The sequence below is a fragment of the Arthrobacter zhaoguopingii genome (assembly GCF_009828605.1).
Taxonomy (GTDB): Bacteria; Actinomycetota; Actinomycetes; order Actinomycetales; family Micrococcaceae; genus Arthrobacter_D; species Arthrobacter_D zhaoguopingii.
Window position 1 is genome coordinate 1 of the sequence record NZ_WIAE01000010.1, and the last position, 57,671, is coordinate 57,671.

Sequence of the window (57,671 nt, forward strand, 5' to 3'; positions counted from 1 at the left end):
TGTCAGCGTCGATCCCTGGGCCATCAACACCCAGAACCGCGCCTCCTGATCGAGTCGTTCCTTTTTCGACACCACTCACAACACCTCACATCAATAGGGGGTGTTGCAACGACCGACTGAACTCACCGATCCTTATGGGGAACGCGAACAGCGACCACTCCCCCTTGACATCGGCGACGCGATGTTCGACTTCACTGTTGGTATCGTCGACCAGAGCAACCATCCCGCATTAGCTGTCGGGGATCATGTCCTGACCACGATCCATCTGCCGGTGACAGGAGATCCAGTTCCGGGACGTCGCGGACCCCCAAGCGGAGGCATTCTCAGCGCAGGCCCGAACGGGCACCCTCGCTTCGGAGGCCACCGCCCGGCCTGCCGGCTTCCAAAAAAAATCGAATCTGTGTTCTATTTGACCCGGAAGTACGAGCGTTGAGGTGAAGGACAAGAGGCGATGACAGCACAACCATCGGGTCCATCCATGGGTACCCCCAGCACCGACCGGCAGACGCTCGATGAACCGGCGGCCGTGCGGTTCACCGGCACCGGAGTACCGCTGGCCCTGCGGTGGCGGGGAAGCATCTGGCAGGTCATCGGCGAGCCAATGCAGTGGTCCAGTTCGAACAGCTGGTGGGAACCAGACACCACGCCCCTGGGCGGAAGCGGCAGCGTGATCACCACCCGGTCCTGGCGATTCCGTGCCCAGACCGGGCCGGCCTCCCCGGTCCTGGAGTTCGATATCAGCGCCGATCCGCGCTGGCAGGGCTGGCGGCTGCACCGCGTCGCCGGCCCCACCGGCTTCTGACCGGGCGGCAACTGGTGGGCGGGTACCGGTCATGGGTTCCAGCAAAAGGTACCGCGCCTACTACGCGAAACTGATGGATGCCCGGATCGAGGAATTCGTGATGCGTGAGGAGCTGATCATGCTCACCGCGGCCGAACTCGACCTCGACAACACCCCACCCGTGGACTTCCCCGGGCCTCGGCGGGTGTACGCGTGGATCCGCTACCCCTCCAAGGCCATCCGGGTCTAAGCGCACGCCCTGGCCTACACCAGGACGGCGCTAAAGATTCGGTTCTTCGAGCCGCTGATCATGATCCAACGCGAGGGATGGGTATGGCGGGGTGCAGTCACCCCGGCCCCGCCAGAGGAGCCGCGGCCCGGAAACCGGTGAAGGAAGAGAGCGGTGTTCCCGAGGGAGCCGACCGGGTTCACAGGTTCGTTCGATTGACGTGGTGGTTCCTGGTGTGTCGGGCCTACAAGTAGGCCCGGACTCTCGTTGATGAAACCAGGAGCGGTCTATGTTGTTGGAGGCATTCAAATAGCCGTCGACGTCATGCCGCGTCACCGAGAACCACCCATGAACGAACAGACGCATCTCCGCTGTTTGTCATTCTGATACCCATCATCGCTGGGCGGGCCCTTCGCGCAACCAGGGCGCCCTGCGCCGGTTTCCATCCCAAAGTTGCACTCGGCGCTCCTGCGTCGCTTATTTCCTCGCGAACTTCTGGATCGCTCCCGGTTCCCCAAGTTGCACTCCGGCCCCTCATACCCAGCGGTAATTCCTTTATCAGAACGACGCCCAGATTGAACGGGCGTAGACCGTTTCGCCCAGTCGGTGAAGGAGAAGGAACATGGAAAGGTTCACGATCGAAACGCCTGCAGACGTACTCAGCTTCATCGGACACACCCTGGGGTTCTGGCCCCACGAGAGCCTCGTCTGCGTCACCCTCGTCGACAACCACGTCGGGGCCACCCTGCGCGTTGACCTGCCGAAGCCGGGAGCGGAGATCAGCCACGCTCGAACCATCGCTGAATACCTGGCACACGACGGTCATGCGGTTGGCGTGATTTTTGCACTATACACATCGATGCCCGCCGAGTCCGGACAGGCAAGGCCACACGCCGCAACCATCGCGGCACTCACCGGTTCCCTGGCCGAGCAAGGAATGTCCATCCGTGACGGGCTCCTCGTAGGAGACGACACAGTGTCGCCGTACGACAGTGATCCCCCGGGCAAACCGTCCCTGCCCCTAACATCGATGCAGGCCAGCCAGATCAACGCCGAGTTCGTCTACCGCGGCAGCACCATCGCCCCAACCAATCGCATTGCTTTGCCGGCTTCGACCGAAGACTTCCAGACGGCGGACGCTGTCGAGAGTTGCGCGAAATCGATGCAGAAACTGGGTGTCCGAGATGCCACGGACAGAGCGCGGGCCCTCTGGAAAGAAATGCTGGAAGCAAAATCCTTTCCGACCGATGAGCGAATCATCAGGCTGATCGCGAGCCTCCAGTTCCCCACTATTCGGGATCAACTCATGGCGGACATCCCCGGAATCGACGAACCCATGGACCGCGTTCTCCTAGCCCAGACGAACAGCAAACCGCACTGGGCACGGGTCGAGTGGGCAGAGCAACTGCTACTGCACGCATACACGCGCAGCAGCACCCCACATTCCGCCCCAATCCTGACCGCTATTGCCTTCATTAGCTGGTGGGAGGGCAGAGGAAGCAAGGCTCATCAGTACCTGCAACTCGCCCTCGAGGCCGACCCTGACTACCGCCTGGCCAGGCTCGGTGACCAGGTGATCGGTCGAGGAACGGTGGCCGGCTGGACCATGGACAGGAACACGGCGTACCGGAATCGCGGACTTGGCGCCTCGTGAGCACGCACCGAGAAGTCGAATCACGCGCGGAACCCGAAATCAGACTGACGCCACACGATTTCTGAGCCACTCGAAAACCGCACTGTCCCACCCCTCCGGGTCGACGTTCCACTCCTGAGTGTGCTCCACAGAGGGGAACGTCACCATGGTGGCTAAATCAGGATGGCGGTCGACGAACCGGCGGGAAACCGCGAAGGGAGTTGACCGGTCCTTCTCGCTGTGGATCACCAGTACGGGAAGGCGAAGTTCGTCGGTTCGTCCCACCCAATCCAAAGCCTTCAAATTGAGCGGTGTTTCCAGCCCGGTGATCCAACGCAATCGAGGTGACTTCAGAATCTGCAGCCCGAGGTCTGCACTCCAGCGCGGAAGCTTGCTGGATCGGGCGTTGGCCATCAGCGTGCTCGTCCAGTCGACGACCGGCGCATCGAGAACGAGCCCGGCAATGCGGTCCCGGAACTGCGACTTCAGGGTGAGCTGAAGTGCAATGGTGCCGCCGAGGGACCACCCGAACAGCACAATCCTGCTTGCGCCATGATCCATGGCGTACGACACTGCTGCTTCCACGTCGTGCCATTCGGACTGCCCCAGGTGGTAGCGGCCATCCGCCGACGCCGGCGCTTCCCCATCATTGCGGAATGACACTACCAGCGAGGTGTAACCCAGCCGATTCGCCACGGGTACCCCACGGAGCGCACCAGGTTTCGTGCCCCCTAAGCCATGAATATGAATGGCCCACATAGCGGAATCTCCTTTTGGCGTCGCATTTGGTGAGAACTGCCAGGCAGGCGCACTGCCGTTCTTTACTGGAATGACCACGTCGTGGAAGGGAAGGCCCAGCGGATCGGGCGTTGGGTAGACGTACCCGCTCCAGATCCCGGCCTTGGCGCTCGTCAGGTCCCCCGAGTCAACCCGTTCAACCAGTCGCGTCACCGTTCCGGCGGGAGCGGGCCCTGCGCCGTCGTCGGTGGCCACGATCTCTCCGATGCAGGCGTGACCGGCTCCATTCGCAAACCAGATGCTGTAGCGGCCCGGGACCGTGGTCCGGGCCGATGCAGGCAGTTCGATCAACAACGAATCGTTGCTATCGCGGAAAACCCTACGGATTGGCAGATCCTCGACTCGCCGCGAGGTGGGCAACACGACTTGACGCGCGAAATAGGCCGACGCGAGAAGTACTGCGGCGCCCGCCACGACACCACCCATGACCACACCCGCGATGACCCTACGCACCGCCGTCGTCCTCTGGTTCTTTCATACGGTCGTCGATTACTTGGCGCAGACGCAGGAGCGTGACGGGGGAAATCTCTTGGAGTTGCCTGGCTGCAAAATTTCGGACCCGGTTTTCCCTTAGCGTCCGCAACAGCTGTAGTTGGGCATCAATCAGGTCTGGAATCTCCCCGGTGTCGTCGAGGAGATACCGGGAGTCAACGCCAAAATATTCGGCTAAATTTCGCAGAAGCGCCGTGTCCGTCGCCATGGGACCGTCACCACTGCGCATGTAGGCCCACCGGGAGCGGGACAAGGGTGTTCCCCGTTCCTCCATATGCCGGCTGACTTGGGGATAGGTCAACGGTGACGAGCCTTGAGCCTCAAAAAGATCAAGGAGGAGATTCAACTTCCGCGCAAGGCGTGCTTGCGGCGTTTCGGCGAGCCCGCCGTCGTTGGCTGTCACGACTTCAACACCCTTTTGATCGAAGTACCGACTCTCTCCTGCCCGGGTCTGGACTCCCGGGTTCCGAGATACGCCTCCGCTTCAGCCAACGCATGAATGTCTCCCTCCCCTAATGACTTCACGAGCTCTGGGTCGACCAAAAGGGCGTCCTGAATCTCGACTATCGTCCGGTGGAGACGCTGCTTGGCGACATCACGCGGGCAACCGGCCGCCGAAACGTTGAGCCGGACGCCGGCGCGAGCCGCGGTGATTCGTTCCCAGGGTTCAGCCAGGCGGTCGAGGAGGACAGCGGCGGTCCGCGAATCGGACCTGTGTTCGAGGCCACGTGCGACGGGCGGCATGGCAAGTCCGATGCAAAGGAACGTCATGGCTCCGAATAGTGCGGCGTCGTACACGTAAGAGAGCCGCCGCATCGGGTCAATCTCTCCCATCAGGTGCAGGACATTCATGCCCAGCACCGCAAGAACGAGCACCACGGCCAGGCAACAGCCAATACCAATGAAGGTGAGTGCGAGGCGGAAATACGGTCTTGCCATTTCGCCGCGGAACTTGAAGCACGTATAGCCGGTGACGGTCACAACAGCCCCAAGGTAGAGGAACTGGATGCTTGAATACGCGGCAGCCGCCCACTGGCTGCCAAAGTCCTCCATAAAAGAGGTGGACGTCCGCGAGGCATCAACCAAGCTGAAACTGATAATCAGTGCCACGCCGACCAATCCCAGAAAAATGAGGCCGACCCTGTTCCGGCGTTGCGACGTCTCGCCGGGATCGGCAGCCCGCAGGACCGCCTGGGACAGGAAGAAGATCCCCACGACCAGAAAGATGTTGGACACCAGGTCCAAGATATTGCGGGCGCCGAGAAGCCGGTCCCCCTCGAGGTAGATAACGTCGACGTTCAGGGTTAGTGCGGTGGCAATGGTCACGGCGGCCGCCATGACGCTGTGGTCGCTGCGCCGCTTCATGCGCGGAAGGAGGCAAAGGACCAGGCCCCAAATCATTGCGGCAACAAAGAGTTGGATCACCCCAGGATCCTTTCAAACGACCGGGGTTCGATAGTGCTGTCCCGAATTGCAGCGGCAAAGAGATCCGCCAGGGTTTCGGCAGCGGCTTCGATGTGATCCAGGAAGTCGCTGCGCCCGAGAATGCGTGAGACCTTCTCCCCGGAAAGATTGGGAAATAGTGTCTCGGCGTAGTTCGCGGACACGACGGCCTCATCGTGGCGGAGCACCATATGTCCAAGTTCGTGGAGGATGAATTGCTGGCGGTGAAGCGCCGACTGTGTTGGCGCGTGCAGGATGATCTCCCGAGTGTTCGTCGACAGCCACAGTCCACAGATCGTTCCGCTGCTCAGCGACTCAAACACGTCAATCTCAATCCGCCGTCCGCGGACTGTCTCGATGATCGAGATCAGACGGTCCAAGGAAAGGCGGCCGGGCAATCTCAGCGCTCGAAAGCCTTCCGCAGCGCTTCGCCCTGGCGAATTTTCAGAATCAGCGAAACGTCCCATGGAGATCCCATCGTCTGGACTGCTGGCTCGTATCGATGCCGCTGCCCTTCAACGATCAACTCGGTCATATGGGGCAAAAGAATCGCTACCACCATTGAACGCCTGTGCTCTGGACATGTCCAGAGCACTACAATCCACCACCCTCACACCTCTGGCATCCAAGGCACTCGCCGTGAGCACGTACTCACGGCAAGTCATGTTGCAGGGTGCATCGGCGTTGATGAACGACTGTGAGCGGAAAGATCTGCGAGTCATGCGGCGAGCGCTTCGAGCCGTCACGCGCGGTGCAACGGTTCTGCTCCACGCGCTGCGCCAACCGGCAGCGTGATCGTCGACGGCGACAAGGATCAAAGAGGGCGCTGCCCGCGCCCGGTGCGGATGTTGCGCTCAACTCGGGCGCCAGCGCATCGCCCCACCCGGAACGTCCGCACAGCGCCGAGACCCGCATCGATGCGGCCCTCGCGAGAAGAAACAGCTTCCAGGAATCGCTGCAGGCGCAGCTCCGGTTCCAAGCCGTAGACAGCGAACGCCTGGCGGCCGACAACGCGGAACTACGAGGCATCATCAAGAGTCTCCGCGTCGACCTCGACCGCTCCCGAAGCGTCCACACATCCGATTCCCAGGAGTTGGTCCACCTCGCGGGCAAGCTTTTGGCTCTCGCCCGGGCCACCGGCCTTGAACTCGACAGCGCCTCCAAAGCGATATTCCGCCGGCGCGGGTGGACAGCTACCGGCCGCCATCAGGAAGCACGTAAACGATGACCATGTCCATCGCCCGACTGTCCGCCCAGTCGGGCCTGAAGTATCTTTTCAAGACCACCATGGTGGACGACCTGACGGTCACTCCCACAGATGTCACCGCCTACTACACGAAGGCGGGAACGCCACAGGGACACTGGCTTGGCTCCGGCCTGCCGGGCATCAGTCGCACCAGCGGGGAGGTCGTCTCGGAATCCGACGCCAAAGCGCTTTTCGACCACGCGGTCCACCCGGATACCGGCGCTTCCCTAGGGCGTCCGCACAGCCCACCCACTCTCGCCCAGAACAGTCACGGCCTAACCGAAACGCGTCACGCTGTCGTCGGTTTCGACCTCACCTTCAGCGTTCCCAAATCCGTGTCCGTCGTCTGGGCTCTGAGCCCCAGAAGCATCCAGGATCACATCCTCCAGACCCACCACGACGCAGTGAAGGCGACCCTGCAATGGATTGAGGAATCGGTGATCCATACGCGGGCCGGCCGCAACGGCGTCGCCCGCCTCGGCACCCAGGGAGCCATTGCCGCTGCCTTCGACCACTGGGAATCACGTGACGGGGATCCGCAGCTTCACACTCACCTCGTCGTCGCCAACCGGGTCCAGCGGGTCACCGACGGTGCGTGGGCCACACTGGATTCACGGACGCTCTACAAGGCCGCTGTCGCCGCCAGCGAGCATTACAACGGGCTCCTCTTCGACGCACTCCACCGGAATCTCGGCACCGACACAGACATCCGTAAGCCCGCCATGAATACACACAACCCCAGCCAGCAACTCACCGGTGTTGACGAGATACTGATTAGCGAATTTTCCAACCGCTCCCGCCTCATCGATCTTGAAACCGACCGTCTCATCGGCGAATGGACCGCCAGCCACGGCACTCCCCCAACCTCTACCACCACCATCAAGCTTCGCCAGCAGGCAACTCTTTCCACCCGCACCTCGAAACCGAAATCGCCCACACCACTCCATCAGCTCTCTGCACAGTGGCGCACCCGCGCAGCCGCCAAAGGCTTCGAGCCCAGTCTCGTGCTCGCGAACACCGTGCGACGCTCTCACGCAACCCCGTACCGCATGGATGACTTCACGGCCGCCTGGATCGACGCGGTCGGCTCCCTGACCCGCGAGCGTGTAGCAACGAAACGCGCTACCTGGAACCGATGGAACCTTCTGGCTGAAGCGGAACGGGTCTGCGCCGAGATCCGCTGTGATATGCCGGCAGACCGCAACGCCATGGTCGATGCCGTTGCCACCGCCGCTGAAAACCAGTCAGTTCCACTCAACGGTTACCGTTACACCGTTCCCGTCAGCGCCCCGCCCGACCTTCGATTCGCAAACCGGAGCATCTTCGATTTCCACGGCTCCCTTCTCTACACGGACACGACGACCCTCGCTAACGAGCGTGTCGTCATGGCGGCAAGGGACGACGACGGCGGACCGGCCGTGAGTGCGGCCGTCGCTTTGGAATTGCTCGCCGGCTATAAACACCGCGGTCGGTTCGAGCTCCACAGCGACCAGCGCGCGGCGGCGGCTCAGGTGCTGCTCAGCGGCAACCGGCTTGATGCCGTCGTCGGTCCAGCCGGCACCGGCAAGACCACCACTCTCGGCGCAGTCCAGACTGCGTGGGAGGCGGAATTTGGGGCCGGTTCCGTCGTCGGGCTGGCGCCCGCTGCGGCGAGCGCTGAGGTCCTCGGGCGCGAACTGTCGTTGGCCACAGAAAACGTCGCGAAGTGGCTCTACGAGTCGGTCGGACAGGGAGCTGGACATCGGGCGGCGCAGTTCTTCGAGACGGAGTATCAGCTCGCCTCCGGTGCTACTCCCGGTCCTCGGGCCCTTCGGCTCGCACAGAGAGCCGCCCGACTCACTGCCGAACAGGACAGGTGGAGGTTCCATCCGAACCAGTTGGTGGTCGTCGACGAGGCTTCCATGGTCTCAACCCTTCAGCTGGCTGCGTTGGTACAGCAGGCCCGGGAGGCCGGGGCGAAGGTGCTGCTGGTGGGAGATCCCGGGCAACTGGATGCCATCGACGCCGGCGGTACGCTCGGGTGGCTCGACAGGCAGAACAAGACGGTGCGCCTTAGCACGATCTGGCGGTTCGAACAGGAGTGGGAGCAGGACGCGTCGCTCAGACTGCGTGCCGGGGACTTCGGGGCTATCGCCGACTATGACCAACACCAACGTATCGAACACGGCTCGTACGTCGAAATGGTCGACGAGGCCTACCTGAGCTGGCACTCCGACCTCCGAGCAGGCAAGTCGTCCATTCTCATCGCGGCCGACAACGACACGGTCAGTATGCTCAACCAGCGCGCCCAGGCCGACCGCGTCATGCAAGGTTCCGTCGACGCGGAACACACTGTGCCGCTCAGCGACGGATCACGGGCCGGCCCTGGCGACACCGTCATTGCCCGCCACAATGACCGCAGCATCACCGACAGCAGCCGCGACTTCATCCGGAACGGGACCATGCTCGACGTCGTCCGTACTGGTAGGCGCGACGGCACGCTCACGGCGGTGCGCCGTGACACCGGCGCCACGATTGCACTAGGCCGGGAATACGTTGAGGCCGCGGTTGAACTGGGATATGCGACGACTGCCCACCGTTCGCAGGGCATCACCGTGGACACCGGACATACCGTTGTTACTCAGGGCCGGCTCACGCGTGAGCTGCTGTACGTGAGCATGACCCGCGGACGATCGGGAAACCATGCGTATGTCAGTGGGAACGATCCTTCGGACGATGAGCCCATGGATTCCGGAGCGCAAACCTCATGGCGCCAGATCCTTGGCGAGGTCCTAGCCGCCGAGGGCGCGGAAAGAACAGCCCACGAAGTCCGCGACACAGAGCGTTCGAAGGCGGACAGCCTGGAGCGCCTGAGTTCTGAATTTGACTACCTCTCCCAAATCGCAGCCTCCGAAGACATGACCGAGTTCCTTGAGGCCTACTCGCCCGGCAGGGCGTCCGAACTCCAGCAGTCGCCCTCGTGGGGAGCAACGGTCGCGGCGTGGCGCCGTTCGATTTGCATTAGCCGTCCAAGCACGAAGCGTATTGTCGCCACCGCATTGGATTCGAAGGAGCTCGTGGGAGACATGGCGGCCGTCGTACACTCCCGACTCCGTCAATTTCTAACTGAGATGCCCACCATTGGCGAAGATCCTTTGGCTGTACCTGTCCGCACCTCTCGGCCCGAACTCGCCAACATGATTGACCAGGTCCAAGACAGGATCCAGCAACGAATGAACCATGTCTCCCGCAACGCCCTGATGGGTGACACCAAATGGAAACAAGCGCTCATAGAGGCCTTGGGTCCAGACACACTTCCCGCGCACGCGACGAACGTTATTCGCCAGATCGCCATCCACAGGGACCGTTGGGGTATTGATGACTTCCCCCTTCCGCTCGGGCCGCTTCCTGAATCCTACGACTGGGAACAACAGGAGCAGCGCGCAAGGATCACCCGCCTTCTTCACCAAACGGCTCCATCGTCAGCCAGTTACCACCAGACTTCGAAGTCGCTTCATAACCCGATTGAGGGGAAGGCCCGGCTTATCAATGTCGGCTGGCAAATCTAAACTGGTCGAGAAGGTAGTCATGGATGCAAACCCAGCCCTGAAGCCGAAACTTGCAACACCCGCGTTGGTCCTCAGTAGCGTGGCAATCACCTGCTGCGTCGTCTTCTCTATCGAATCCGTGACAGCCAGCAGGCAGACCTCCTTGATTTTCGGGTTAGCCACTTTGGTTTCATGCCTTCTTGCGGCAGTGATCGGCGCGATCTGGTTCGCCCGAGCCCGTCGGCGGCGTGATTGGACGGTAGCTGCGAACGAAATGTGGCTCCACTTCGACGACATGAGGCGAACGCGCGGGACGACGACAGAAATCACTCTCCTCAGCGTGGATTCCCTCGACCCAACAGGGTCTTGGATCACCATAAGGTGGAACCGGTTCGACCACGTTCAACGGGCATGGATAGAAGCGTTGCCCGACCCGCTATGGACCGGATCCATACTATTGATTGCACCGGACCCTGCCCAGGTGATGCCAGGGGAACCATGGCCGTTGACCTACCAGATAAGAGCTCAAGACTGCCTCGCGTGGGCGCCGGGCAGCGTAGCCAAATCAATCTCAAAACCTCGCGGCTAGCCGACGCCTGGGTAGTGAACCGAGGCGGCCGATTCACCCCTCAATCACGGCCCAGTCGGCCTTAGGAGATGGAGGCCGGCCAGAGGTTCCGGCAACAGCTGCACGACGGCCAGCCGTTTTGTAGCGGATTCCTCATGCCGGGTGCTGCTCGGCTAGGAGAAAGACCCATGTCAAATGCCATGCGGTTACGACAACCCATTAGGTGTATCTGCACCTTCCGTGGCTGACGCTTGCGCTTCCGAACGGCGACCAGAAGTCTTCGCTCCTCAGGAGCGTGTTCGGCGTGCATGGCAGAGCGACGAGAGCCGTGACCAGGGTTAAGACCGAAATCCCGAACTTGATCGGCGCGTCGCCGTAGGTAGTCATCTGTTCCAGCCGGGCCGGGCGGGCACCTCCTGCCGCGGCCCACCTTGAAACGGATGCATGCCTTCGCGCCCGTTAGTCGGGGCTCCTGAGGGTTTGATGACAGTTTGCCTGCGCGAATTGAATTGTTGCGGGTGCTGCACATTTGAAAGACTCAGCTCGCTAAGCCGAGGAGACTACAAAAGTTGGGCAGTCCCCAGCTACAGTGGTCGGGACAGCTGACCTTGGCGGCTCACACTCGGCCAATGCGCGACCCATCCGATAACCTGATTAAAACGAAGGCTGGGAACTATGAAACTTATCAACGCCAATGTCAGAAGATACAGAAGCATCGAAGACGGAAGTTCGTTCAGCGTCGAACGTGATGTCACTGCCCTCGTGGGCAAGAACGAGTCCGGCAAATCTGCAGTGCTGCAGGCACTCTACAAAAGCAATCCCATCGAGAAAAAGGCAACCTTCGACATTGGTCTCGATTACCCGACGACGAAGGCCCGAGAGCGCAAGAACGCTGACAAAATCCAGGTAACGGTTCTTTCATACGAACTGGAAGCAGCCGACATAGCTGCCGTCGAGTCTCACCTCGGCAAGGGTGCCCTTAAATCCACTGTCGTGAAGGTAACCACGGGCTACAACTACAACGCAAGCACAACGTGGGATGTCTCCATCAATGACGCGGCTGTTGTCGCCCATTTGACGCGAGATATCGAGCTGCCGCCCTCGGACCAAGCCCGTCTCAAAGCAGCCACCAATGCCAAGAGCCTCCTCCAGATTTTGTCGTCAGTAGAGGCGCAAACTGCCGCTGCTACAGAGGTCCTGGCGACAATCAGGAGCTGGCGAGACTCACGGGCGTCCTTGAAGGCCATCGACACTTTGAGTGTGCGACGCCCGAAGTTCGTGTATTTCGATGACTACGACTCAATGCCGGGTATGGTTTCGATCCCGGACCTTGTTGCAAAGCGCGATGAAGAGACCCTGACGCGAAGTGAGCAAGCAGTAGTTTCTCTGCTCGATGCTGCAGACGTTGAACTGGAGGACTTCCTATCCCCCGAGAGTCACGAACATCTGATTAGGGACTCCGAGAATGCCTCTAACAGTATTTCAGAGGAGGTATTCCAGTACTGGTCTCAAAACCAGAACCTAGCTGTGAAAATCAACCTAATCGAGAAGGCTGAGAAGGGTGCCGTCGCCCCCTTAGATTCGGTCCCACTGCTCCAAATCCGTGTTGAAAATCAGCGGCACCGGGTCACTGTCCCTTTTGATGAGAGGTCCAGGGGCTTCGTTTGGTTTTTCTCGTTTCTCGCATACTTCTCACACCTGGAGTCGGAGTCCGAGCAGCCTCTCATCTTGCTGTTGGACGAACCAGGGATCAATCTTCATGCGTCCGCTCAAGCCGACCTCCTTCGCTTTATTGATGAGCGCCTGGCCCCGAAGCATCAGGTGCTCTTCACAACGCACTCGCCCTTCATGATTAATCCTCATGCCTTTGGAAGAGTGCGAACGGTTATCGACCAGGATGGAGCTGGCACCAAGGTCTCTTCCGACGTTATGTACGCCGACTCGGAGACTTCGTTTCCCCTTCATGCAGCAATGGGTATAGACCTTGCACAAACGCTGTTCGTCGCCCCTGATACTCTCGTTGTCGAGGGACCGTCCGACATCATTTACCTAGAAGTCCTATCAAGCGCTCTGGAAGCAGCCGGACGTGAGGGTCTAGACCCTCGATGGGCCCTCGCTCCAATTGGCGGCATCACCAAGCTACCTGCTTTCGTTACTCTCTTGGGCGCAAACAAACTCAACATCGCGGTCCTAGCCGACGCCTCACTCAACGATCAAGAGGCCGTCCAAAAACTCAGAGCAGCAGGAAAACTCGCCAACGCTGGCATCGTCCTAATCAGTGAAGTGGTGGGACGGGATGAGGCTGATGTAGAAGATATCCTCGACACTGGCTTCTACCTCAAACTGGTCAACGGGGCCTACGCCGACCAACTGAATGACCAGCCTTTGAAGGTGGCGGACCTGCCCACGGGGGACCGAGTCACCCATCGAATCGCCAGCGTCTTCAAGGAACGCGGCATCAATAAGGGCAGATTGAACCACTACTCTCCGGCCAAGCATCTTCTTCAAAAGCAAAACTCCTTGAAGATCCCATCCGCCACCTTGGACCGCGCAGAGCTTCTAATAAAGAGGATCAACGCGTTCCTTAGATTCTGAAGCTCAGGCATGGAGTCTGACGGTTAGCTGCCCGTGAGGGCCGCCCGCGGCACCCGACTGGAGTGATGACGACTTTGGGGTTCCGTGCGGACGACGACTGACACCGGTACCGCGAGTCCGCCACGAAACGCCTTCCAAAAAACCTGTCACCGGCGGCGCGATTATTCCGACTGACCGATTCCAATATGATAGTTGGCTGTTAGTTGGTCGACGAGCGCAAGGGAGTCGCTCCTCCAACGAGCAGGGCGACGTCAACGACACAACATAACCGACATCATGTTGTGCTCTTGCAGCGTGCCAGCGATCGCCTGACATCTCGAAAAGCTTCCGATTCGCCCCCGAATCGACTCCCGCGCCGCCGGGATCGGGGCATGTAAACACAGCCGAACTTCAGCCTCACTCGCTGTGTATACCTTCGAGCCCCGTCATTCGGTAAGGCCTCCCAAGTTCACTAGGTCATCTCATTTCCCGCCGCTACGCCGAAAGTGGGCGCCGCCACTGGGCCTTTAGAAGTTAAGTTGTAGGCCGGGGACGCAGGTTTCTCCACTCTCGCTGTCCCGGAACCGAACTGAACTTCAGCGTCTGGCCCAACCACTGCTGCGTGAGAAGAGCGTTGATACACCGCGGTGCCGAAGCGAAGGTCCGGTCCGATGGTGTCGGCGAGGATTCGGCGGGCTTCGCGGCGCTCACCGTCCTTCTCGTAGGAGCGGAATTCCAGCTCCCCGGCGATAGTGACGGGGTCGCCCTTCTTCAGCGAGGTCGCCGCGTTTTCTGCCAACGCGCGGAAGGCGGAGACGTTGTGGAAGACGGGTTCTCCGTCGTGCCAAGAGCCGTCTGCCCCCTGGAGTCGCTGGTTGACGGCGACACGAAGCTTAGCGTGGGCCACGCCGCTTTCGCCGAAGCTCAGTTCGGGATCGGCGACGAGATTGCCTGCGATGTTGACCGGGATCTTGGTGCTCATTGCCCTTGTCCTTTCAGTTGTCGGCGGGACTCTCCTGCCGGACAGAATTGGTACGGCCGTCATTACGGCCCGGCCATCCCTGGCCCGTCTACAGACGGCACGGGCTGTTCCATGCCCAGGTAGGACACTGCGGGATCGATGCGGGGTTCCACGTCAGATGCAGAGATCTTGCCTCCGAATCCCGGCGGATGGGAGATTTCGAGAATTCCCTTGCTGGCGCCGGTGACGCGACCCAGCACTGACTTGGCAATATCCGCACGAGACCTTGGCCGCCTATAGCCGGCGTCGTGAGCGATTGCGTCATTCTCCGCCTCGATGACGGCGTCAGCCCACCCGGCCAGGTAGGTGGCGGATTGCGGGCCGCGGTCGATCCCATGGGCCCTCAGCACCGTGTAGGCGACGGATTCCGCCTCGACTTCGGCCAACCCCCGGTGGTCCGCGCCGCTGCCGTAGAGTCGCCCGATCTCGTCGTCCGGTCCATGTAGTAGCACATGCCCCAGTTCGTGGGCAAGGACCGCGGTGCGCTCTTGCTGGCCCAGCCAGCCACCCACTTGAACCCGGTGTCCGGCGAAGTCAGTGAAGCCGCTTGTCAGGCCATGCTGAGCGTCCGTCACATCGACTTCGAACCCGTGTCTGTCAGCTACGGCAGCAAGGGATTGCCAAAGCTCACTCACGTCCGCACCAGCAGCGGCAACGCCGCGTGGTACCAACAGCGGTTTGCCCTGCGTCTGCGAAACGTCGAAGACTGCCTGCCCGCGCCAACCGGTAATGACGGTCTTCTTTCCATCGTCGACCGCGCCCCGCGGCAACTGATCCCCCACCGCAACACGCTGCTGGGTACCGTCGGGAGGTGTCGCCTGCTGAACTCTGGCCGTGCGGGGAGCGATCACCCAGAGTGCGCGCTCACCCCGTGACACGGTGCGGCCGTGGCGAGCCCATTCCTTATAGCCGGCCACCAGGGTTGGTTCTTCGGTGCCGCGCTGGGCCATCTGGATCATGAGCAGCGCGACGTTGCCGCCCGAGTAACGCCACAATGTTGCTGAAGCGTCCAACAGCACCTGCCAGTGCGACGGACATTCAACGGCCTCGTCCATCATCAGATGGAGACCGTCCGTCAAGGCCGCGATGCGTTCTTCCGGTCTAATATGGGCATTGCCGGTATCGCCACCGTGGAGGGCGGCATCCACTGTCCCATCGCGGGGCGCGTGATCAGTTCCAGGGGCCATGACGGGCGCCCTCCATACTTCTAGAAGTACCGCCGGAGCACCGTGCGGATACCTGTTCATGTCCTGTAAGGCCCGAACAGCATGACTTCAGTGGTCGTCACCGAACTGGTGGGAATCGGCCTGCCACTCGACGAAGCCAGGCGCATTCAACCGCAGGATTCTCAATGTGGGCTCCTTGTGCGCTTGAAGGCCGACGCAGCCTGCCGTCCGGGCATGGGTCCGCAGACGCTCGACGGCGTGGGGCAGCCGCTCGTGAAAGGCGAGCGGACCGAAGCCGGGATCGTCGCTGGCGTAGGAGGCAAGTTCCGCCCGGTGCAGCGCGTAGAGCTCTGCAACGATGTCCGTGTGTCGCCACCAGCAATCCGGAACCACCGACGTCGTCAGCTGATACGTGGCGACAAACCATCTGACCCACACCGCCAGGTCGCTCCACACGATCACGGCCTGCGCAGCCGTCAGGTCCCGCCAACGGTAGGTCACGCCGGCCACGCTCCCGGGCGGCCGGAATGCGGATCGGAAAAGCTCGGCCGTCAGGTCGTCGTCCTCGCCTCCCGCAGAGGGAATTTCGAAGCGTTCGGGGTCATCCCGGCTCGCCATCGCCCACCTCCACCGGCGTTTGCTGCCGGAGCCGGTGTCCGGCCGCGAGAGCTTGTTCAAGCTCCAGCTTCGACCGGCCGAGTTCGGCCGCGTCCTTGCGCTTGTGCCACTCGCGAAGATCCAAAAGGATAGGGCGGGTTCGCCGCCCCAGCATGAGGGCCGTGCCAGTCGGCAGGCGCCGGATCTCATGCAGCGCCAGGACTGGGCTCTCCCTGATCTGTTCGCCGTCCTGGCGGCCCTGAGCGGACCAAGATCGGGTGTTCAGAATCAAGCTCCGCTCCCCCAGCAGCCCGGCGAGCGAACGAAGGTCTCGCTCGTCCGAGCCGCCGCCAAAGATCACCTTGATGATGGCCGAATCCCAGATGGTTGCGGCCTCCTCGATCGACCAGCCTGTCCGCGCCTGGGACAGGGACTGCAAGACCACAAGAGTGGAAATGCCGATGCCGCCACCGTCAGAGAGTGCGATGGGCAAGCCTGGCCACGGTGCCAGATTCGCAATCTCATCCAGAATGAGGGACAGCGGGGGATCCAACCTGCCCCCAGGGGCGATGAAGGCCATCTCGCGGGCAGCATTGTCGATGTCGTCGATCAGGGCTGAAAGGAACGGACCCGCCGCGGCGGCTCCGGCGCGGGTCCCAATCAGATACAGGGTGCCGCGATCCCTGATGAATGACTTTGGATCAAATTCCTCAGATTCGTCCAACGGGTCAAGTGCTGCCAGTACTTTCGGCGATGACAGCGGCGCAACAGCCGCCGAAACGCCGATCCAGGAGTTCGATGTATTCCTCGGGTCATCTTCGAGGATGCCCATGAGATCGGCCTGCCATCCCATCGCCGCCTCCGCACTGCTGAGTACCTCCAGAGCCTCACGTGCCAGTACAGGACTCGAGGACCACCGGCGAAACGCGCGGACGCCTTCCCCGGACAGTGCCGCAGCATGCAAGAGGCATTGCAGAATAATCAGCGAGCGCTTTTGCCAGGCCGCGTTTTCGCCTTTCATCTCGGTATCGGCGGAGATGACGAGTGCGCGGCGGGTAGCAATATCCGGGTCCCGGCAGCCACGGACGGGAGACCAACGAAGCGTCGAAGGCAGCCCGGACATGCCCTGCGGATCGAAGACTGTTACCGGCCTGCTCCCCTTGGCCCGGGCCTTCATGGTGACTACCAGGTTGTCGGCGCGGGTAGACGTGGTCACCACGGCCCCCGGCGCGTCAAGGATGGCATTGATGACCACGTAAAGGCCCTTGCCGGATCGTGGAGCGCCTTGGATGACCATGGACTCCTCGGTGGAGACGTGAACCGTTACACCGCGGGACCGGCCCAAGGTCCAGGCCACGTCCTCGATCCGGGCTTTAGCCAAGCCTGGACGGGTGAATTTCCCCCGCCTTCGGACGGCCCGTGCACCGAAGTCGTGGAGGATCTCGGAGCGCCGCGCGATACCCTCGCGGTTCAGGATGTCCTGGCGCAGCCACGCACCTGATTGCTTCCACCGTCGCCACGCCACGACGGAGCCGACAGCGAGCGCCGCCATCACAAGAAGCACCAGGCCGACCACCCACCACACCCCGGCGACGCCGACGTCGCATCCCTCTGGTTGACCGCTTATCCAATCCATTCGGCCCACAACGAGTCCGACGGCGGCGGCCGGATTGAATTGCGGGGGTTGACTGCCGCCGCAGCGCCAGAGCATTTGGAGGTGCGCTGCGCTTTGGACGAGGACGCACAGGCCCACGTAGCCGGAGGTTGCGACAAGGCCGGCCGTGACGAGGGGGGTGCTGTCTCCCGCACGCCGATTCATACTGGCCTTCAGATCATCCGGTCGTCGGTGCCGAAGACTGCAAGTTCATCGGTGGTGACGCGGTTGGCGACGATGAAGGAACGGTTTCCGACTTTCCAGAGCCCGACGCCCTTGGGGAGGTTCTCCACGTGATCGCATTCGGCTTCTGACAGTCCCAGGGCCTCCTTGGTCAGGCGCATGGCATCGTGCTTCTGTCGGTAGATGATCCTGGTGTCGGCTTCGGTGAGCAAGCCGAGTGCCTTTTGGCGGTGGCCGCTGGTGCTGTCTCCGATTTCATTGAGGTCGGCGACCTTGTGCATTATGAGCAGATTCGCGATGCCGTAAGTACGGGCCAGCCGCCATTGTTCGCTCATTTTGGCGAGCATGTACGGGTCCGCCAGCATGCGCCAGCCTTCGTCGTAGACCACCAGCCGCTTGCCGCCGTCGGGGTTGGTGACGGCGGCCTCCAGCCAGGTGGCGCCGCACGCCGCGGCGAGGGACAGCGCCTGCTCCGAGGCGCCGATCAGCGCCGATGTGTCCATGACCATCATCGGAGCATCGGCGTCGAAGGAGACCGTGGAGGGTGCGTCAAACATGCCTTCCAAGTCGCCGGACACTGTGCGCCGCAACGAGTGGCTGACGGCTTGTCCTCCGTCCTTGCCGACCAGCCCAATGGTGTCTCTAGAAGGGTTCAGCAGGTGGTCCAGCACCATTGGCAGGGTGGGGTTCGAATTCTCGGCCACGGTTTCCATAAGCGCCATGTCCAGGGCTGTGTGCTCGACCGGATGCAGCGGCATCCCCTGCCGCATGAGGGACACCAGCGCCACCAGCAGGTAGCGGCGCCGTTGACGGACGACGGCCTGCCACTGAGCTTCGCTCAGCGCACTGGACCGCGGGCCGGCGTCGAGTGGATTGACCCGAGCCGCCCGTCCAGGACCCACAGAAATAACCTTCCCACCGACGGCGTTCGCGACGGAAACCCACTCGCCCTTAGGGTCAGAGGCGACAGCAGCCTTCCGACCCAGCGTAATCGACCGGGCCACCAGAGACTTTCCGCACATGGATTTCCCGGTTCCCACGGTGCCGATAACGACGATCGACGGGCCGCTGATCACTCCCTTGTCATAGAGAATCCACGGATCGTAGGAGAACGCACCTGAGCCAAAGACGTCTGTACCAATGTAGGTCCCCTCGTGACCCAGGCCGGATTCAGTAATGAACGGGTATGCAGCGGCGAAGGTCATAGTGGACGCCCGGTGCGGTGCCGGGCGCAGGCGGTGCGGCCCGCGCAGGGAATTCCTTTCACGGCTCCCCCAGTCGCCGCCGGGCTCGCGCCTGTCAAGGCTGGCGCCGACCGTCTCTCCTAAGCTGCGGAGTGCGGATTTCCATGGATGGATGTGGGCGTAAGCGTCCTGTCGGCGTCGTTCCTTCCGCTCCTGGCGGTTCCCGCCGGCGGGCACGTACTGAACCGACTGGCTTGTCCTCTTCACCGCAGTCCCCGCCCAAACGGGAGTGCACCGGCAACGAAGGCAGCCCATTGCTGACCGGCCAGCAACCGCAGTTCGACGAAGGCTCCCGCCGCCGCCGACTCGAGCTCTTGCCGGTGTCGAGCTAGGTCCTCGAGGGTGCCCGCCGTGATGGTGACGTACGCGGCGGGCCGTACGTCTCCATGACCGGCGACGATTTCTTCCTCCCGCTGGGTGACCTCTTCTTCCTCTGCTCGCTGCTCCCGGGTGAGCGGCTTATCAAAGCGGGTGTTGATCCGCCGACGCGTTTCGTGGGCCTCCTGAGCGGAGCGAATGTCCCGCAGCGCCTCGGTCGTGGGTACGGCCCGGATCACCTCGGTTACCGTATGCCGGAATTCGCCGACATATATCAGGGGGTGGAGGAATCCCGGAAAGACCTTCTGCCGCGGCCATTCGGCAATCCAGAACGTTTGATGAAATCCGGAGTCGGTGCGCACATACGTCCAGTGCTCATCGACGGCCATTGGCGCGGCAGCCCCTCCGGGCGCCTTGAATCCTGTATCGTTTTGGGGCGCCCGGGGCGTCGTGCTGACCGCGGACTGCCGAGCCGGGGCGGCGGGGTCAAAGGCGCCCCGCACGACATCGAGGACGCCTGTCTCCGAAAGCCACTCTTCAACCCTCACATTGTGAGTTCCCAACGCGGTGGTCATAGCCTCGATCTCCAGCCGCACCACCTGTTCGATGCCGGCCAATCCACCACCAGACTCCTTGATTCGACGTCGCGCTTTGCCGATGTCCAAGACAAGGGCGAGCAGGAGATCGTGGCTCATGGCCGACCCCGCTGCGGCAACGAGGTCCTCGTACGCACGCTGCCCCCAGCTGAGATCGCCGGTGTTTGCCACTTGCTTTGGGGCGGTACGTTCATAGAAATCCCGCAAGGCTGACGAAGGATACGGGACGGTATAGTCCTGCACCGCTATTCGCGCGACGTTGCTGCGCTGGGCCATACCTGCCTGTACGCGGGACCAGGCTTGGACCGCCCAGGCCTTGTCATCGGAGTCCAAGAGCGCAAATGACTGGGTGCTGCAGCGCAGCACGGCGATTGCTTCCCTGCCGCGGGTGTCCACAATGAACGACTCACCGGTTGAGGTCTGACGAAATTCCAGGTTTCCCAGTCCGCCCGGCAGTGTCAGACACCCCCTCAGGGCGGGGCGCTCCGGGTTGGCCAGAAAGCGGGTCTGCTTGGCGGCCAACCGGTAGGAGAACACCGCTACATGCCCGACCCATACCGGGTAGGGAATTCTCGAGTACTGCAGCAACCCGAGCAGGATGAGCAATAACCATAATGGTCCCGATGCGAAGAGCCCGACCGGTCCACGGACGGCCGAGGCCGTACTGGCTACTAGGACCCCGGCCGACATCAGCAACAGCTGATACCACTTCAAGCCCAGGAACAAGCCGCGGCGCTCGTGCCTGGGGAACTTGACGGCTTCGAGGGCGCGTGAATTGTCAGACATGGGAATCACCGTCATTCAGGTGCTGGACGACTGCTTGCTGTCGGAGGGGCGGACGGGGCGGTGTAGCCATCGGAGGTGGCGGGGAGGCCGGTGGCGGTGTCGATCGAGTGACCTCCGGAAAAGCCGATTGGCTCGACTGCTGGGGCTGCTCGTCACTCGCACGCACACCCGCTCCAGCGCTCGATGCACCTGAACCCGAATAGGTCCCACGCCCGCCTTCGCACGCCCGGGGCGACGGTCGCCCGCTAACCCCGGTGCCGGCGTTGAGCATCAATGCGGCGCCATTACCCTCGGGGGTCTGTGGCGACATCGCGCCAGCCTGTGTTGGCGGCAGTGACGCCGGGGGTGGCAGCACGCGGGTGGGAAACTGCGGTCGGCTCGACTGAATCGGACGAGTCGCGGAGGAGTGTGAGGCCAGGCCCGCGATCGTGAAACGGCCGCCGGCCTGTCTGCTGATCTGCCGGGCGGCAAAGCCCGAGCTTCGCGAGAGTACGTGACCGCCTCCTGCAGTTTGTGCGGCTGCTGCAAGCTCACCGCCGGCGAAACTAACCAGACGTAACGCCATGAGCGGAGCACCACACGCCACGGCCATACCCACGACGCCGGCTGCCAGTCCTGCGAATGACTCTGACTCGGCAAAGAGCTTGATGGCTACAGCCAGAACGGTTGCGGCCAAGGGTTTCGCGAGGAGCAACGCGACGACAATCTCGCACCACCGCCTAGCCCACGATTGCGTCCTTTCCCACGGTATGAGCATTAGAGCGACCGGCGCGACTGCGGCGAGCACGATGAGTGCAAAAGACCGAAAAATCATTGAACACATCAGGATGAACGCAAGAACCCAGACAACGATGACTGCCATGGCGGTGACGACAACCGCTCCGACCGCGCCTTGACTCGACCCCGGAGCCAACGCGATGACGTTCCAGTCTCTGCCGGTGCCGGGAGGAGCCTTCTCGAAGCCGAAAAGCCTCATGAACAGCAGGTAGGGATCCGTTCCCATCGAGCCAAGAAGCGCCTCCGACGCCGAATCACTGACCTTGGTGAGCTGGCGGACCAAGTACACCGCACCTGCCACCATGGGGACAGCGGCAGCCCCACCTATCAGGGCATGCACAAGACGGCGGGGTTGTTGGCTGATCAAAGCGGACAGCAGTTGGAGGGTCATGACAACGACAAGGGGTGTCATCATGACGACGACCCACCAGCTCGTGAGCCCTTCGATGGCGGTCCACTGTGAGTCGTCCACGTCTGAGGAGCTGAACGCGCCCGTGATGAAGGACCAGATCCAGGAAGCAATATTTTGGAGAATGTTTGCGAAGAGCGATGTGATTGAACCCTGGATCCCATCGTTTGCTTGGGAGGCGAGCCCGCAACCGGGCGGCCACCATCCATTGAGATCACATTGGAGCGGCATGACAGCTCGGACCTAGAATCCCAGATTGAACGCAGACTGAGACCAAAGGATGTAGCCGTTAATGCCACCTAGGATGGCTGCCACGGGCCCCGTCCAGAGCAGGATCATGCCCCCGCCGGAGGCCAGGCGCGACGATTGGCTCAGCTTGCCCGCCAACAGCATCGCGGCTCCGATGATCGCCACAATCGCGATGACTATAAATGCCCCGACGAGTATGCCGCCGCCAATTTGTTTCAGCGACTCCAAAAACGGGAAGCTGGGGTTCGGGACAATTCCGGGATCAACAGCTGCTATCAACATCGCGCGCTCCATCTGTCGTCGCAGGGAATGGATCTTTTGGGCTCACGAGTACATAGGGGCTGCGCGGCGGGGCGACATGACCGCCCCGGACACCCCGCACGGGAGCTTCGCCGAAGATCCATTGAGAGGGACTACCTGCGGTCGAGATACGTCGCCCCCGCTATGTGTGAGGGCGTGCCGATCGCGTTCCCGATTGAAGGCACTGGCGCTGAAGGGCGGAAGCTCCACGCACCACCAGCTGCTTATTGATCGTGCCGGGCCCACGCGATCTCAATCGGTTTTAGGTGCTTGGAAGATCGTCACGTCAGGCCAAGAGATCGAAATACGCAGTATCTGTATTCCAAGCTATTGGGTGCAGCAACGTACCCACTGTGGGATTCAGCGCGCTGTACATCATGCCGTCACCCGCGTAGATGCCAACGTGCCCCCAGTCGGATGGACCCTTTGCGTTCTGAACCACCAGATCTCCCGGGCGGGGGTTCTCAGTCCGTGTTCCGACCCTCCATTGCTCAACCCGTGGCAGGTCGACCCCAGCCTGCCGGTAGATCCACTGGACATAACCGGAACAGTCCCATGCTTTGAAAGCCGTGCCTCCCCACACGTAGTCGCCCCCAACTCCTTTTTCGGTGAACCAAAGGATTCGTTGGCGGGTTTCGCTCAGGCCTATGGGCGCGGCCATGTCTGTCGCGGAATCCGCCGTTCGAGTGCACATTGCGGGTGCTGTTCTGCCGTCGAGCGCCTCAACGATCGCCGTTGCCTCGGTCTCCCACCGCGCGTACAACTCTGGAAACGCCGACACCTGAACAGCTTGCGCAGCTTGGCCTTTTTCCATGGACTGCCAATCTCGTATATCCAACAATCCAGGCGGACTGCCCCGGTTGGGGCCCGCTGGTCCTCCGTAGAAGGCGCGCACGTTGTACCTGGGATCCATCAACTGCTCGACCGTGCCCCAGCCAGCCGCGGGACGTTGTTGGGCGGTACCGAGCGAATCGTGGTCACTGCCGAGACCGTCATGCGGATATTCGCGCGAGGCAGGAACGTTCACGTTAGCGAGGACCCTGAGCCCGGATTCCTGCAGAGCCATCATGATGGCGATGATCTGGCCTTCTCGGGGAACCCCCAATTGCCGGCCGATGGAAACGTAGTCCCCCGCAATGGCCATCTGCCTGGCTGTCACACTGACCGGGGCCTGGCTTCGCCTGCGGTCACTCGGGGCGCCCGCTTCACGCGCAGATGGCCGAAGCAAGCCGCCCTCCAAGCAGACGGGCGGAAAGTCGGCCATGCCCGAGCCGATCATTGCCACGGCGGCACTGAACGCCATGGAAGCAATCAGGATCAGGATCGAGGCCGCGGCCAACGAGACCCGCTTAAGGACCCCACGCTTGACCACGCCAGCAGACGCCACGGCAGCTGGCATCAGTAAATAATCCTGCTCGGCGTGGTGTAAAAGCCAACCATCGCGCAGTGGCCCCTAGGTGCCGTCACCGCCGGCGGACAGTTCACCATGACGCTGACAGGGGCCGTGTAGGTAGTGCGAGCAGAAGTCGATTGGTCCAGAACGCGTACAGAGGCCGTGCACACATGCAGTCCCGCCCAGGGCGCTGGCCGCTCCTGCACTTCGGCGAGCTCACTGTCACAATGCAGGGATTCAACCGTGGCCGACCGGAACGCCTGCTGATCCACCAAGGTCGCGTAGCTTCCCGCATTGACTCCGGTGGCTTCGAACTCCTGAACCAGAACCGCCAAGGGATTGGACCCGTCCGGCAACACCTCCCACCAGTCACGGAGCCGTGAATAGACTTCCGAATAGGAAGACGTTCGCGTGTCCCAGGTGTAGATCGCCGTCGCTGCCGCGGCGGCGAGCGTGCGGAAGTCAGCAATGCGAGGTGGGTCCCCTGGATTAGCAATCACAGGGTCAGGAGCCACCGTCGGGGATGGCGCCTTCGCGGCCGTGGAAGCGCTCGCTGCGCTTGATGGAGTGGGTTCAGGCGACGGCGGTGTAACCGGAGCCGCTGAGGGCCCGGTCGACGGCCCCGTAAAAGCGAAAAGCACCATGATCACACTGAGCAGCGCTATTACTGCGATCCACCACCTGTGCCGCCCGTTGGGACCAGGCAGAACCCTTCTTCGCAATACGAGCATTCGGATGTCCTCCTCGCCTGCTCATGGCGAAAGAACCGGTCCACAACGTGACTTAGAGGGCAGCCCGTGTTCCAGAGCGGATAACTCTCCATGCCGCTTGATACAACCGGCGCGCTGAGCCGATCTGGACAGCCAGATAGCGCTCGGTGACGCCCAACTCGACTGCCAACGCCTCCAAAGCCCTCTTTCTGTCGCTTCCTCGTAGGCCGGGGCGAACGATACATTCGGCAGTTCTGCGGAGTACCGGTGTGGGCAGGCACCGTGCTGCCTGCTGGCAAAGGTCTCCGATGTTCCGGACGGCCATAGGCTCAACTTCGAGTGCGTTCTGAACAGTTTTCGCCGTCTGGCGCACCACTGTCACCGCGTGCCAGCGCCGACGGTCCTGCGGTGATGGCGGACCGTATTGCCGCGGCCCGGTGAGACTATCGGCGGCAAGGTCCCAAACTCCTGTCGGCACGCTGACCCGGGTCAGTTCAATGATCGTTCGTGCCCACTGCTGGTCAATTATCATTTCGGCACTTCGACCTTCGCTCCGGTCCATGCCCAGCACCGCTGAAGAAACAAACGAGGTCGGCCCGTCGGCATTCCCTGCTTCGACGATCAGCGGGAGCGTCCGGTGGTTCAGCTCCCGACGTACGTGCGCGGCGCATACATTCGCGCACACACCTTGCACCCACGCCTCGAACGGAACACCGGAGAGCTGGCGATAACGCCCCCGAGCCACGCCATTCCATACCGCGATCCGGACGTCCTGCATGACGTCGTCCACGTCGCTAACCCGACCGATCCGCCGCAGACGCGAGACCACATACGGTTGAACCCCGTCGACGGCAATCATGATTCGATCTACCGGGACTGCAGCTGCTGCGGGCCCGGGAGCACCCTGCAGCGAGATATCAATATTCGCCATGATTGGCTGATCTGGTGGTTCTTGACTTGCTCTGGCTTCGACTCGCATGGTCTTCACCGCTTCAACTCAACGATTCCGATAAATTTCAGCGTCGCCACGAGCAACGCCCGAAGAGTGGCGGCACCAACTGGGGCCGACCACTGCCGTGAGAAAGCTATGCAACCTATTGTCAAGAATACTTTAATTATCGTCAAGACTGCCGGTCTTACTTTTTCTGGATCGTTCGGCCAGAATGGATCCATGCCTAGGATCACGCAGCCTCACGACGACGCTTGGTCGAGCGACGTCGAGGCCGCTGTTGCGACGTTTGGCAACAGGTCACGGAATGAGATCCTCCGCTACCTTTCGTCGCACGGTCCGGCGACCCGCGGTGACATTGTGGCAGCAGTGAGCGCCGGTGAGCCGAGCGTGGCCAAACACCTGCTTGCACTTGAGGAGGCCGGCGCCATCGCGGTGGACCTCGAGGCCGGCCGACGGCACGGGCGGTCACCGCGCTATTCGGCCAATCCCACGCGGATCAAGGAGTTGCTGGCGGCCCATCTTGAATATCTTCTGGAGAACTAGCTGCACCCCTGTCCGCTCCGGGATGGCGATCAATGTCCACGTTGAGGTATTCAGTGATGGCTTTCAAGGTTTCCGGGGAGACATCCCCCAACGTCCGCGCGGCGAAGGTTTTCACTCTGGCAGCACGGAGGGCCTTGACGAACTCGAGTTGCGAATCGATTCGCTGGGGTAGATCGGCGTTGTCGCCGGCCAGATACGAGGGATCAACCTTGAAGATTTTGCACAGCTCTGCCAAGAGCACCGGATCGCTAACCAGGCGCCCAGTACCCTCCTTCATATAGAACCAGCGCGCGCGGGACAGCTTGATTCCCCTCCTGTCGAGCTCGACTTGGACCTCACGGAAGGTCACGGGCCTGCCACGTTCGGCAGCCACGACGTCAAGCAACAGATTGAGACGACGAGCCAGCTGGGCCTGAGGGGACAACTGGTCCCCGCGGTCTGTCTCCTCCATTCTCACTGTCCCCCTCCCAATGTCATTCGGGCCGGAAGCCTGGGCAGGCGCCACAACTCCCTTTCGCCCAGTATCGCGGGAGTAGTCCGGCGCGGCAATCAGCTGCCTCATCCGAGAGCTTACGGAAAGCATTAAGACAAGCTCGGCCACATCGCTGACTTCGCCGATCTGCGGTTGGTTTTCTATCGGCCCATGCCCGATCCTCTCGAGACTTCACTCACGCGCTGCGGTCTTCCAACACCACATCATCCGGAGTACCCTTCGACTGTAGACCCGTCTACACGACCCTCGTTCCCCGTTCCGAGTTGTGAGCTCCCATGTCGAGCATCTTGATGAATCAAACGCGAAGCCGAATCATCCGCTTCCTGCTCAGGAACGGGCCCTCCACTTGTGGCCAAATCAGCCGTGGACTATCTGCCTCGCCCTCGGCCACCCGCAGGCACCTCGGCCTGCTCCGCGATGCCGGACTGGTGCAGCACTCGTCAACTCGGTTCAGTGCGTCCGCCGAACAGGTTCGGCTTCATGCCGCGGCCCTGGAGGCCAGCTTCCACGTCATGCCGCACTGATTCCCGGGTGCCATGAACGGGGGTAGGACGCGCGCGGACCGTCACCACAGCATCACGGAGGGATCGGACAGGGCCATGAAACTAGAGTTTTTCGAACCAGCCGAGGCCGCCAGCATTCTGAAGTGTTCCGAGGCGTGGCTCAGAGAGGGGGCCGCCAAGCGTGAGTTCCCACACGCTGTCTGGGGCAAGGGGAAGATCATCTTCACCTCTGCACACCTCACGGAGATTGCAGCGTTACGGGAAGTCCGGACCGGTGGCCCTACGGCGCGGTCCGTCCGGATGATCGGGACACGAGCGCAGGGGCGCAGCATCTCTTCTTAAAATAGCCATCCGCCGATGCGCTACCCCCGCCACACAACGGCGGAACGCTCGACGGCGTCGGCGGCATCCTGGAGCGCCTGCGGCATCAGGTGCCCGTACACCTGCTCCGTTGTTCGCGTGGATGCGTGCCCCAGGCGGCGGGAGACAGTGAAGAGCGGTACGCCGTCCTGGATCAGCCAGGACGCATGGGTGTGGCGCAGGTCGTGAATCCGGGGTGACTTCTTGAGGCCACGGGCCTGGGCCTCGGCTACTGCGGGAATCCAGTAGTGGTGCCAGTACAGCTTGTGGATGACACGCTCGCCCTTGGGCGTAGTGAACAGGAGATCCGACCCTGGACGGCTGGCCACCTGCGGGATTAGGACTTCCACCAGATGAGGATTCAGCGAAACGGTTCTCTTCCCGGCGCCGGTCTTGGTGGCACCGATGTAGTACTCGGACTCGGACCCGCGCTTCCAGGCTTTATTGATCCGCATGGTTGCCGGCCGGGACATCAAATCAACATCCGCAACAGTCACCGCCGTGGCTTCACCAAAACGGGTTCCGGTCATGACCAGGAATTCCGTGAAGGCTTTGTATCGCTCCCCCATGCACTCCAGGATCAGACCGAACTCCGCATGGGTGAGGAACCTGGCCTCGTCCTCAGCCTTTTCGCCTGACGGCAACTGCACGCCCCGACACGGATTGTCCTTCCGGTACCCAAGACGAACCGCAGTTTCCATTGCGGAGAAGATCAGCCCGTGGTTGTTCTTGATGGTCTTAGCCGAGCGTCCTTTGGTCTGCATCGTCTTGATCCAGTAGGTCAAATGCCGGTAATCGAGCTTGTCCACTGGGATATGCCCGATCACGTCCGCGATGTGCAGGTTCAGCATGGACTGATACGTGTCGATCGTGCCAACGGAAGGCCGGACCAGAAGGGCAATATGCTCTTGGACCACGGCCGCTACGGTAGGTGCCTTTGTCTGGCTGGTCACCATTGCATGCTGGGCAATTTCGAAAGACTGGTTATTGGCGTCGAGCAGCCGCTTCAGAGTGATCGCTTCGGATTCCGTGGGTAGCGTGATGCCCTGTTCCGTGCGGCGGACCGGATCCCGCCAGCACACCATGAAGGACGTCGAACCGTCCTTCTTGGTGCGTTTCCGGATGCTGGCCATGGAAAAATGCTACGCCGCTGTCCACACTTTCGGGGCTTTTGTCCACACTAGATGCAAGAAATGCCCCTGACCTGCGGGAATATCGTGCCCGAAGTGGGACTCGAACCCACACACCTTTCGATACTGCATTTTGAGTGCAGCGCGTCTGCCAATTCCGCCATTCGGGCCTCTACCACGCCCGGCAGACCCCCATTCGAGGGAGTCACATATTCATCGGTGCGCGAAACAACTCTACATGCCGATAGGCTGGATCGGAGAACCGGTTGGGACGCCTCCGACCGGTCGGTACGAAGTAGTAGCCAAGGAGCAACCGTGTCTGAATCAAAGGAATCGCCCGCCTCACGTCCCGCCCGACGGGTCGTCGTCGCAGAGGATGAGACATTGATCCGGCTCGACATCGTGGAGATCCTGCAGGGCGAAGGCTACGAGGTGGTGGCAGAGGCCGACAACGGCGAGAAGGCCGTGGCGCTCGCCAAGGAACACAAGCCGGATCTGGTGCTCATGGACGTCAAGATGCCGGTCATGGACGGCATCACCGCCGCGGAGCAGATCGCCAAGGCGCGCATAGCCCCCGTCGTGCTGCTGACCGCGTTCAGCCAGAAGGAGCTCGTTGAGCGGGCCCGTGAGGCCGGCGCCATGGCCTACGTGGTCAAGCCGTTCACCCCGGCGGACCTCATGCCGGCCATCGAGATCGCCGTGTCCCGCTATGAGGAGATCCGCGCGCTCGAGAACGAGGTGTCGGACCTGCAGGAGCAGTTCGCCACCCGCAAGCTGGTGGAGCGCGCGAAGAGCCTGCTCACCACGAAGATGGGCCTGACCGAACCCGAGGCCTTCCGTTGGATCCAGAAGACCTCGATGGACCGCCGCCTGAGCATGCGCGAGGTCGCCGAAACGATTATCAACCAGGTCAACTGATCCGGCCCGGATCTGCCGGCCCTCCAGAGACGCAGAACGACCTGCGACGCAGAAGGACCCCGCCCACCGGGCGGGGTCCTTCCGTGTTTACCGGGTCAGGCGGCTTTATTTCTTGCCCTTGACCGGCCAGGGGCCGACCTTCTCCTTGCTGGGCGAGGTGTGATCGTCGGGGCGCTGCCCGGCGTCGGTGATGTCGCCGACACGGTGCACCTTGATCGAGTTCGTCGACCCCGCCTGTCCGGGAGGAGACCCGGCAGCGATGACCACCAGGTCGTCGACCTCGACGAGACCGGATTCAAAGAGGGTCCGGTCAACCTGCGCGGTCATCTCGTCGGTGTGGGCGACGAACTCGACGAGCAGCGGCTGGATGCCCCAGATGAGCGACATGGTATTCAGCGTCGACTGGACCGGCGTGAAGGCGATCATCGGCTTCTTCGGGCGGAGCCGGGAGAGCCGGCGCGCGGAGTCGCCGGACTGCGTGAAGGTGCAGATGTACTTGGCGTCCAACTGGTCGGCGATCTCGACGGCAGCACGCGTGATGGCGCCGCCGCGGGTCCTGGGCTTGCTGCCCAGGGCGGGAACGCGCTCGAGGCCGTGCTGCTCGGTGGACTCGATGATGTCGTTCATGATCTTCACGGTTTCCATCGGGTACTTGCCCACGCTCGTCTCACCCGAGAGCATGACGGCGTCCGCGCCGTCGAGCACCGCGTTGGCGCAGTCGGAGGCCTCCGCGCGGGTGGGGCGGGGGTTGTCGATCATCGACTCGAGCACCTGCGTGGCGACGATAACCGGCTTGGCCCAGCGGCGGGCCAGTTCGATGGCGCGCTTCTGGACGATCGGCACCTCCTGCAGCGGCAGTTCGACGCCCAGGTCTCCGCGTGCCACCATGATGGCGTCGAAGGCGTCGATGATCTCCTCGAGGGCCTCGACGGCCTGCGGCTTCTCGATCTTCGCGATGACCGGAACGCGGCGCCCTTCCTCGTCCATGATTTCGTGGACCCGGTTGACGTCGGAGGCGTTGCGGACGAAGGACAGGGCGACCATGTCGACCCCGGTCTGGATGGCCCAGCGCAGGTCGTCCTCGTCCTTTTCGCTCAGCGCCGGCACGTTCACGGCGACGCCGGGCAGGTTGATGCCCTTGTTGTTCGAGACCATGCCGCCGACGACAACCTCGGTGACGACCTTGACGTCGTCAACGGCGGTGGCCCGCAGCGAGACCTTCCCGTCGTCGATGAGCAGCAGGTCCCCGACGTTGACGTCCTGCGGGAGGCCCTTGAACGTGGTGGAGGAAATTTCCCGGGTGCCCAGGATGTCCTCGGTGGTGATGGTGAACACATCTCCGCGCGACAGCGCGTGCGGGCCGTCCGAGAACCGCCCGAGGCGGATCTTGGGGCCCTGGAGGTCGGCGAAAATACCGACCGGCTTGCCGAGCTCGGCCGAGGCCTTCCGGACGTTTTCGTAGGTCTTGGCGTGGACTTCGTAGTCCCCGTGGCTCATGTTCATCCGGGCCACGTCCACCCCGGCCTCAAGCACAGCGAGAGTGTTCTCATAGCTGGCAATAGCCGGACCGAATGTTGCAACAATTTTCGCGCGTCTCATAAAACCTAGCCTAGTCGTGATTTGGGGGGTCGAATGTCAGGGGCGCTCTCAAATGAGCGCGATGGAGCGGTCGGTGGGGGCCACCGGCGCCGGGAGGCGCGTCGAGCCCATGAGCCACTGATCGACGGCGGCGGCGCAGGCGCGCCCCTCGGCGATGGCCCACACGATCAGCGACTGCCCGCGGCTGGCGTCGCCCGCCGCGAAGACGCCGGGGGTGTTCGTCATGTAGTACCCGTCCCGTGCGACGTTGCCGCGCTCGTCGAACGCCGCGTCGACCTGCTCGGTAAGTCCCGCCGGTTCGGGGCCGGTGAACCCGAGGGAGAGGAAGACGAGGTCCGCCGGGATTTCCCGTTCGGTGCCGGCCTTCGCCCGGCGGCGCCCGTCGACGACTTCGGTCTCGGCGACCCGCAGGGCCGTCAGCTTCCCGTTCTCGCCCAGGAATTCCACCGTCGAGGCGAGGTAGGTGCGCTCCCCGCCCTCCTCGTGGGCGCTGGCCACCTCGAAGAGGTTCGGGAAGGTCGGCCAGGGCTGGTCCGGCCGCCGCTCGGAGGGCGGCTGCTGCCCGATGGCGAGGGTGGTGACGGAGGCCGCCTTCTGGCGGTGGGCGGTGCCCAGGCAGTCGGCACCGGTGTCCCCGCCGCCGAGGATGACGACGTGCCTGCCCTCGGCGGAGATCTGGTTGTCGACGGTTTCCCCGGCCACTACCCGGTTGGCCTGCACCAGGTAGTCCATGGCGAAGTGCACCCCCTGGAGCTCCCGGCCCGGGATGGGCAGGTCGCGGGGCACGGTGGCCCCGGTGGCGACGACGACGGCGTCGTACCGGCGCCGCAGCTGGTCCCAGCTGATGTCCCGGCCCACGTCGACGCCGGTGCGGAACCGGGTGCCCTCGGCCCGCATCTGGTCGAGGCGACGCTCGAGGTGGATCTTCTCCATCTTGAAGTCGGGGATGCCGTAGCGCAGCAGCCCGCCGACGCGGTCGTCGCGCTCGTAGACGGCCACGGTGTGCCCGGCGCGGGTGAGCTGCTGGGCTGCGGCGAGGCCGGCGGGGCCGGAGCCGACGACGGCGATGGTGCGCCCGGTCAGGCGCTCGGGCGGGTGCGGCTCCACCATGCCTTCGGCAAAGGCGAGGTCGGCGATCGACACCTCGACCTGTTTGATGGTGACGGCTGGCTGGTTGATGCCCAGCACGCACGAGGCCTCGCACGGGGCAGGGCAGAGCCGGCCGGTGAACTCGGGGAAGTTGTTGGTGGCGTGGAGGCGCTCGACGGCCTCCCGGCCCTTGTCCCGGTAGACCAGGTCGTTCCACTCCGGGATCAGGTTCCCGAGCGGGCAGCCCTGGTGGCAGAACGGGATGCCGCAGTCCATGCAGCGCCCGGCCTGGCTCTTGAGCACCCCCTTCTCCTGCGCCTCGTAGACCTCCTTCCAGTCCATGATGCGCACCGGAACGGGGCGGCGGGGCTGGGTCTCGCGGTCGCGTACCTTCAGAAATCCACGTGGGTCAGCCACCGGTTACCTCCAGGATCTTGGTCCATACTTCTTCGCCGTCGGGGTCGAGCCCCTGCTGGACGGCGCTTGCCCTGGCATCGAGGACGGCGGCGTAGTCGCGGGGCAGCACCTTAGTGAGACGCCCGACGGTGTCGTCGAAGCGCTCCAGCAGGCTCGCCGCGAGGGCGGACTCGGTCTCCTCGGAGTGCTGGATCAGCAGCCGGCGCACGATCTCGATGTCCTCGGCGTCAAGGGGAACGAGCAGCAGTTCCCCGCTGTCGAGGCTCTGCTTGTTCATCCGGGTCCGGTCGAGGTCGAGGACGAAGGCCGTGCCGCCGGACATGCCGGCACCGAAGTTGCGGCCGGTGCGGCCCAGGATGAGGGCCTGGCCGCCGGTCATGTATTCGCAGCCGTGGTCTCCGATGCCTTCGGCCACCGCCGTTGCCCCGGAGTTGCGCACGAGGAACCGCTCCCCCACCTGTCCGCGGAGGAACATCTCGCCGCTGGTGGCGCCGTAGCCGATCACATTGCCGGCGATCACATTGCGGTCGGCGTGGAAGAGGTTGGCCCGGTCCGGGCGGACGATGATCCGGCCGCCGGAGAGGCCCTTACCGACGTAGTCGTTGGAGTCCCCCAGCAGCCGCAGGGTGATCCCGGCGGGCAGAAAGGCGCCCAGGGACTGCCCGGCCTGCCCGGTGAGGGTCACGTCGATGGTGTCGGTGGCCAGGGTGTCGAGGCCGAACCGCCGCGTCACCTCGTGCCCGAGCATGGTGCCCACCGAGCGGTCGGTGTTGACGACGTCCACGGAGATGCGCACCGGTGAGCGGTTGGCCAGAGCCTCGGCGCTCATGCTGATCAGCCGATTGTCGAAGTGCTTGTCCAGCTCGTGGTTCTGGGTGGTGAGGTTCCGCCGCGGGGTGTCCGGGCCGGTTTCGCCGCCGCGCAGAATCGGCTCGAGGTCGAGCCCGTCGGCCTTCCAGTGGTCGAGCGCCTGCTTTAGATCGAGGACCTCGGTACGGCCGATGGCCTCCTCGAGGGTACGGAAGCCGAGCTCGGCGAGGATTTCGCGGACCTCCTCGGCGATGAACTCGAAGAAGTTCACCACGAACTCCGGCTTGCCGGTGAAGCGGCTGCGCAGCTCGGGGTTCTGCGTCGCGACGCCCACCGGGCAGGTGTCGAGGTGGCACACGCGCATCATGACGCAGCCCGAGACGACCAGCGGCGCGGTGGCGAAGCCGAACTCCTCGCCTCCCAGCAGGGCGGCGATGACGACGTCGCGCCCGGTCTTCAGCTGACCGTCCACCTGCACGACGACCCGGTCGCGCAGCCCGTTGAGCATCAGGGTCTGCTGGGTTTCCGCAAGCCCGAGCTCCCACGGCATTCCGGCGTGCTTCAGGGAGTTCAGCGGGCTGGCGCCGGTGCCGCCGTCGTGGCCGGAGACCAGCACGACGTCGGCCTTGGCCTTGGTGACGCCGGCGGCCACCGTGCCGATGCCGACCTCGGAGACGAGCTTCACGTGCACCCTGGCCGAGGGGTTCGAGCGCTTCAGGTCGTAGATCAGCTGCGCGAGGTCCTCGATGGAGTAGATGTCGTGGTGCGGCGGCGGCGAGATCAGTCCGACGCCCGGCGTCGAGTGCCGGGTCCGGGCGATCCACGGGTAGACCTTCTGGCTCATCAGCTGTCCGCCCTCGCCGGGCTTGGCTCCCTGGGCCATCTTGATCTGGATGTCGTCGGCGTTGGTCAGGTAGAGGCTGGTGACGCCGAACCGGCCGGAGGCCACCTGCTTGATGGCGGAGCGGCGCTCGGGGTCGAGCAGGCGGTCGGTGTCCTCCCCGCCCTCGCCGGTGTTCGACTTCGCCCCGAGCCGGTTCATGGCGATGGCCAGGGTCTCGTGGGCCTCCTTGGAGATGGAGCCGTAGCTCATGGCGCCGGTGGAGAAGCGCTTCACGATGCTCGAGACGGGCTCGACCTCCTCGAGCGGCACCGGCGGGCGTTCCCCGCCGCGCAGCTTCAGCAGCCCGCGCAGGGTCATCAGCTCACGTGACTGGTCATCGACGCCGCGGGTGTAGGTCTTGAAGATGTCGTACCGGCGTTCACGGGTGGCGTGCTGGAGCCGGAACACCGTCTCCGGGTTGAACAGGTGCGGCGGGCCCTCCCGGCGCCATTGGTACTCCCCGCCGTTGTCGAGGCCGCGGTGCGGGTCCTCGATGCCGTCCTCCGGATAGGCCGCGGCGTGGCGTGCTGCGACCTCCGCGGCGATCACGTCGAGTTCGACGCCGCCGAGCTGGGTCTGCGTGCCGTGGAAGTATTCGTCGACGAGCTCCTGCGCGAGTCCGAGCGCCTCGAAGGTCTGCGCGCCGCAGTAGGAGCTCACTGTGGAGATGCCCATCTTCGACATGATCTTCAGGACGCCCTTGCCCAGGCCCTTGATGAGGTTCGCGACGGCCGCCTCGGCGGTGACGCCGGTGATGTCGCCGTTGCGGACCAGTTCCTCGCAGCTTTCCATGGCGAGGTAGGGGTTCACAGCGGAGGCGCCGTAGCCGATGAGGACCGCGACGTGGTGGACCTCGCGCACGTCGCCCGCCTCGACCACCAGGGAGGTCTTGGTGCGGTTGGCGCTGCGCAGCAGGTGGTGGTGGACGGCGCTGGTGAGCAGCAGCGACGGGATGGGCGCCCACTGGGCGTTGGAGTCGCGGTCCGAGAGGACGACGAACTGCACGCCGCGGTTCAGGGCGCTCGAGACCTGCTCGCAGATCTCGGCCAGCCGTGCCCGCAGCGAAGCCTCTCCCCCGTCGTGCCGGTAGAGTCCGCGCACCCGGACGGTGAGGCGGTCCCCGTCGTCGGATTCGAGGTTGGCGATCTTGGCGAGCTCGTCGTTGTTGATCACCGGGAATTTCAGGGCCACCTGCTTTGAGCGGACCTGCCCGGTGGAGAGCAGGTTGCCGTCGGGGCCGATGGACAGGCCCATGGAGGTGACAAGTTCCTCGCGGATGGAGTCGAGCGGCGGGTTGGTCACCTGCGCAAAGGACTGCATGAAATAGTCGAACAGCAGCCGGGGCCGCTTGGAGAGCACCGCCACGGGCGTGTCGGAGCCCATGGCGCCCAGCGGTTCGGCGCCGGTCCTCGCCATCGGCCCGAGCAGGATCCTCAGTTCCTCCTGGGTGTAGCCGAAGGTGCGCTGGCGGCGGTTGATCGAGGCTTTGGTGTGCACGACGTGCTCGCGCTCGGGCAGGTCCTCGAGGGACATCAGGTTCTCGCGCACCCAGTCGGCCCATGGGTTTGCGGCGGCGACCTCGGCCTTGATCTCCTCGTCTTCGATCAGGCGGCCGATCTCGGTGTCCACCAGGAACATCTTGCCCGGGGAGACCCTCCCCTTGCGGACCACGCGCCCGGGGGCGATGTCGACGACGCCCACCTCGGAGGCCAGGACCACGAGGCCGTCCTCGGTGACCCAGTACCGCGCCGGGCGCAGCCCGTTGCGGTCAAGGACGGCCCCGACGAGCCGGCCGTCGGTGAAGGATACGGCGGCCGGTCCGTCCCAGGGCTCCATGAGCATTGAGTGGTACTGGTAGAAGGCCCGGCGGGCGGGGTCCATGGTGGCGTGGTTTTCCCACGCCTCGGGGATCATCATCATGATTGAGTGGGTGATCGGCCGGCCGGAGAGGGTCAGCAGTTCGGCAACCTCGTCGAAGGAGGCCGAATCGGACGCGCCGGGGGTGCAGATCGGGAAGAGCTCCTCGGGCGAGTCCCCCAGCAGCGGGTTCGCGAGCTGCGACTGCCGCGCCCGCATCCAGTTGCGGTTGCCCTTGACGGTGTTGATCTCCCCGTTGTGCGCGATGGTGCGGAACGGCTGGGCCAGCGGCCAGGAGGGGAAGGTATTGGTGGAGAACCGGGAGTGGACGATGCCGAGCCGGGTCTTGAACCGGGAATCCGACAGGTCGGGGTAGAACGGCTCAAGCTGGGCGGTGGTGAGCATGCCCTTATAGACCATCGTCTTGGAGGAGAGCGAGGGGAAGTAGACCCCGTACTTGTTCTGGGCCCGCTTGCGCACCCGGAACGCCATGGCGTCGAGGTTGGTGCCTGCACCGTCGACGGGGGCGAGGAACACCTGCTCGAAGTGGGGCATGCACGCCCGGGCCATGGCGCCGACGAGGTCGGCGACGATGGGCACGACCCGCCAGCCGAGCACCGCCAGCCCTTCGGACGCGGCGATTGACTCGATGCCGGCGCGCGCCGTTTCCTGCTCCTTGTCCTCGGCCGGGAGGAACGCCGTCCCGACGACGTAGGAGCCGGCCGGCGGCAGGTCGAAGTCGACGACGGCGCGGAAGAACTCGTCCGGGACCTGGGTGAGCAGCCCGGCTCCGTCTCCGGTGCCCTCGTCGGCGCCCACGGCGCCGCGGTGTTCGAGGTTGCGCAGCGCGGTCAGGGCGGCGTCGACGATGTCGTGGCCGGGCACGCCGCGCAGGGTGGCGATGACCGCCAGCCCGCAGGCGTCCTTCTCGTTCTCCGGGTTGTACAGCCCCGAGGCCGGCGGAAGCGCGGCGAAACGCTCGAAGGGCGATGGAACGGTGCCGGTCTGCCCGTCGGACGGAGCGGAGCCGGTGGCCTCCCCCGGAACGGGAGCGGTGTTCGGGTGTTCAGCGGTCATTCGAAGAGTCCTTCCCCCAGAATGGAGCGTCGGGAGGGGACGGCCTTGGCCCCAGGGCGCCCACGGGAGCCGGCGGGCGCCGGTAGTTCTTGTTGATCGAGTGTTCCGGGCAGGCGGTGGCGCGGGCGGAGACAGGTGTCGCCGTGCCGCGCTGGCAAGCCGTAGGTAGCGGCGCCGGAGGGGTGGCCCGGCCGGTACCCGGTGAGCCACGTCGGTGTGGTCCGGAAGCGTCCTTTAGGGGCGGTGGCCCGGGGACTGGATTCGGGAGGCCGAGTCCCGTGGCTCCGCCTTCGCGGGGTCCTGCGACTCGAGGGTCACTGAGGAGCCATGTGTTTCCGAAAGATTACCACGGTCATTTTCCGGCGTCGCCGAACCGTCCGCCCCGTGGACATCCGCGTCGTCCGCGGCGCCGGAGGTGCCCTCCGCGTCGGTGGCCTTCGCATCGATGGCGGCGTTCGCTCCCGCCGTCCCGTCGCCAACGGCGTCGGCGGCCGGCTCCCGGCCGGGCAGGTACACCGAGGGGGTGCCGGCCCCGCGCAGGCGGCGGCTGAGGTAGACGAGGATGGCCACGGAGACGAGGAACACCACGATGGAGACCCAGACGTTGAGCCGTGCGGTGATCCCGAACAGGGAGATCATCTCGGCGTCGTCGATCCGCAGCGCCTCGATCCAGACCCGTCCGAGCGTGTAGTACGCGGCGTACAGCCAGAACATCCGCCCGCCGCGCAGCCCGAAGCGGCGGTCGGCCAGCAGCAGCAGCGCCAACCCGGCGAGGTTCCACAGGGACTCGTAGAGGAAGGTGGGGTGGAACAGGGTGCCGGGCTCGGCGGAGGCGGGGAACGACGCGTTGTCGGCGTCGATCTCAAGTCCCCACGGCAGGTCGGTCGGCGCGCCGTACAGCTCCTGGTTGAACCAGTTGCCCCAGCGGCCGATGGCCTGGGCGAGCAGCACCCCGGGGGCGGCGGCGTCGGCGAAGGCCGACAGGCGGATCCCCGCCCGGCGGCAGCCGATCCACGCCCCGACGGCGCCGAGGGCCACGGCGCCCCAGATGCCGAGGCCGCCCAGCCAGATCTGGGGAATGAGCGAGAGGTCCCCGTCGGGGCCGAAGTAGGCGTCGGGCGAGGAAAACACGTGGTAAAGCCGGCCGCCGATGATCCCGAAGGGCACGGCCCAGACGGCGACGTCCCAGACGGCCTCGGGCCGGCCGCCGTAGCGGGCGAAACGCTTCTGCGTCAGCCACAGGGCCAGGATGATGCCCAGCAGGATGCACAGGGCGTAAAGGTGGATGGTCAGCGGGCCGAGGCTGAAGCTCGCCCACTCCGCCGGCGGGCTGGGGATCGACGCCGGGACCGGCAGGGGAAGGGCAGAGGCGGCGTTCATGAGGGGTTCTTTCCGGTTCCGGTGCTGAGGTCCTTGCACAGGGCGGCCACGGCGGGCACCCCGCCGTCGCGCAGTGCTGCCACCAGCGCGGTGCCGACGATGACGCCGTCGGCGTAGCGTGCGATCTCCGCGACCTGCGCGGCACTCGAGACGCCCAGGCCGACGCAGACGCGCTCGGCGCCGGCGGCGTGGGCGTCATCGACGACGGCGCGGGCGGCGGCGCCCACGGAGGTGCGCGCGCCGGTGATGCCCATGACCGAGACGCCGTAGACGAAGCCGCGGCTGGCCTCCACGGTGCTGCGCATCCGGGCGGGCGAGGTCGAGGGCGCCACGAGGAACACGCGGTCCAGGCCGAACTCGTCGGAGACGGCCATCCATTCGGCGGCCTCGTCGGGGATCAGGTCCGGGGTGATCAGTCCGGCCCCGCCGGCCTCGGCCAGGCGGGAGGCGAACTCGCGCACGCCCATGCGCATCACTGGGTTCCAGTAGGTCATGACGAGGACCGGGACATCGGTGGCGCTGGTGATGCCGCGGACGACGTCGAAGATCTGGGGCACGGTGAACCCCGCGGCGAGGGCCTGGACGGTGGCGTCCTGGATGACGCGGCCGTCCATGACCGGGTCGGAGTAGGGGATGCCGATCTCGATCAGGTCGACGCCGTTGGCCGCCATGGCCAGGGCTGCCTCAACGGTGGTGGGCACGTCGGGGAACCCGGCGGGCAGGTAGCCGATCAGGGCCGCGCGCCCCTCGGTGCGCGCCTTCTCGACCGCCGCTGCGGCCTTGGAGGACAGGGTCTTCACAGCTGCTCCCCTTCCTGGGCGATTTCCTGCTCGGCGCTGTCGTCGGGCAGCAGGTCGAAGTACTCCGCCGCCGTCGCGACGTCCTTGTCGCCGCGCCCCGAGAGGTTGACGATGATGACCTTGTCGCCCGCCTGTTCGCCGGGGGCGAGGTCCGCGGCCAGGCGCTGGCCGACCTTCAGCGCCCCGGCCAGGGCGTGAGCGGTTTCGATGGCGGGGATGATTCCCTCGGTGCGGCACAGCAGCTGGAACGCGTCCATGGCCTCGCGGTCGGTGACCGGCTCGTAGGAGGCCCGGCCGATGTCGGCGAGGTAGGCGTGCTCGGGGCCCACACCGGGGTAGTCGAGGCCGGCGGAGATGGAGTGGGACTCCATCGTCTGGCCGTACTCGTCCTGCATGAGGTAGGAGCGGGCGCCGTGGAGCACCCCGGGCCGGCCGAGGGTGATGGTGGCGGCGTGGCGGCCGGTGTCGACGCCGTCGCCGCCGGCCTCGAAGCCGTAGAGGCGCACGGAGGGGTCGTCGAGGAAGCCGTGGAAGATGCCGATGGCGTTTGACCCCCCGCCGACGCAGGCGCAGACGGCGTCGGGAAGCTTGCCGGTCTGCTTCAGGATCTGCGCGCGGGCCTCCTCGCCGATCACCTCGTGGAAGTAGCGGACCATCGCCGGGAACGGGTGGGCACCGGCGGCGGTGCCGAGCAGGTAGTGCGTGGTGTCGACATTGGCCACCCAGTCACGCAGGGCGTCGTTGATGGCGTCCTTGAGCGTCTGGGAGCCGTTGGTCACGGGGATGACCTCCGCGCCGAGCAGCTGCATGCGGGCCACGTTCAGGGCCTGCCGCCGGGTGTCCTCGGCACCCATGTAGACGACGCATTCGAGTCCGAGGAGGGCGGCCGCGGTGGCGCTGGCGACCCCGTGCTGGCCGGCGCCGGTCTCGGCGATGACGCGGGTCTTGCCCATGCGCTTGGCCAGCAGGGCCTGCCCGAGCACGTTGTTGATCTTGTGGGACCCGGTGTGGTTCAGGTCCTCGCGCTTGAGGAAGACCCGGACGCCGCCGGCGTGGGCGGCGAAGCTCTTCGCCTCGGTCAGCAGCGACGGCCGGCCGGCGTAGGTGGCGTTGAGTTCGGCGACCTGGGCGGTGAACTCTGGGTCGGCCTTGGCCGCCTCGAAGGTCTCCTGCAGCTCGTCGAGGGCGGCGATGAGCGACTCCGGCATCCAGCGTCCGCCGTAGTCCCCGAAGTAGGGTCCGGGCGCGTGGCGCAGGCTCTCCGGACGGCCCTCGTGGCTCAGGAAGGCCGCTGCGGCGTCGCCGTCGATCTGCGCGGCCGGCTCGGATGCCCGGCCGCCGGTGTGCTGGTGTGTCATGAGCTTTCCTGTTCTGGATCCATCGGGGCCGGCTGCTGCCGGCCGGATTCGCTTCCGGGGGCCCCGGCGGGGGCTCCCGTGCCCGCCTCAGAGCGGCGGGCGCCTCATCGCTGCTGCAGTCCGGGGAGATCGCGCACCGGCACCGCGCGGAACTGCGCCACCGCGGTCTCCGGGTCCTCCCCGCGGACGAGGGCCTCGCCCACGAGGACCGCCCGGGCCCCCTGGGCGGCGAATTGCTCGACGTCGCCGATGCCGCGGACACCGGACTCCGCGACGGTCACGGCGTCCTGCGGGATCCGGCGGGCCAGGTCGGCGAAGACCGACCGGTCGATGTCGAGCGTCTTCAGGTTGCGCACGTTGACGCCGATGATCCGGGATCGCACGGCCGTGGCGCGTTCGACTTCGTCGGCGGTGTGAGTTTCCACGAGGGCGTTCATGCCCAGTTCGTGGGTCAGGCCGAGGAAGTGCTCGAGCTGCGCGTCGCTCAGGGCAGCGACGATGAGCAGGACCAGGTCCGCGCCGTGCGCGCGTGCCTCCCAGATCTGGTAGTCCTCGACGGTGAAGTCCTTGCGGAGCACGGGGATGCGCACACTCGCCCGGACCGCGTCGAGGTCGGCCAGGGAGCCGTGGAACCGGCGCTGTTCGGTCAGGACGCTCACCACTGCGGCGCCGCCGGCCTCATAGCGTGCGGCGAGGGCGGCCGGGTCGGCGATGGCGGCCAGCGCACCCTTGGAGGGGCTGCTGCGCTTGACCTCGGCGATCACCGAAAGGGTGCGTCCGTCGCCGCGCAGCGAGCCCAGGGCGTCGGCCGCCGGTGCCCGGTCGAGGGCACGGGCGCGCACCTGCGCCAAGGGCGCCTCCGCCGTCCGGGCGCTCAGGTCCTCGCGGACGCCGGAGATGATGTCGTCGAGAACGCTCACCTAGTGGCCGTTGTTCTTGAGCTTCGATCCGCCCACGCCGTAGCCGGCCTTGCGCATGACGAAGCCGACGAGCAGTCCGGCGAACATCACGACGATCCCGATCCAGAACAGCACGGTTCCGGTCTCGAAGTTCCCCTCGGTGCTGGCGAAAATGTAGGCGAACGAGGAGATGGCAGCGCCGAGGATCATGACCAGGACGCAGGTCCACGCCGCCGGGCTGTTGCCATGGCCGATCGTCTCATCACCCATCTGGGCATGGCTCTCAGGCGAGTTCCGGTTCGTGGCTGCGGTCGTGTTCTCTGCCATGGTGATTCTCCTTCTGGGTGTCTTCGTACATTCTGCCATTACTGGCGCCGGTCCACCGACCCGCCGCACCCCTGCACGTCCGGCCTCCGGGACCGGAGTCAGCGGGTCGGGTCCTCCCCGTGCGTGAGCCGGTCCCAGCTGTCGATGTCCGTAGCGTGGGACGACGCCGCCCGGGCCGCCGGAGCCGGCCCGGTGGTCCTCTCGTAGCGCCGGGCCCGCTCCCAGTGCCGGCCCGCCAGGGCCACCCAGACCGCTGCGGCGGCCAGGAGCAGCCCGCTGCCGGCGGCCAGCCAGGGCAGGGCGGTGGCGGCGGCCGTGGCGCCGGCGCCGCCGCTGATGCCGATGGCCTCACCGATGGCGGGGGCGGCGGCCGCGGCGGGGTCGAGCGCGATGCGGATGCTGGTCAGGAGGATGCCTCCGCCGGCGATGAGCAGGATCGCCGCCACGAACCACCGGGCCACCCGTCCGGCGATGGAGACGGCCAGGGCGGCGGCCAGGGCCACCAGCGCGAAGGCGCTCACCGGGGTGGCGGCCTCACTGCCGGGGACGGCGAGATCAGGGGTCTGCACCGCCTCCCTGGGCAGGCGCACCTCGAGCCAGGTCTGGGTGGTGGTGCCGAAGGCCAGCAGCGCCACCGCCACGATCACCAGCACCACCGTCCCGCGGCGCTGTCCCCGCGGGGGCCGGTCGGCGCTCATCGCCCGGCCGCCGGAGAGACGGGAACGGAACTGCCGGCCGGACGGAGGCCGGAGGCGGCCAGGGCGGCCCGGAGCGGGGCGGCGGCCTTGTTGACGGTTTCGAGGGCCTCGTCGGCCAGGACGGAGTCGGCGACGATGCCGCCGCCGGACTGCACGAACGCCCGGCCGTCACGCAGCAGGGCGGAGCGGATGGCGATGGCCAGGTCCATGTCGCCGGCGAAGTCGAGGTAGCCGACGACGCCGCCGTAGATGCCCCGCCGATGGGGTTCGAGCTCATCGATCAGGCGCAGGGCCCGCGGTTTGGGCGCCCCGGAGAGGGTTCCGGCGGGGAAGGTGGCCGCGAGGACGTCGTAGGCGCTCCGGCCCGGGGCGAGGCGCCCGACGACGGTGGAGACCAGGTGCATGATGTGGCTGAACCGTTCGATCTCCATGAACTGGGTGACGTCGACGCTGCCCGGCCGGCAGACCTTCGAGAGGTCGTTGCGGGCCAGGTCCACGAGCATGAGGTGTTCGGCCTTTTCCTTATCGTCGGCCCTCAGCTCCTCCGCCAGCGCCCGGTCCTCCTCCGGGCCGGCCCCGCGGGGGCGCGATCCGGCGATCGGGTGGGTGATGACCTCGTCCCCGGTGACCGTGACCAGGGCCTCGGGCGAAGACCCGACGATCGAGTACTCCCTGCCGTCGGCGTCCTCAAGGCTGAAGAGGTACATGTAGGGGCTCGGGTTGGTGGTGCGCAGGATCCGGTACACGTCGAGCGCCGAGGCGTCGCAGTCGAGTTCGAAGCGGCGCGAGATCACCACCTGGAAGACGTCGCCGTCGACGATCGCCTGCTTTCCGCGCTCGATGGCCGAAAGGTAAAGCGGTTCGTCCCAGCGTTCGCGGACCCGCTGCATCAGTTCCGCCGCGGGTGCGGCGTCGAGCACGGAGACCGGCTGGTCGGCGGGCTCGGCGAGGGCGGCGAGCATGCGCTCGATGCGCGCCACGGCGTCGTGCCAGGCCTCGTCCACCCGCTCGTCGGAGTCGTCGAAGTTGATGGCGTTGGCGACGAGGGTGAGGGAGCCTTCCGAGTTGTCGTGGATGGCCATGTCGGTGACGAGGCACATGGCCAGTTCGGGAAGGTTGAGGTCGTCCTCGGGCGGGCTGGTCAGTCGCTCCCAGTGCCGGACCGCTTCCCAGCCGACGAATCCAACGAGGCCGGAGGTGAAAGGGGGAAGCCCGGGGAAGCGTTCGGTGCGCAGCGCCTCGACGGTCAGCCGGACCGCCTCCACGGGGCTGCCCGAGGTGGGCACCCCGGCGGGAGGTTCGCCCAGCCAGTGGGCCTCGCCGCCGCGGGAGGTCAGGGTGGCCCGGGACTTGGAGCCGATGAACGAATACCGTGACCAGACTCCCCCGCCGGCGGCCGACTCCATCAGGAAGGTGCCCGGCCGGCCGTCGGCCAGCCTCCGGTACACCCCAATGGGCGTGTGCGCATCGGCCAGGACCTTCACTGAGACCGGAATGACCCGGCGGTCCGCGGCCAGGCGGCGGAACTCCTCGAGGGTGGGGCTGATCGTTCCGAGCTGCTGCATCCGCCTAGCCTTCCTTGCTTCCGTCGGCGCTGCTTCCGTCGGCGCTGCTTCCGGCGTCGACGGCGTCGTCCCTGCTGCCGGTCACGGCGTCGAGTTCCCGGCCGTCGAAGCAGGTGCGGGTGCCGGTGTGGCAGGCCGCGCCGACCTGGTCGACGGCCACGAGCAGGGCGTCGCCGTCGCAGTCGAGGGACACCGACTTCACCCACTGCGTGTGTCCGGAGGTGTCCCCCTTGCGCCAGTACTCCCGGCGGGAACGGGAGTAGAAGGTGACGCGGCCGGTGGTGAGGGTGCGCCGCAGGGCCTCCTCGTCCATCCATCCGAGCATGAGCACCTCGAGGGTGTCGTGCTGCTGCACGATGGCGGCGACGAGTCCGGCGTCGTCGCGCTTGAGCGCGGCGGCGACACCGGGGTCGAGGCGGAGGGCGGGGTCCGCGGCGGTCGGGGGGCCGGACTGTGGAGAAGACATCGGAACCAATTCTAGTGCCGCGCCAACGCGCCCCGCGCAGCGTCCCCACGGAGGCCGCTTCATGCTAGCTTTTCCAGTGATGCGCTACGTAACTCCGTCCCGCGAGGTTCTGGCCGAAACGCTGATGGCGGCAGGCCCTGACTCCCCTACGCTCTGCGACGGGTGGCGGACCCGGGAACTCGCGGCCCACCTCTACCTGCGGGAGCACCGGCCGGCCCACGGGCTGGGCCTGATGGTGAAGCCGCTGGCGCCGGCCGCGGACCGGGCGGTGCGCAGGACGGCCGAGGCCGCGGCGGCCCCCGAGGACTACGCCGCCCTGGTGGAGAAGTTCCGGGCCGGCCCTCCCGCGCTGTCGCCCCTGCGGATCGGCGGGATCGCCCGGAACGCGAACCTCGTCGAGTATTTCGTCCACACCGAGGATGTGCGGCGGGCCGGAAGCCGGTGGGCGCCGCGGGCCCTCGATGAGGGGTACTCATCGACGCTGTGGACCGAGCTGATCAAGCGCGCCGCCCTGCTCTACCGGGGCGTGGACGTGGGTGTCGTGCTGGTGCGCCCCGACGGGCCCCGCCACGTGGCGCGCCGCGCGCCGGTGTCGGTGGCGATCGTCGGCGAACCCTCCGAACTGCTCCTCCACGCCCACGGACGGCGGCGGCAGGCGCTGGTCACCTTCGAGGGCCGGCCCGACGCCGTCGCGCTGCTCGAAAGCGCCGACGTCGGGCCCTGACGGATCCCGGTCTGACGGTCCCGGGTTCCCGGCCCGCCGGCAACCGCCCGGGGTCCTAGCGGACGGGGTACCCGGCGTCCCGGATGGCCTTCTTGACCTGCGCGATGGCGTCGGGAGGCCCGAAGTGGAAGATCGAGGCCGCCAGCACCGCATCGGCCCCGGCCGCCACGGCCGGCGGGAAGTGCTCCGGTGCGCCCGCGCCGCCCGAGGCGATCAGCGGCACCCCGACCGCCGCGCGGACCGCGCGGATCAGTTCGAGGTCGAACCCGTCCTTGGTGCCGTCGGCGTCGATCGAGTTGAGCAGGATCTCCCCGACCCCGCGGTCGGCGGCTTCCCGCGCCCAGGCGACGGCGTCGATCCCGGTGCCGGTGCGCCCGCCGTGCGTGGTCACCTCGAAGCCCGACGGCGTCTGCGTGTCCCGCGTGCGGCGCGCGTCGAGGGAGAGGACCAGCACCTGGGAGCCGAAGTGCCGGGTGATGTCGTCGATGAGGGCCGGCTCGGCCACCGCGGCCGTGTTGATCGAGGCCTTGTCGGCGCCGTAGCGCAGCAGCCGGTCGACGTCGGCGGTGCTGCGGACCCCTCCGCCGACGGTCAGCGGGATGAAGACCTCCTCGGCGGTGCGGCCGACGACGTCGAACGTGGTCTCCCGCTGGGAGGAGGACGCGGTGACGTCGAGGAAGGTCAGTTCGTCCGCCCCGGCTCGGTCGTATCGGTGCGCCAGCTCCACCGGGTCGCCGGCGTCGCGGAGGTCCTCGAACTTCACGCCTTTCACCACGCGGCCGGCGTCGACGTCGAGGCAGGGGATGACTCGGATTGCGACAGCCATGGAAGCCCCCTAAATCCTGCAGGCGTGGATGGTGCTGACGAGGATGGCGCGCGCGCCCAACTCGTAGAGCTCATCCATCACCTGGTTGGTCTGGTTGCGCTTGATCATGGAGCGCACGGCGACCCAGTCGGAGTCACGCAGCGGGGAGATGGTGGGCGACTCCAGGCCCGGGGTGAGGGCGGCGGCCTCGTCGACGAGTTCCTTGCGGATGTCGTAGTCCATCATCACGTACTGGCGGGCCACGAGCACGCCCTGCAGCCGGCGCAGGAGGACGTCGAGCCCGGCGGGCGCCTCGCCCTCGGCCCGGCCGATCAGCACCGCCTCGCTGCGCAGGATGGGCTCGCCGAAGATCTCCATCCCGGCGGCCTTGAGGGTGCTCCCGGTTTCGACGACGTCGGCGATGGCGTCGGCCACCCCGAGGCGGACCGAGGACTCCACGGCGCCGTCGAGGCGGACCACGGTGGCGTCCACGCCCCGCTCGGTGAGGTAGTCCCGCAGCAGCCCGTCGTAGCTGGTGGCCAGGCGCTTACCGGCGAGCTCCTCGAGGGAGGAGAAATCGCCCACCGGCCCGGCGAAGCGGAAGGTGGAGGCACCGAAGCCGAGCTGCAGGAGCTCCTCGGCCTTGACCTGCGCGTCGAGCAGCAGGTCGCGGCCGGTGATGCCGACGTCGAGGGTGCCTGAGCCGACGTAGACGGCGATGTCGCGGGGGCGGAGGAAGAAGAATTCGATGTCGTTGTCCGGGTCGACCAGGACCAGCTCGCGCGGATCGCGGCGCTGGCGGTAGCCGGCCTCGGCCAGCATGGCGGTTGCCGATTCGGACAGCGCGCCCTTGTTGGGAACTGCTACTCGAAGCATTGGGGAGTCTTTCGCTCGAAGAGGATGAGGGTCTGGGATCAGCGCCGCGGTGCGGCTACAGATGCTTGTAGACGTCCTGGAGCGTCAGGCCTTTGGCGAGCATAAGGACCTGCAGGTGGTAGAGCAGCTGGGAGATCTCTTCGGCGGCATTCTCGTTCGACTCGTACTCGGCGGCCATCCACACTTCGGCGGCTTCCTCGACGACCTTCTTGCCGATTCCGTGGACGCCGGAGTCAAGTTCGGCCACGGTCTTGGACCCGGCGGGGCGGGCTGTGGCCTTCGCGCTGAGCTCCTCGAAGAGGGAATCAAAGGTTTTCACCATGCCAACGTTACTGGGTTCCCCGCCGGGTTCCGCATCCGGGGGGCGGGGTGTGACAAAAACCTCCGCCCCCGGGGCCGCGCTTACATCTTCCAGGGGCGCAGGGCGGCCGCAGCGGCGAGGGCCGCCGTGACCGCCTCGTGGCCCTTGTCCTCCTTGGACCCGGGCAGCCCGGCGCGGTCCAGGCCCTGCTGCTCGGTGTCGCAGGTGAGCACGCCGAAGCCGACGGGCACGCCGGTGCGCACGCTGACCTCGGTGAGGCCGTCGGTGGCCGCGGAACAGACGTACTCGAAGTGCGGGGTGCCGCCGCGGATGACGACTCCGAGCGCGACGACGGCGTCGAAGTGCGGTGCCATCCGCGCCGCTGCCACCGGCAGTTCGAAGCTGCCCGGGACCCGCACCTCGGTGGTCTCCACGCCGGCCTCCGCAGCGGCGCGGCGGGCGCCGTCGAGCAGCCCGTCCATGATCTCGGTGTGCCAGCTCGCCGCGATGACCGCCAGTTTCAGCGGGGCCTCCTGCGTGCTGACGCCGCTGATGTCGATAACCGGTGCTCCGTGGCCGCTCATGGGGTTCTCCTTGGTGTTTCTGTAGGGGTTGGGGACGGCGCGGTGTTGGCCGCGGACCGCAGGTGAACGGCCAGGTCCTCGATGGAAATCAGGGGGAGGGAATGCTCGTCGGCGAAGGCCCGCAGGGCCGGCAGGCGCATCATGCCGCCGTCGTCGTGGACCAGCTCGGAGATGACCGCGGCCGGCTGCATGCCTGCCAGCTTGCACAGGTCGATCCCCGCCTCCGTATGGCCGGGGCGCTGGAGTACCCCGCCGGGCGCGGCCCGCAGCGGGAAGACGTGGCCCGGGCGGGTGAGGTCTCCGGCGGAGCTGGCCGGGTCGGCGAGCACGCGGGCGGTGCGGGCCCGGTCGGCGGCGCTGATCCCGGTGGTGACACCGGCCGCCGCGTCGCAGGAGACGGTGTAGGCGGTGCCCTTGGCGTCCTCGTTGACCGCGGTCATGGGCGGCAGGTTCAGGCGGTCCGCGGCCGCCTGCTCGAGCGGAACGCACAGCACGCCCGAGGTGTACCGGATGGTCCAGCCCATCAGCGCAGGGGTTGCCGATTCGGCGGCGAAGATGATGTCGCCTTCGTTTTCGCGGTCGGCGTCATCGACCACGACGACGGCTCCCCCGGCCGCGATGGCCGCGACCGCCTCGTCGATCCCGTCGAGCCGCACCGTGGCGGCTCCGAAGGTCACGTCGTCGCTCCGCGGGCGAAGCCGAGCAGGCGTTCGGTGTACTTGGCCAGCACGTCCATCTCCAGGTTGACCGGGTCTCCGGGCACCTTGGTGCCGAGGCCGGTCTCCGCGAGGGTGGTGGGGATCAGGCCCACCTCGAACCACGGGTCCTGCTCCTCGGGGGCGCTGACCGCGGTGACAGTCAGGGAGACGCCGTCGATCGCGATTGAACCCTTCTCGGCCGCATAGCGGGCCAAGGGTGCCGGCAGCGAGAAGCGGAGGCGGTGCCACGCCCCGAGGTCCTCGCGTTCGCGCAGCACGCCGAGACCGTCGACGTGGCCCTGGACGACGTGCCCGTCGAGCCGGCCTCCGGCGGGGACGCAGCGTTCGAGGTTCACCGCTGCCCCCGGCGTGAGGGCGCCGGTGGTGGTGCGGCGCAGGGTCTCGCCCATGACATCGACCGCCACCCGGGCGCCGTCGAGCTGAACCGCCGTGAGGCAGACCCCGTTGACGGCGATCGAAGCACCCGGGGTCAGGTCGGTGCCAGTGGCGGCGGCCTCGAAGACGAGCACCGCGCTTTCCCCGTCGGCGGCGAGGTCGAGGGAGACGACGCGTCCCTGTTCTGAAACGATTCCGGTGAAGATGGCTTACTCCTGGTTGTGCTGGGGGGTGGACGGGTTTACCGGTATGCCGGTCGCGGTGCCAGCGGAGGTAGATGCGGCGGCGGTGGTACTTGCGGGGGTGATGCTTGCGGCGGCGGTGCGGTCGGCTGCGGTGCCGTCACCGGCGTCACCGTCATCCCCGTCGGCGGGGCGCAGGCGCAGGCGCACGTCCGGCCCGAGCTGGGTGACGGCGCCGCCGCCGGCCGGGTCGGGGACCCACCGGTGCGCGGCGGCCAGCGTCGGCACGCCGACCGGCGGGAACATCGGCGTCCCCTCCCCCAGCACCACCGGCGCGATGTAGCTGACCAGCTCATCCACGGTCCCCGCCGCCAGGAACGCCCCGGCGATTCCGGGGCCTCCCTCGACGAGGACGTGGCGGACGCCGCGGCCGTGCAGTTCGGCCAGGGCCGTGGGGACATCGTGGGTGGCCAGCTGGAGGAAGCCCGGTCCGCGCACGGCGGCGTCCTGGGGTACCGGGCGCAGTCCCATCACGGCGCGCAGCGGCTGGGCCGGGGGCGGGCTGCCGGCGTCTCCGGCCGCTCCGGCCTCGTCCGTCGGGACCGGCCTTGCGGTCAGGCGCGGGTCGTCGGCGAGCACCGTGCCGGTGCCGGCGAGCACGGCGTCGACCCTCGCCCGGATGGCGTGGCCGTCGGCGCGGGCCCGGCTGCCGGTGATCCACTGGCTCGTGCCGTCGGCCGCCGCGACCCGGCCGTCGAGGCTCGACGCGGTCTTCAGGGTGACGAACGGCCGCGATTCGGCGGTGGCGCGCAGCCACCGGCCGTTGAGGTGTTCCGACTGCGCCTGGCGGAGGCCGCCGTCGCACTCGATGCCGTGGTCCTGCAGCCAGCGCGCGCCTCCGGCGGCCTGGGCCGTGCGGTCGGGGGCGGCGAAGACCACCCTGCGGATGCCCGCCTCGTGGATGGCCGCGGAGCAGGGTCCGGTGCGTCCCTGGTGGTTGCACGGCTCGAGGGTGACCACCATGGTGCCGCCGGCCGGATCCGCGCCGCGGGAGCGGGCGTCGGCCAGGGCGGCGACCTCGGCGTGGGGCGTACCGGCCCCGCGGTGATACCCGGAGCCGAGCACCTGCCCCTCGGGGCTGAGCACGACCGCGCCGACCAGGGGGTTGGCCCCCCGCACTCCCTGTGCAGCGAGTTCGAGGGCGCGGTCCATGGCGCGGACCTCGGCCGGGTTCACCCCGGCCGGATCCAGCGCCTGCGGATCCTGTGCTGCTGGCGTCACAGTGCCTGCTTCACCGGGGCATCGACCGCGGACACCAGCCGGGCCTCCGCCCGCCGGCGCTCGCGGGTCCACACGGCGAAGCCAATGATCGTGAAGGCGCCGTAGATCAGGTACATGACGGCGCTTGCGTAGTAGCCGGCGCTGAAGAGCAGGGGAACACCGACGATGTCGACGGCGACCCAGATCAGCCAGAATTCGACCCAGCCCTTGGCCATGCCGAAGGTGGCCAGCAGCGAGCCGACGAAGGTCCAGGCGTCGGCCCACACCGGCTCGTACGAGCCCAGGGCACGGAACACCGGAGTGAGAGCCACGGTGCCGAGGATCATCCCGGCGACCAGCCCGATGCGCGCCCGGCCGGAGGCCCAGCGGGGGGTGACGGCCGAACCGGCGGCCTGCCGGCCTGCCTGCCACTGGCGCCAGCCGTAGACCGAGACGGCGATGAACATGACCTGGCGGCCGGCCTGGCCGAGGAGGTCAACGGTGCCGGCTCCGCCGAAGGCAGAGCCGAGGAAGACGGTCAGGAGCAGGACATTGCCCACGATGCCGACGGGCCAGGCCCAGACGCGCCGGCGCATGCCGCCAAGGACGCTGAGCAGACCGAAAACGTTTCCGATGACCTCACGCAGCAGGAGGGAACTGCTGCCTACGGGGATGCGGGCTTCGAAGAGCCACTGAATTAGATCCATGTCGTTCCTAACCGTCTCAACGGCTCGGGGTGACGACAGCTGGAAGGACTCAGGCCACGCGCGGCGGAGCCGCCAGCGTGGACCTCCGCGGCATGGTCCCCCAAGGAGGGGACGCATCCGCGACGTCCTGCTGTTCGTGCTTCTCCCATCCAGACTTTAACTGTCGGTGCCGGAATTTCACCGGCTCAACCGAGGGCTCCCGCGCGGATGCGCAGTCACCACCGGGTCGCGGACTATAACCGCCGGTTCGGAATTACACCGACCCCGGAGCACGTACTTGTATGATTCTTCCACAACGCGCGACCTGGCCGCGTTATTTCCCTCCCGGCGATCACCGGCCGGGGGGTTCCGACGGACCGCGGCCGGTGAAGCCGGAAAAACCGCGCGAATCCGGCCGCCTTCCACCCTCTTACATCCCGAAACGGCAGCGCTCCCCCTTTTCCGACGTGGAGATGTGGCAAACGGCACACCCGTGACGGGCGGAATGCGGGTACGCCGGGGGTCCTGCGGGCGCCTTCGAGGGCCGCAACGAGTCCCCACTCCCCCTCCCCACTGAAACTGCAGCTCACCACGCTTCCCCGGCCGCACAACGTGGTGAACTGCATACTCGGCGAGGCGAGGGGCGACGGCGGGCGACGGCGGGCGACGGCAGGCGACGGCGGGCGGCGGCCGGACGCAGGAATGCCCACCGAAACTGCAGCTCACCACGCTTCGGGGGCCGAAAACGTGGTGAGCTGCGGAATCGAGTGGGCTGGCCCTAGGGACCGGAACTAGGCCTCCGCCGGTGCGGGCTTCCCCTCGGCCGGCTTCGACGGTTCGGCCGACTTGGGACGGGCGTCCACCCCGGCTTCCTTGCGCTGCTGCGGCGTGATCGGCGCCGGAGCGGCGGTCAGCGGATCGTACCCGCCGCCGGACTTCGGGAACGCGATGACGTCCCGGATCGAGTCGGTGCCGGCGAGCAGGGAGACGACCCGGTCCCAGCCCAGGGCGATGCCGCCGTGGGGAGGCGCGCCGTACTTGAAGCCTTCGAGCAGGAACCCGAACTTCTCCTGGGCTTCCTCGGCGCTCAAACCCATGACGGCGAAGACGCGCTCCTGCACGTCGCGACGGTGGATACGGATGGAGCCGCCGCCGAGCTCGTTGCCGTTGCAGACGATGTCGTAGGCGTACGCCAGCGCGTTCTCGGGATCGGTGTCGAAGGTGTCCATGAACTCGGGCTTGGGCGAGGTGAACGCGTGGTGCACCGCGGTCCAGGCGCCGGCGCCGACGGCGACGTCGCCCGCGGCCACGGCGGCCGAGGCGGGTTCGAACATGGGGGCGTCGACCACCCAGACGAAGGCCCAGTCGCCGTCCTTGATCAGCCCGGTCCGGTGGCCGATCTCGACGCGCGCGGCGCCGAGCAGGGCGCGGGAGGAGGTTTTCTCTCCGGCGGCGAAGAAGATGCAGTCACCCGGGTTCGCCCCGGCCGCGGCGGCGAGGCCCTCGCGTTCGGTGTCGTTGAGGTTCTTAGCCACCGGTCCGCGCAGGCTGCCGTCGTCGTCGATCAGGACGTACGCGAGGCCCTTGGCGCCGCGCTGCTTGGCGAATTCCTGCCAGGCGTCGAGTGTGCGGCGGGGCTGGGAGGCTCCCCCGGGCATGACGACGGCGCCGACGTAGGGTGCCTTGAAGACGCCGAAGCCGGTGTCCTTGAAGAACTCGGTGAGCTCGGTGAGTTCGAGCCCGAACCGCAGGTCGGGCTTGTCGGAGCCGTACTTGGCCATGGCGTCGGCGTAGGTCATCCGGCGGATCGGGGTCGGGATTTCGACGTCGATGAGCTTCCACAGCCGGGTGATCAGCTGCTCGCCGAGGGCGATGATGTCGTCCTCCTCGACGAAGCTCGCCTCAATGTCCAGCTGGGTGAACTCGGGCTGGCGGTCGGCGCGGAAGTCCTCGTCGCGGTAGCAGCGCGCGATCTGGTAGTACTTCTCGAACCCGCCGACCTGCAGCAGCTGCTTGAACAGCTGGGGCGACTGGGGCAGGGCATACCAGGAACCGGGGGCCAGACGGGCGGGCACCAGGAAGTCGCGCGCACCCTCGGGGGTGGAGCGGGTGAGGGTCGGGGTTTCAATTTCGACGTAGCCGTCGGCGTGAAGCAGTTCGCGGGCCACCCGGCTGGCTTCGGAGCGCAGGCGCAGGTTCTTCTGGGGCGCTGGGCGGCGCAGGTCGAGGTAGCGGTGCTTCAGGCGCGCCTCCTCGCCGACCTCGACGTGCTCGTCGATCTGGAACGGCAGCGGATCGGCGGTGTTGAGGACGACGACCTGATCGGCCATCACCTCGATCTCACCGGTGGCCAGGGCGGGGTTCTCATTGCCCTCGGGCCGCTTCTGCACGGTGCCGGTGATCTGCAGGACGTACTCGTTGCGCAGGGTGGAAAAGACCTCCTCCTCGCGGACGACGACCTGGGCCACGCCTGAGGCGTCCCTGAGGTCAAGGAAGGCGACGCCGCCGTGGTCCCGGCGCCGGGCCACCCAGCCGGTCAGGGTGACGGTCTGTCCAATATGCCCGGATCCGAGCGAGCCGAGTTCATGCGTGCGCAGCACAGCATTCCTTCCTACCGAAGTACCGCAGGCGGAGCTTCACCTGCTTAGTGTTAGATCAAACGTGTCCGAGTTTACCGGTCCACCGCGGCCGTCCCGGCCAGCAGCCGCACCCCTGACCGGCGGTCCTGCCCGGCACGGCGGTCCGGCGGCCACCGGGCCGCATCCCACGAGAGGGCACTGAAGATGAGCAACGTTCCGGGGCTGCGGCGTTCAATGGGCGGATTCGACGCCACGACCGTTGGAATCGGGTCGATGATCGGTGCCGGCGTGTTCGTCGTCTTCGGCCCGGCCGCGGCGGCGGCAGGCAGCCTGCTTCCCGCGGCCGTCGTCCTGGCCGGATTAATCGCCTACTGCAACGCCGCCGCCAGTGCCGCCCTGGCCACCGTGCACCCCTCGAGCGGCGGCACCTACATCTACGGCAGGCGCCAGCTGGGGCCGTGGCCGGGCTTCATCGCCGGCTGGAGCTTCGTCACGGGCAAGCTGGCCTCCTGCGCCGCCATGGCCTTCACCTTCGGGCTGTACGCCGCCCCCGGGTGCGAGACTCCGGCCGCGGTTGCCGCCGTCGTGGGGCTGACGGCGGTCAACCTGCTCGGCGTCACCCGCACCGCCCTGATGACGCGGGCGGTCGTCGCCCTGGTGGTGCCGGTCCTGGCCTTTGCCGCCGTCGTGGCTTTCGCCGGACCGACGGCACCGCAGCCGTGGACGCCACCGGCCGGAGGGCCGTGGGGCGTGCTTCAGGCGGCCGGCCTGCTGTTCTTCGCGTTCGCCGGGTATGCCCGCATCGCCACTATGGGCGAGGAGGTGCGCGAGCCCGGCAAGAACATTCCCCGGGCGATCTTCGGTGCCCTCGGGTTCACGCTCGTGCTCTACCTCGTCCTCGCCGCCGCGCTGCTCACGGCCCTGGGCGCCGGGCCGCTGGGCGATTTCGCGGCACCCCTGCGCGACGCCGTCCTCGCGGCCGGTGCTGCCGGCGGCGGGCCCGGGGGGAGCGCCGCCGGAACCGCGGTGCTGGCCGTGACGCTCGCCGCCGCCCTGGCGAGCCTTGGTGCCCTGCTGGCGCTCATCGCCGGGGTGGGCCGCACGACACTCGCCATGGCCCGGGAGGGCGACCTGCCCCGGGCCCTCGCCGGGATCTGGTCCCGGTTCGGGGTGCCGTGGGCGGCGGATACCGCAACCGCCGCCGTCGTGATTGTCCTGCTGCTGACGACGGATGTGCTCACCGTCGTCGGTTTCTCGAGCTTCGGCGTGCTGCTGTACTACGCGGTGGCCAATGCGGCGGCCTTCACCCTCGCCGAGCGCCAGTGGTACGCCCCGAAGATCCTCAACGTCGTCGGTGCCGCGGGGTGCCTGCTGCTCGCGTTCACGCTGCCCGGGGCGTCGGTGCTGACCATGACGGCGATCCTCGCGGTCGGCGTTGGAGGCCGCGCCGTCGTGCTCTGGCGGCGGAACCGGCGTTCCGCCCGCGGCTGACCCGGCCGCGGGCCGACCTTCCGGAGAGAATGTCCCGACGGCGGAAAACGCGCCCGAAAGCGACGTTCGGACCGGAAATAACGGGCTCGCCTGTCGTTTTCGGGCGTACCTGTCGTTTTCGGGCGTTCCTGTCGTTTTCGGGTGCGGCGGCCGCCCTAGGAGACCCGCAGCACCTGCGGGACCAGGTCTTCGGCCGGCGGCGTCCACGAATCCGGATCGGCGGCCTCCTGCGCCCCAGAGCGGATGTCCTTGACCTCGTGGGTGCCGTCGGCAGCGGTGAACCAGACGAAGGGGATGCCGCGGCGGTCGGCGAACTTGATCTGCTTGCCGAACTTCTCGGCGCTGGCAGCCACCTCGGCCGAGATGCCCCGGGCCCGCAGGGACGCGGCGACGTCCTGCGCGGCCGACCAGGAGTCCTCATCGGCAAGGGTCACCAGGACGGCCGTGGGAACCTGCCGGGAGGGGGCCGCGAAGTCCTGGCTGAGGATCCGCGAGACGATCCGGGTGACGCCGATGGACAGCCCGACGCCGGGGAAGGTGCGGTTGCCCTTCGCCGCGAGGCTGTCATAGCGCCCGCCGGAGCAGATGGAGCCGAGGCTTTCGTGGCCGTTGAGGACGGTCTCGTACACGGTGCCGGTGTAGTAATCGAGGCCACGGGCGATGCTCAGGTCCGCCACGACGCGCCCCGGCGCCCGCTTGGACGCCTCGGCGATGACCTGCTCAAGCTCGGTCAGCCCTTCCTCCAGCAAGTCGTCGGACACACCGAGCGCCCTGACCTGGGCCACGAAGGACGTATCCGGGGTGCGGATCGCGGCAAGGGCGAGGGCGGCGTCGACCTGGGCGTCGGTGGCGCCGAGCTCCTCACGCAGCAGCTGCCCCACCTTGGCGACGCCGATCTTCTCAAGCTTGTCGATGCTACGCAGCACCGAGGCCGTATCGGTGAGCCCGATGCCACGGTAGAACCCCTCGGCGAGCTTGCGGTTATTGACCCGCAGCGTGAAGTCGGGAATCGGCAGCGCGCCAAGCGCTTCGACGACCACCAGTGCCAGTTCGACGTCGTACCGGAACGGCAGGACACCGTCGCCGACGACGTCGATGTCGGCCTGGGTGAACTCCCGGGCCCGCCCCTCCTGCGGGCGCTCCCCGCGCCAGCACTTCTGGATCTGCGACCGGCGGAAGGGGAAGGCGAGGTGGCCGGCGTTCTCGACGACGTAGCGGGCGAACGGCACGGTGAGGTCGTAGTGAAGGGCCAGGCCCGCCTCGGATGCGGAGGCCTCGTCGGCCTGCAGGCGGGAGACGGCGTAAACCTCCTTGTCGATCTCGCCCTTACGCAGCAGCTGGTCAACGGTCTCAACGGCCCGGGTTTCGATGTTGGAGAAGCCGTGGAGGTCGAACACGCGGCGCAGGGTGTCAAGCACATGCAGCTCGATCAGCCGCTCCTGCGGAAGCCATTCCGGGAAGCCGGACAGTGATGCCTTACGGGCCATGGGCGTTTCTCCTTGATCGATGCAGCCAGGGAGGCGCTTCCACCGGTGCGGCACTTATTTTAGGGGCTGACCGGGTGCCCCGCGAAAACGCGGTGAAAGCCCCTGGAAGTGCACCGCTACACACGGAACCCCTGCGGCCCCCGGAACGATAGACTCCTTATCTCTGAACGAAATGGCGGCGGACCGGTCCGTGCCATCCATCGAGCGAAAGACTTATAGCGGTGACAGACAGTCAGCAATCCGACGAAATGACCATCAACGACGAATCAGTGGCCCAGGACCCCATCGTGGATTCCGCCGTTGACGAGCCAGCGGAGGAGACCGCCAGCGCCGACACCCCCGCCGCTGTGGGTCCAGCCGACGCCGCCCCGGCCGCCGGGGAGCAGACCGCGGCAGCACCGGGAACCGACGCAGCAGCCGTCCCGGCAGCTGCGGTGACCTCGGACAGTGAGACCCCGGCCACCGACACCCAGACAGCTCCGGAGACACCGACAGCTGCGGACACTCCGGCAACTCCAGAAGCCCCGGCCACCGACACTCCGGCAGCTCCGGAGACGCCGGCCGCTGCGGACACCCCGGCAGCTCCGGAGACGCCGGCCGCTACGGACACCCCGGCAGCCGAGGACACCCCGTCAGCTCCAGAGACCCCAGCCCAGGAGACCCCGGCCGCCCCGGCTGCGGAAAGCCCCGCAGCTCCTGCACCGGCCGCCGCCCCGGCAAGGCCAGCCGCACCGGCCGCCCCGCGCGCTCCCCTGCCGACAGCGATGGCGCCGCGGCCGCTGAA

The 57,671-nt window shown here is 66.1% G+C and carries 49 protein-coding genes, 1 tRNA gene and 1 riboswitch (1 of these 51 running past the window's edge); of the genes, 12 read left to right on the forward strand and 38 right to left on the reverse strand.

The genetic code is table 11. From position 1 onward, the window contains the following. Window positions 1–451: 451 nt before the first annotated feature. The 3 genes from GVV77_RS13225 (at window position 452) to GVV77_RS13235 (ending at window position 2,664) form a co-directional block, all read left to right on the forward strand. Window positions 452–802, forward strand: a complete 351-nt coding sequence (locus tag GVV77_RS13225; RefSeq protein WP_159802864.1) for a hypothetical protein — start codon at window positions 452–454, stop codon at window positions 800–802. Between the two features lie 31 nt (window positions 803–833). Further along, entirely contained in the window at window positions 834–1,031 is a 198-nt protein-coding gene (locus GVV77_RS13230; protein WP_159619101.1) for a hypothetical protein, read from the forward strand. Window positions 1,032–1,632: 601 nt separating this feature from the next. Beyond that, on the forward strand, window positions 1,633–2,664 hold the full coding sequence (locus GVV77_RS13235; RefSeq protein ID WP_159619103.1) for a DUF4192 domain-containing protein: 1,032 nt from the start codon (window positions 1,633–1,635) through the stop codon (window positions 2,662–2,664). Between the two features lie 39 nt (window positions 2,665–2,703). Here the strand turns inward: GVV77_RS13235 and GVV77_RS13240 are convergent, their stop codons facing one another. Genes GVV77_RS13240 through GVV77_RS13255 form a run of 4 tightly spaced genes read right to left on the reverse strand, consistent with a single transcriptional unit; the run spans window position 2,704 to window position 5,843 of the window. Further along, window positions 2,704–3,894 (reverse strand): alpha/beta hydrolase family protein, encoded by a 1,191-nt coding sequence (locus GVV77_RS13240; protein WP_210252849.1) that lies wholly within the window; start codon window positions 3,892–3,894, stop codon window positions 2,704–2,706. Continuing rightward, a complete protein-coding gene (locus GVV77_RS13245) occupies window positions 3,887–4,336 on the reverse strand; it encodes a hypothetical protein (protein ID WP_159619107.1) in 450 nt (149 codons plus the stop codon). Before GVV77_RS13245 ends, GVV77_RS13240 begins: the two co-directional genes overlap by 8 nt. After that, window positions 4,333–5,358, reverse strand: coding sequence for an MAB_1171c family putative transporter (locus tag GVV77_RS13250; RefSeq protein ID WP_159619109.1), 1,026 nt, complete (start codon window positions 5,356–5,358; stop codon window positions 4,333–4,335). Before GVV77_RS13250 ends, GVV77_RS13245 begins: the two co-directional genes overlap by 4 nt. Beyond that, window positions 5,355–5,843: a hypothetical protein gene (locus GVV77_RS13255; protein WP_159619111.1), complete on the reverse strand. Its 489-nt coding sequence runs from the start codon at window positions 5,841–5,843 to the stop codon at window positions 5,355–5,357. Before GVV77_RS13255 ends, GVV77_RS13250 begins: the two co-directional genes overlap by 4 nt. Before the next feature lie 230 nt (window positions 5,844–6,073). Here GVV77_RS13255 and GVV77_RS13260 point away from each other — a divergent pair, with 230 nt between their 5' ends. The 3 genes from GVV77_RS13260 to GVV77_RS13270 all read left to right on the forward strand — a co-directional run bounded on the left by GVV77_RS13260 (window position 6,074) and on the right by GVV77_RS13270 (window position 13,312). Next, the gene (locus GVV77_RS13260; protein ID WP_159619113.1) at window positions 6,074–6,604 is read left to right on the forward strand and encodes a hypothetical protein; all 531 of its coding nucleotides are present in this window, start codon (window positions 6,074–6,076) and stop codon (window positions 6,602–6,604) included. Beyond that, entirely contained in the window at window positions 6,601–10,170 is a 3,570-nt protein-coding gene (gene mobF, locus GVV77_RS13265; RefSeq protein WP_159619115.1) for a MobF family relaxase, read from the forward strand. The genes GVV77_RS13260 and mobF overlap by 4 nt, the downstream gene beginning before the upstream one ends. 1,222 nt (window positions 10,171–11,392) lie before the next feature. Further along, window positions 11,393–13,312, forward strand: a complete 1,920-nt coding sequence (locus GVV77_RS13270; protein ID WP_159619117.1) for an ATP-dependent nuclease — start codon at window positions 11,393–11,395, stop codon at window positions 13,310–13,312. A gap of 451 nt (window positions 13,313–13,763) precedes the next feature. On the opposite strand, the gene GVV77_RS13275 is transcribed toward GVV77_RS13270, so the two are convergent. The 10 genes from GVV77_RS13275 to GVV77_RS13325 all read right to left on the reverse strand — a co-directional run bounded on the left by GVV77_RS13275 (window position 13,764) and on the right by GVV77_RS13325 (window position 25,625). Further along, a complete protein-coding gene (locus GVV77_RS13275; RefSeq protein WP_159619119.1) occupies window positions 13,764–14,273 on the reverse strand; it encodes a single-stranded DNA-binding protein in 510 nt (169 codons plus the stop codon). Window positions 14,274–14,335: 62 nt separating this feature from the next. Then, window positions 14,336–15,460 (reverse strand): ArdC-like ssDNA-binding domain-containing protein, encoded by a 1,125-nt coding sequence (locus GVV77_RS13280; protein WP_159619121.1) that lies wholly within the window; start codon window positions 15,458–15,460, stop codon window positions 14,336–14,338. Window positions 15,461–15,586: 126 nt separating this feature from the next. Further along, on the reverse strand, window positions 15,587–16,096 hold the full coding sequence (locus tag GVV77_RS13285) for a hypothetical protein (protein ID WP_159619123.1): 510 nt from the start codon (window positions 16,094–16,096) through the stop codon (window positions 15,587–15,589). After that, a complete protein-coding gene (locus GVV77_RS13290; protein WP_159619125.1) occupies window positions 16,080–17,711 on the reverse strand; it encodes a type IV secretory system conjugative DNA transfer family protein in 1,632 nt (543 codons plus the stop codon). Before GVV77_RS13290 ends, GVV77_RS13285 begins: the two co-directional genes overlap by 17 nt. Before the next feature lie 191 nt (window positions 17,712–17,902). Beyond that, a complete protein-coding gene (locus GVV77_RS13295) occupies window positions 17,903–19,117 on the reverse strand; it encodes an ATP-binding protein (RefSeq protein ID WP_159619127.1) in 1,215 nt (404 codons plus the stop codon). Window positions 19,118–19,359: 242 nt separating this feature from the next. Next, window positions 19,360–20,856, reverse strand: a complete 1,497-nt coding sequence (locus tag GVV77_RS13300) for an SCO6880 family protein (protein WP_159619129.1) — start codon at window positions 20,854–20,856, stop codon at window positions 19,360–19,362. Then, window positions 20,849–22,273, reverse strand: coding sequence for a type IV secretion system protein (locus GVV77_RS18610; RefSeq protein ID WP_425483370.1), 1,425 nt, complete (start codon window positions 22,271–22,273; stop codon window positions 20,849–20,851). Before GVV77_RS18610 ends, GVV77_RS13300 begins: the two co-directional genes overlap by 8 nt. Before the next feature lie 12 nt (window positions 22,274–22,285). Next, the gene (locus GVV77_RS13310; RefSeq protein WP_159619133.1) at window positions 22,286–22,573 is read right to left on the reverse strand and encodes a hypothetical protein; all 288 of its coding nucleotides are present in this window, start codon (window positions 22,571–22,573) and stop codon (window positions 22,286–22,288) included. Window positions 22,574–22,877: 304 nt separating this feature from the next. Then, window positions 22,878–23,990 (reverse strand): C40 family peptidase, encoded by a 1,113-nt coding sequence (locus GVV77_RS18405; protein ID WP_159619135.1) that lies wholly within the window; start codon window positions 23,988–23,990, stop codon window positions 22,878–22,880. 777 nt (window positions 23,991–24,767) lie between these two features. Beyond that, the gene (locus tag GVV77_RS13325) at window positions 24,768–25,625 is read right to left on the reverse strand and encodes an RNA polymerase sigma factor (RefSeq protein ID WP_159619139.1); all 858 of its coding nucleotides are present in this window, start codon (window positions 25,623–25,625) and stop codon (window positions 24,768–24,770) included. A gap of 240 nt (window positions 25,626–25,865) precedes the next feature. Here GVV77_RS13325 and GVV77_RS13330 point away from each other — a divergent pair, with 240 nt between their 5' ends. Further along, window positions 25,866–26,189 (forward strand): ArsR/SmtB family transcription factor, encoded by a 324-nt coding sequence (locus tag GVV77_RS13330; RefSeq protein WP_159619141.1) that lies wholly within the window; start codon window positions 25,866–25,868, stop codon window positions 26,187–26,189. On the opposite strand, the gene GVV77_RS13335 is transcribed toward GVV77_RS13330, so the two are convergent. Further along, on the reverse strand, window positions 26,143–26,640 hold the full coding sequence (locus tag GVV77_RS13335; protein ID WP_201293237.1) for a hypothetical protein: 498 nt from the start codon (window positions 26,638–26,640) through the stop codon (window positions 26,143–26,145). The genes GVV77_RS13330 and GVV77_RS13335 overlap by 47 nt on opposite strands. Before the next feature lie 332 nt (window positions 26,641–26,972). Between GVV77_RS13335 and GVV77_RS18615 the strand changes: the two genes are divergently transcribed. Further along, window positions 26,973–27,206 carry an ArsR family transcriptional regulator gene (locus GVV77_RS18615; protein ID WP_425483371.1) on the forward strand — a complete coding sequence of 78 codons (234 nt, stop codon included), beginning with the start codon at window positions 26,973–26,975 and terminating at the stop codon, window positions 27,204–27,206. A 341-nt stretch (window positions 27,207–27,547) separates the two neighbouring features. Here GVV77_RS18615 and GVV77_RS13345 read toward each other — a convergent pair whose 3' ends face one another. Both GVV77_RS13345 and GVV77_RS13350 read right to left on the reverse strand, forming a co-directional pair. After that, window positions 27,548–28,678: a tyrosine-type recombinase/integrase gene (locus tag GVV77_RS13345; protein ID WP_159619145.1), complete on the reverse strand. Its 1,131-nt coding sequence runs from the start codon at window positions 28,676–28,678 to the stop codon at window positions 27,548–27,550. Between the two features lie 85 nt (window positions 28,679–28,763). Further along, window positions 28,764–28,845, reverse strand: a tRNA-Leu gene (locus tag GVV77_RS13350). Between the two features lie 145 nt (window positions 28,846–28,990). On the opposite strand from GVV77_RS13350, the gene GVV77_RS13355 reads away from it, so the two are divergent. Then, complete coding sequence (locus tag GVV77_RS13355) at window positions 28,991–29,593, forward strand: ANTAR domain-containing response regulator (RefSeq protein ID WP_159619147.1); 603 nt, start codon at window positions 28,991–28,993, stop codon at window positions 29,591–29,593. 105 nt (window positions 29,594–29,698) lie between these two features. On the opposite strand, the gene pyk is transcribed toward GVV77_RS13355, so the two are convergent. The 11 genes from pyk to hisI form a co-directional block, all read right to left on the reverse strand. Continuing rightward, window positions 29,699–31,192, reverse strand: coding sequence for a pyruvate kinase (gene pyk, locus GVV77_RS13360; RefSeq protein WP_159619149.1), 1,494 nt, complete (start codon window positions 31,190–31,192; stop codon window positions 29,699–29,701). A gap of 48 nt (window positions 31,193–31,240) precedes the next feature. Further along, a complete protein-coding gene (locus tag GVV77_RS13365) occupies window positions 31,241–32,698 on the reverse strand; it encodes a glutamate synthase subunit beta (RefSeq protein WP_159619151.1) in 1,458 nt (485 codons plus the stop codon). Continuing rightward, window positions 32,691–37,325: a glutamate synthase large subunit gene (gene gltB, locus GVV77_RS13370; protein WP_159619153.1), complete on the reverse strand. Its 4,635-nt coding sequence runs from the start codon at window positions 37,323–37,325 to the stop codon at window positions 32,691–32,693. Before gltB ends, GVV77_RS13365 begins: the two co-directional genes overlap by 8 nt. 234 nt (window positions 37,326–37,559) lie before the next feature. Further along, window positions 37,560–38,705 carry a prolipoprotein diacylglyceryl transferase gene (lgt, locus tag GVV77_RS13375; protein ID WP_159619155.1) on the reverse strand — a complete coding sequence of 382 codons (1,146 nt, stop codon included), beginning with the start codon at window positions 38,703–38,705 and terminating at the stop codon, window positions 37,560–37,562. Next, a complete protein-coding gene (gene trpA / locus GVV77_RS13380) occupies window positions 38,702–39,505 on the reverse strand; it encodes a tryptophan synthase subunit alpha (protein WP_159619157.1) in 804 nt (267 codons plus the stop codon). The genes lgt and trpA overlap by 4 nt, the downstream gene beginning before the upstream one ends. Then, complete coding sequence (gene trpB / locus GVV77_RS13385) at window positions 39,502–40,863, reverse strand: tryptophan synthase subunit beta (RefSeq protein ID WP_159619159.1); 1,362 nt, start codon at window positions 40,861–40,863, stop codon at window positions 39,502–39,504. Before trpB ends, trpA begins: the two co-directional genes overlap by 4 nt. 104 nt (window positions 40,864–40,967) lie before the next feature. Further along, window positions 40,968–41,783, reverse strand: coding sequence for an indole-3-glycerol phosphate synthase TrpC (gene trpC / locus GVV77_RS13390; RefSeq protein ID WP_159619161.1), 816 nt, complete (start codon window positions 41,781–41,783; stop codon window positions 40,968–40,970). Further along, the gene (locus GVV77_RS13395) at window positions 41,784–42,032 is read right to left on the reverse strand and encodes an HGxxPAAW family protein (protein WP_246199824.1); all 249 of its coding nucleotides are present in this window, start codon (window positions 42,030–42,032) and stop codon (window positions 41,784–41,786) included. A 155-nt stretch (window positions 42,033–42,187) separates the two neighbouring features. After that, window positions 42,188–42,787 (reverse strand): Trp biosynthesis-associated membrane protein, encoded by a 600-nt coding sequence (locus GVV77_RS13400; RefSeq protein ID WP_159619165.1) that lies wholly within the window; start codon window positions 42,785–42,787, stop codon window positions 42,188–42,190. Further along, window positions 42,784–44,352 (reverse strand): anthranilate synthase component I, encoded by a 1,569-nt coding sequence (locus tag GVV77_RS13405; protein WP_159619167.1) that lies wholly within the window; start codon window positions 44,350–44,352, stop codon window positions 42,784–42,786. The genes GVV77_RS13400 and GVV77_RS13405 overlap by 4 nt, the downstream gene beginning before the upstream one ends. Window positions 44,353–44,356: 4 nt before the next feature. Beyond that, window positions 44,357–44,818: a phosphoribosyl-AMP cyclohydrolase gene (gene hisI, locus GVV77_RS13410; RefSeq protein WP_159619169.1), complete on the reverse strand. Its 462-nt coding sequence runs from the start codon at window positions 44,816–44,818 to the stop codon at window positions 44,357–44,359. Window positions 44,819–44,897: 79 nt separating this feature from the next. On the opposite strand from hisI, the gene GVV77_RS13415 reads away from it, so the two are divergent. Continuing rightward, the gene (locus tag GVV77_RS13415) at window positions 44,898–45,542 is read left to right on the forward strand and encodes a TIGR03085 family metal-binding protein (protein WP_159619170.1); all 645 of its coding nucleotides are present in this window, start codon (window positions 44,898–44,900) and stop codon (window positions 45,540–45,542) included. Window positions 45,543–45,597: 55 nt separating this feature from the next. On the opposite strand, the gene hisF is transcribed toward GVV77_RS13415, so the two are convergent. The 9 genes from hisF to aspS form a co-directional block, all read right to left on the reverse strand. Beyond that, complete coding sequence (gene hisF, locus GVV77_RS13420) at window positions 45,598–46,368, reverse strand: imidazole glycerol phosphate synthase subunit HisF (RefSeq protein WP_120169168.1); 771 nt, start codon at window positions 46,366–46,368, stop codon at window positions 45,598–45,600. 9 nt (window positions 46,369–46,377) lie between these two features. Then, window positions 46,378–47,223: an ATP phosphoribosyltransferase gene (gene hisG, locus GVV77_RS13425; protein WP_159619172.1), complete on the reverse strand. Its 846-nt coding sequence runs from the start codon at window positions 47,221–47,223 to the stop codon at window positions 46,378–46,380. Between the two features lie 55 nt (window positions 47,224–47,278). Next, complete coding sequence (locus GVV77_RS13430) at window positions 47,279–47,542, reverse strand: phosphoribosyl-ATP diphosphatase (protein ID WP_133404667.1); 264 nt, start codon at window positions 47,540–47,542, stop codon at window positions 47,279–47,281. Between the two features lie 83 nt (window positions 47,543–47,625). Then, window positions 47,626–48,108 carry a 6,7-dimethyl-8-ribityllumazine synthase gene (ribH, locus tag GVV77_RS13435; protein WP_120169162.1) on the reverse strand — a complete coding sequence of 161 codons (483 nt, stop codon included), beginning with the start codon at window positions 48,106–48,108 and terminating at the stop codon, window positions 47,626–47,628. After that, the gene (gene ribB / locus GVV77_RS13440; RefSeq protein ID WP_159619174.1) at window positions 48,105–48,785 is read right to left on the reverse strand and encodes a 3,4-dihydroxy-2-butanone-4-phosphate synthase; all 681 of its coding nucleotides are present in this window, start codon (window positions 48,783–48,785) and stop codon (window positions 48,105–48,107) included. The genes ribH and ribB overlap by 4 nt, the downstream gene beginning before the upstream one ends. Next, a complete protein-coding gene (locus tag GVV77_RS13445; RefSeq protein ID WP_159619292.1) occupies window positions 48,782–49,408 on the reverse strand; it encodes a riboflavin synthase in 627 nt (208 codons plus the stop codon). Before GVV77_RS13445 ends, ribB begins: the two co-directional genes overlap by 4 nt. Window positions 49,409–49,411: 3 nt before the next feature. Further along, window positions 49,412–50,665 carry a bifunctional diaminohydroxyphosphoribosylaminopyrimidine deaminase/5-amino-6-(5-phosphoribosylamino)uracil reductase RibD gene (gene ribD, locus GVV77_RS13450; protein ID WP_246199815.1) on the reverse strand — a complete coding sequence of 418 codons (1,254 nt, stop codon included), beginning with the start codon at window positions 50,663–50,665 and terminating at the stop codon, window positions 49,412–49,414. Then, window positions 50,662–51,351 carry a nicotinamide riboside transporter PnuC gene (pnuC, locus tag GVV77_RS13455; protein WP_159619176.1) on the reverse strand — a complete coding sequence of 230 codons (690 nt, stop codon included), beginning with the start codon at window positions 51,349–51,351 and terminating at the stop codon, window positions 50,662–50,664. The genes ribD and pnuC overlap by 4 nt, the downstream gene beginning before the upstream one ends. A 133-nt stretch (window positions 51,352–51,484) precedes the next feature. Next, window positions 51,485–51,627: riboswitch (FMN riboswitch) on the reverse strand. 494 nt (window positions 51,628–52,121) lie between these two features. Next, on the reverse strand, window positions 52,122–53,930 hold the full coding sequence (aspS, locus tag GVV77_RS13460; RefSeq protein ID WP_159619178.1) for an aspartate--tRNA ligase: 1,809 nt from the start codon (window positions 53,928–53,930) through the stop codon (window positions 52,122–52,124). Window positions 53,931–54,113: 183 nt separating this feature from the next. Here aspS and GVV77_RS13465 point away from each other — a divergent pair, with 183 nt between their 5' ends. After that, window positions 54,114–55,400 carry an APC family permease gene (locus GVV77_RS13465; RefSeq protein ID WP_159619180.1) on the forward strand — a complete coding sequence of 429 codons (1,287 nt, stop codon included), beginning with the start codon at window positions 54,114–54,116 and terminating at the stop codon, window positions 55,398–55,400. 155 nt (window positions 55,401–55,555) lie between these two features. Here the strand turns inward: GVV77_RS13465 and hisS are convergent, their stop codons facing one another. Next, window positions 55,556–56,887 carry a histidine--tRNA ligase gene (hisS, locus tag GVV77_RS13470; protein WP_159619182.1) on the reverse strand — a complete coding sequence of 444 codons (1,332 nt, stop codon included), beginning with the start codon at window positions 56,885–56,887 and terminating at the stop codon, window positions 55,556–55,558. 221 nt (window positions 56,888–57,108) lie between these two features. Here hisS and GVV77_RS13475 point away from each other — a divergent pair, with 221 nt between their 5' ends. Beyond that, window positions 57,109–57,671 carry the start of a DUF349 domain-containing protein gene (locus tag GVV77_RS13475; RefSeq protein WP_246199816.1) on the forward strand. The gene runs 1,297 nt beyond the window's last position, so the window shows 563 of its 1,860 coding nt (coding positions 1–563); it begins with the start codon at window positions 57,109–57,111; its stop codon lies beyond the right edge, outside the window.

What these genes read in the sequence shown, in the direction of transcription:
- GVV77_RS13290 (WP_159619125.1), bottom strand. Translation starts at nt 17,711, where the DNA reads ATGGATTGGATAAGCGGTCAACCAGAGGGATGCGACGTCGGCGTCGCC.
- GVV77_RS13310 (WP_159619133.1), bottom strand. Translation starts at nt 22,573, where the DNA reads ATGTTGATAGCAGCTGTTGATCCCGGAATTGTCCCGAACCCCAGCTTC.
- GVV77_RS18405 (WP_159619135.1), bottom strand. Translation starts at nt 23,990, where the DNA reads ATGCCAGCTGCCGTGGCGTCTGCTGGCGTGGTCAAGCGTGGGGTCCTT.
- hisI (WP_159619169.1), bottom strand. Translation starts at nt 44,818, where the DNA reads ATGTCTTCTCCACAGTCCGGCCCCCCGACCGCCGCGGACCCCGCCCTC.
- pyk (WP_159619149.1), bottom strand. Translation starts at nt 31,192, where the DNA reads ATGAGACGCGCGAAAATTGTTGCAACATTCGGTCCGGCTATTGCCAGC.
- GVV77_RS18615 (WP_425483371.1), top strand. Translation starts at nt 26,973, where the DNA reads ATGAATCAAACGCGAAGCCGAATCATCCGCTTCCTGCTCAGGAACGGG.
- GVV77_RS13230 (WP_159619101.1), top strand. Translation starts at nt 834, where the DNA reads ATGGGTTCCAGCAAAAGGTACCGCGCCTACTACGCGAAACTGATGGAT.
- trpB (WP_159619159.1), bottom strand. Translation starts at nt 40,863, where the DNA reads ATGACACACCAGCACACCGGCGGCCGGGCATCCGAGCCGGCCGCGCAG.
- GVV77_RS13405 (WP_159619167.1), bottom strand. Translation starts at nt 44,352, where the DNA reads ATGCAGCAGCTCGGAACGATCAGCCCCACCCTCGAGGAGTTCCGCCGC.
- hisG (WP_159619172.1), bottom strand. Translation starts at nt 47,223, where the DNA reads ATGCTTCGAGTAGCAGTTCCCAACAAGGGCGCGCTGTCCGAATCGGCA.
- pnuC (WP_159619176.1), bottom strand. Translation starts at nt 51,351, where the DNA reads ATGGATCTAATTCAGTGGCTCTTCGAAGCCCGCATCCCCGTAGGCAGC.
- ribH (WP_120169162.1), bottom strand. Translation starts at nt 48,108, where the DNA reads ATGAGCGGCCACGGAGCACCGGTTATCGACATCAGCGGCGTCAGCACG.
- GVV77_RS13345 (WP_159619145.1), bottom strand. Translation starts at nt 28,678, where the DNA reads ATGGCCAGCATCCGGAAACGCACCAAGAAGGACGGTTCGACGTCCTTC.
- mobF (WP_159619115.1), top strand. Translation starts at nt 6,601, where the DNA reads ATGACCATGTCCATCGCCCGACTGTCCGCCCAGTCGGGCCTGAAGTAT.
- gltB (WP_159619153.1), bottom strand. Translation starts at nt 37,325, where the DNA reads ATGACCGCTGAACACCCGAACACCGCTCCCGTTCCGGGGGAGGCCACC.
- GVV77_RS13235 (WP_159619103.1), top strand. Translation starts at nt 1,633, where the DNA reads ATGGAAAGGTTCACGATCGAAACGCCTGCAGACGTACTCAGCTTCATC.
- lgt (WP_159619155.1), bottom strand. Translation starts at nt 38,705, where the DNA reads ATGAACGCCGCCTCTGCCCTTCCCCTGCCGGTCCCGGCGTCGATCCCC.
- GVV77_RS13255 (WP_159619111.1), bottom strand. Translation starts at nt 5,843, where the DNA reads ATGGGACGTTTCGCTGATTCTGAAAATTCGCCAGGGCGAAGCGCTGCG.
- hisF (WP_120169168.1), bottom strand. Translation starts at nt 46,368, where the DNA reads ATGGCTGTCGCAATCCGAGTCATCCCCTGCCTCGACGTCGACGCCGGC.
- GVV77_RS13330 (WP_159619141.1), top strand. Translation starts at nt 25,866, where the DNA reads ATGCCTAGGATCACGCAGCCTCACGACGACGCTTGGTCGAGCGACGTC.
- hisS (WP_159619182.1), bottom strand. Translation starts at nt 56,887, where the DNA reads ATGGCCCGTAAGGCATCACTGTCCGGCTTCCCGGAATGGCTTCCGCAG.
- GVV77_RS13295 (WP_159619127.1), bottom strand. Translation starts at nt 19,117, where the DNA reads ATGACCTTCGCCGCTGCATACCCGTTCATTACTGAATCCGGCCTGGGT.
- GVV77_RS13225 (WP_159802864.1), top strand. Translation starts at nt 452, where the DNA reads ATGACAGCACAACCATCGGGTCCATCCATGGGTACCCCCAGCACCGAC.
- GVV77_RS18610 (WP_425483370.1), bottom strand. Translation starts at nt 22,273, where the DNA reads ATGCCGCTCCAATGTGATCTCAATGGATGGTGGCCGCCCGGTTGCGGG.
- GVV77_RS13395 (WP_246199824.1), bottom strand. Translation starts at nt 42,032, where the DNA reads ATGGGTGATGAGACGATCGGCCATGGCAACAGCCCGGCGGCGTGGACC.
- GVV77_RS13400 (WP_159619165.1), bottom strand. Translation starts at nt 42,787, where the DNA reads ATGAGCGCCGACCGGCCCCCGCGGGGACAGCGCCGCGGGACGGTGGTG.
- GVV77_RS13325 (WP_159619139.1), bottom strand. Translation starts at nt 25,625, where the DNA reads ATGGCGAATATTGATATCTCGCTGCAGGGTGCTCCCGGGCCCGCAGCA.
- GVV77_RS13285 (WP_159619123.1), bottom strand. Translation starts at nt 16,096, where the DNA reads ATGGCGAGCCGGGATGACCCCGAACGCTTCGAAATTCCCTCTGCGGGA.
- GVV77_RS13275 (WP_159619119.1), bottom strand. Translation starts at nt 14,273, where the DNA reads ATGAGCACCAAGATCCCGGTCAACATCGCAGGCAATCTCGTCGCCGAT.
- GVV77_RS13270 (WP_159619117.1), top strand. Translation starts at nt 11,393, where the DNA reads ATGAAACTTATCAACGCCAATGTCAGAAGATACAGAAGCATCGAAGAC.
- GVV77_RS13415 (WP_159619170.1), top strand. Translation starts at nt 44,898, where the DNA reads ATGCGCTACGTAACTCCGTCCCGCGAGGTTCTGGCCGAAACGCTGATG.
- GVV77_RS13300 (WP_159619129.1), bottom strand. Translation starts at nt 20,856, where the DNA reads ATGTCTGACAATTCACGCGCCCTCGAAGCCGTCAAGTTCCCCAGGCAC.
- GVV77_RS13335 (WP_201293237.1), bottom strand. Translation starts at nt 26,640, where the DNA reads ATGGAGGAGACAGACCGCGGGGACCAGTTGTCCCCTCAGGCCCAGCTG.
- GVV77_RS13465 (WP_159619180.1), top strand. Translation starts at nt 54,114, where the DNA reads ATGAGCAACGTTCCGGGGCTGCGGCGTTCAATGGGCGGATTCGACGCC.